General features: G+C 48.0%; 56 protein-coding genes, 1 tRNA gene and 1 other RNA gene. 34 read left to right on the plus strand and 24 right to left on the minus strand.

The genetic code is table 11. From position 1 onward, the window contains the following. Nucleotides 1-262: 262 nt before the first annotated feature. Nucleotides 263-388, plus strand: coding sequence for a hypothetical protein (locus OEY58_12450; GenBank protein MDH5326264.1), 126 nt, complete (start codon nt 263-265; stop codon nt 386-388). A gap of 55 nt (nt 389-443) precedes the next feature. Here OEY58_12450 and OEY58_12455 read toward each other — a convergent pair whose 3' ends face one another. Both OEY58_12455 and OEY58_12460 read right to left on the minus strand, forming a co-directional pair. Beyond that, complete coding sequence (locus OEY58_12455; GenBank protein ID MDH5326265.1) at nt 444-815, minus strand: hypothetical protein; 372 nt, start codon at nt 813-815, stop codon at nt 444-446. A 177-nt stretch (nt 816-992) separates the two neighbouring features. After that, on the minus strand, nt 993-1,535 hold the full coding sequence (locus OEY58_12460; protein ID MDH5326266.1) for a hypothetical protein: 543 nt from the start codon (nt 1,533-1,535) through the stop codon (nt 993-995). Nucleotides 1,536-1,759: 224 nt separating this feature from the next. On the opposite strand from OEY58_12460, the gene OEY58_12465 reads away from it, so the two are divergent. Continuing rightward, nucleotides 1,760-1,888, plus strand: a complete 129-nt coding sequence (locus OEY58_12465) for a hypothetical protein (GenBank protein ID MDH5326267.1) — start codon at nt 1,760-1,762, stop codon at nt 1,886-1,888. Between the two features lie 309 nt (nt 1,889-2,197). Then, nucleotides 2,198-3,109 (plus strand): integron integrase, encoded by a 912-nt coding sequence (locus tag OEY58_12470; GenBank protein ID MDH5326268.1) that lies wholly within the window; start codon nt 2,198-2,200, stop codon nt 3,107-3,109. Nucleotides 3,110-3,171: 62 nt separating this feature from the next. On the opposite strand, the gene OEY58_12475 is transcribed toward OEY58_12470, so the two are convergent. The 10 genes from OEY58_12475 to OEY58_12520 all read right to left on the minus strand — a co-directional run bounded on the left by OEY58_12475 (nt 3,172) and on the right by OEY58_12520 (nt 15,193). Next, nucleotides 3,172-3,591 (minus strand): arsenate reductase ArsC, encoded by a 420-nt coding sequence (locus tag OEY58_12475; protein MDH5326269.1) that lies wholly within the window; start codon nt 3,589-3,591, stop codon nt 3,172-3,174. Nucleotides 3,592-3,628: 37 nt separating this feature from the next. Continuing rightward, complete coding sequence (gene phoU / locus OEY58_12480; GenBank protein MDH5326270.1) at nt 3,629-4,345, minus strand: phosphate signaling complex protein PhoU; 717 nt, start codon at nt 4,343-4,345, stop codon at nt 3,629-3,631. Nucleotides 4,346-4,393: 48 nt separating this feature from the next. Beyond that, a complete protein-coding gene (gene pstB / locus OEY58_12485; protein ID MDH5326271.1) occupies nt 4,394-5,227 on the minus strand; it encodes a phosphate ABC transporter ATP-binding protein PstB in 834 nt (277 codons plus the stop codon). Nucleotides 5,228-5,312: 85 nt separating this feature from the next. Continuing rightward, on the minus strand, nt 5,313-6,980 hold the full coding sequence (pstA, locus tag OEY58_12490; GenBank protein MDH5326272.1) for a phosphate ABC transporter permease PstA: 1,668 nt from the start codon (nt 6,978-6,980) through the stop codon (nt 5,313-5,315). Next, nucleotides 6,980-9,262, minus strand: a complete 2,283-nt coding sequence (locus OEY58_12495; GenBank protein MDH5326273.1) for an ABC transporter permease subunit — start codon at nt 9,260-9,262, stop codon at nt 6,980-6,982. The genes pstA and OEY58_12495 overlap by 1 nt, the downstream gene beginning before the upstream one ends. 103 nt (nt 9,263-9,365) lie before the next feature. Further along, nucleotides 9,366-10,331, minus strand: a complete 966-nt coding sequence (locus OEY58_12500) for a phosphate ABC transporter substrate-binding protein PstS family protein (GenBank protein ID MDH5326274.1) — start codon at nt 10,329-10,331, stop codon at nt 9,366-9,368. Between the two features lie 160 nt (nt 10,332-10,491). After that, the gene (phoR, locus tag OEY58_12505) at nt 10,492-11,817 is read right to left on the minus strand and encodes a phosphate regulon sensor histidine kinase PhoR (GenBank protein ID MDH5326275.1); all 1,326 of its coding nucleotides are present in this window, start codon (nt 11,815-11,817) and stop codon (nt 10,492-10,494) included. 2 nt (nt 11,818-11,819) lie between these two features. Continuing rightward, complete coding sequence (gene phoB / locus OEY58_12510) at nt 11,820-12,512, minus strand: phosphate regulon transcriptional regulator PhoB (GenBank protein MDH5326276.1); 693 nt, start codon at nt 12,510-12,512, stop codon at nt 11,820-11,822. Between the two features lie 98 nt (nt 12,513-12,610). After that, on the minus strand, nt 12,611-13,942 hold the full coding sequence (locus tag OEY58_12515) for a hypothetical protein (GenBank protein ID MDH5326277.1): 1,332 nt from the start codon (nt 13,940-13,942) through the stop codon (nt 12,611-12,613). 81 nt (nt 13,943-14,023) lie between these two features. Next, complete coding sequence (locus OEY58_12520; GenBank protein ID MDH5326278.1) at nt 14,024-15,193, minus strand: hypothetical protein; 1,170 nt, start codon at nt 15,191-15,193, stop codon at nt 14,024-14,026. A gap of 503 nt (nt 15,194-15,696) precedes the next feature. Here OEY58_12520 and OEY58_12525 point away from each other — a divergent pair. Beyond that, complete coding sequence (locus OEY58_12525; GenBank protein ID MDH5326279.1) at nt 15,697-16,572, plus strand: GGDEF domain-containing protein; 876 nt, start codon at nt 15,697-15,699, stop codon at nt 16,570-16,572. A gap of 48 nt (nt 16,573-16,620) precedes the next feature. Here the strand turns inward: OEY58_12525 and OEY58_12530 are convergent, their stop codons facing one another. Then, nucleotides 16,621-16,815: a hypothetical protein gene (locus OEY58_12530; protein MDH5326280.1), complete on the minus strand. Its 195-nt coding sequence runs from the start codon at nt 16,813-16,815 to the stop codon at nt 16,621-16,623. 353 nt (nt 16,816-17,168) lie between these two features. Here OEY58_12530 and OEY58_12535 point away from each other — a divergent pair, with 353 nt between their 5' ends. Beyond that, on the plus strand, nt 17,169-17,876 hold the full coding sequence (locus OEY58_12535; GenBank protein ID MDH5326281.1) for an endonuclease: 708 nt from the start codon (nt 17,169-17,171) through the stop codon (nt 17,874-17,876). On the opposite strand, the gene OEY58_12540 is transcribed toward OEY58_12535, so the two are convergent. The 6 genes from OEY58_12540 to motA all read right to left on the minus strand — a co-directional run bounded on the left by OEY58_12540 (nt 17,871) and on the right by motA (nt 23,544). After that, complete coding sequence (locus tag OEY58_12540) at nt 17,871-18,485, minus strand: DUF2238 domain-containing protein (protein MDH5326282.1); 615 nt, start codon at nt 18,483-18,485, stop codon at nt 17,871-17,873. The two genes, OEY58_12535 and OEY58_12540, sit on opposite strands and share 6 nt — an antisense overlap. Further along, nucleotides 18,482-19,642 (minus strand): MFS transporter, encoded by a 1,161-nt coding sequence (locus OEY58_12545; protein ID MDH5326283.1) that lies wholly within the window; start codon nt 19,640-19,642, stop codon nt 18,482-18,484. The genes OEY58_12540 and OEY58_12545 overlap by 4 nt, the downstream gene beginning before the upstream one ends. Before the next feature lie 30 nt (nt 19,643-19,672). After that, nucleotides 19,673-20,227 carry a hypothetical protein gene (locus OEY58_12550; GenBank protein MDH5326284.1) on the minus strand — a complete coding sequence of 185 codons (555 nt, stop codon included), beginning with the start codon at nt 20,225-20,227 and terminating at the stop codon, nt 19,673-19,675. Between the two features lie 14 nt (nt 20,228-20,241). Beyond that, a complete protein-coding gene (gene aroC / locus OEY58_12555) occupies nt 20,242-21,339 on the minus strand; it encodes a chorismate synthase (GenBank protein MDH5326285.1) in 1,098 nt (365 codons plus the stop codon). A gap of 219 nt (nt 21,340-21,558) precedes the next feature. Next, entirely contained in the window at nt 21,559-22,623 is a 1,065-nt protein-coding gene (motB, locus tag OEY58_12560) for a flagellar motor protein MotB (GenBank protein MDH5326286.1), read from the minus strand. 69 nt (nt 22,624-22,692) lie between these two features. Continuing rightward, nucleotides 22,693-23,544, minus strand: coding sequence for a flagellar motor stator protein MotA (gene motA, locus OEY58_12565; protein MDH5326287.1), 852 nt, complete (start codon nt 23,542-23,544; stop codon nt 22,693-22,695). A 241-nt stretch (nt 23,545-23,785) separates the two neighbouring features. Here motA and OEY58_12570 point away from each other — a divergent pair. The 9 genes from OEY58_12570 (at nt 23,786) to OEY58_12610 (ending at nt 31,558) form a co-directional block, all read left to right on the plus strand. Then, a tRNA-Ser gene (locus OEY58_12570) sits at nt 23,786-23,876 on the plus strand. A gap of 230 nt (nt 23,877-24,106) precedes the next feature. Next, nucleotides 24,107-24,203: signal recognition particle sRNA small type (gene ffs / locus OEY58_12575), an RNA gene on the plus strand. Nucleotides 24,204-24,308: 105 nt separating this feature from the next. Continuing rightward, a complete protein-coding gene (dnaX, locus tag OEY58_12580; GenBank protein MDH5326288.1) occupies nt 24,309-26,000 on the plus strand; it encodes a DNA polymerase III subunit gamma/tau in 1,692 nt (563 codons plus the stop codon). Nucleotides 26,001-26,083: 83 nt separating this feature from the next. Then, the gene (locus tag OEY58_12585; protein ID MDH5326289.1) at nt 26,084-26,404 is read left to right on the plus strand and encodes a YbaB/EbfC family nucleoid-associated protein; all 321 of its coding nucleotides are present in this window, start codon (nt 26,084-26,086) and stop codon (nt 26,402-26,404) included. A 24-nt stretch (nt 26,405-26,428) separates the two neighbouring features. Then, entirely contained in the window at nt 26,429-27,025 is a 597-nt protein-coding gene (gene recR, locus OEY58_12590; GenBank protein MDH5326290.1) for a recombination mediator RecR, read from the plus strand. A gap of 164 nt (nt 27,026-27,189) precedes the next feature. Continuing rightward, nucleotides 27,190-27,906: an RNA polymerase sigma factor FliA gene (locus OEY58_12595; GenBank protein MDH5326291.1), complete on the plus strand. Its 717-nt coding sequence runs from the start codon at nt 27,190-27,192 to the stop codon at nt 27,904-27,906. A 52-nt stretch (nt 27,907-27,958) separates the two neighbouring features. After that, nucleotides 27,959-28,399 carry a DUF1249 domain-containing protein gene (locus OEY58_12600; GenBank protein ID MDH5326292.1) on the plus strand — a complete coding sequence of 147 codons (441 nt, stop codon included), beginning with the start codon at nt 27,959-27,961 and terminating at the stop codon, nt 28,397-28,399. 113 nt (nt 28,400-28,512) lie between these two features. Then, nucleotides 28,513-29,502, plus strand: a complete 990-nt coding sequence (locus OEY58_12605; GenBank protein ID MDH5326293.1) for a sel1 repeat family protein — start codon at nt 28,513-28,515, stop codon at nt 29,500-29,502. A gap of 76 nt (nt 29,503-29,578) precedes the next feature. Further along, nucleotides 29,579-31,558, plus strand: coding sequence for a bifunctional aldolase/short-chain dehydrogenase (locus OEY58_12610; GenBank protein ID MDH5326294.1), 1,980 nt, complete (start codon nt 29,579-29,581; stop codon nt 31,556-31,558). A gap of 11 nt (nt 31,559-31,569) precedes the next feature. Here the strand turns inward: OEY58_12610 and OEY58_12615 are convergent, their stop codons facing one another. The 4 genes from OEY58_12615 to OEY58_12630 form a co-directional block, all read right to left on the minus strand. Next, entirely contained in the window at nt 31,570-33,339 is a 1,770-nt protein-coding gene (locus OEY58_12615; GenBank protein ID MDH5326295.1) for an ABC transporter ATP-binding protein/permease, read from the minus strand. Nucleotides 33,340-34,001: 662 nt separating this feature from the next. After that, entirely contained in the window at nt 34,002-35,639 is a 1,638-nt protein-coding gene (gene groL / locus OEY58_12620) for a chaperonin GroEL (GenBank protein ID MDH5326296.1), read from the minus strand. 49 nt (nt 35,640-35,688) lie between these two features. Next, a complete protein-coding gene (locus OEY58_12625) occupies nt 35,689-35,979 on the minus strand; it encodes a co-chaperone GroES (GenBank protein MDH5326297.1) in 291 nt (96 codons plus the stop codon). A gap of 190 nt (nt 35,980-36,169) precedes the next feature. Beyond that, nucleotides 36,170-36,625, minus strand: coding sequence for an FxsA family protein (locus tag OEY58_12630; protein MDH5326298.1), 456 nt, complete (start codon nt 36,623-36,625; stop codon nt 36,170-36,172). A gap of 155 nt (nt 36,626-36,780) precedes the next feature. On the opposite strand from OEY58_12630, the gene OEY58_12635 reads away from it, so the two are divergent. From OEY58_12635 to OEY58_12705, 15 genes are all read left to right on the plus strand, one after another. Then, nucleotides 36,781-37,134, plus strand: a complete 354-nt coding sequence (locus OEY58_12635) for a divalent-cation tolerance protein CutA (GenBank protein MDH5326299.1) — start codon at nt 36,781-36,783, stop codon at nt 37,132-37,134. 11 nt (nt 37,135-37,145) lie between these two features. Then, nucleotides 37,146-39,419, plus strand: a complete 2,274-nt coding sequence (locus OEY58_12640) for a protein-disulfide reductase DsbD (GenBank protein ID MDH5326300.1) — start codon at nt 37,146-37,148, stop codon at nt 39,417-39,419. 104 nt (nt 39,420-39,523) lie between these two features. Further along, nucleotides 39,524-40,063 (plus strand): TlpA family protein disulfide reductase, encoded by a 540-nt coding sequence (locus tag OEY58_12645; GenBank protein MDH5326301.1) that lies wholly within the window; start codon nt 39,524-39,526, stop codon nt 40,061-40,063. Between the two features lie 251 nt (nt 40,064-40,314). Next, a complete protein-coding gene (aroQ, locus tag OEY58_12650) occupies nt 40,315-40,767 on the plus strand; it encodes a type II 3-dehydroquinate dehydratase (protein MDH5326302.1) in 453 nt (150 codons plus the stop codon). A gap of 86 nt (nt 40,768-40,853) precedes the next feature. Continuing rightward, a complete protein-coding gene (accB, locus tag OEY58_12655) occupies nt 40,854-41,312 on the plus strand; it encodes an acetyl-CoA carboxylase biotin carboxyl carrier protein (protein MDH5326303.1) in 459 nt (152 codons plus the stop codon). Nucleotides 41,313-41,331: 19 nt separating this feature from the next. Next, on the plus strand, nt 41,332-42,672 hold the full coding sequence (gene accC, locus OEY58_12660) for an acetyl-CoA carboxylase biotin carboxylase subunit (GenBank protein MDH5326304.1): 1,341 nt from the start codon (nt 41,332-41,334) through the stop codon (nt 42,670-42,672). A 16-nt stretch (nt 42,673-42,688) separates the two neighbouring features. After that, nucleotides 42,689-43,573: a 50S ribosomal protein L11 methyltransferase gene (gene prmA / locus OEY58_12665; protein MDH5326305.1), complete on the plus strand. Its 885-nt coding sequence runs from the start codon at nt 42,689-42,691 to the stop codon at nt 43,571-43,573. Nucleotides 43,574-43,646: 73 nt separating this feature from the next. Then, nucleotides 43,647-45,107, plus strand: coding sequence for a zinc-ribbon domain-containing protein (locus OEY58_12670; protein ID MDH5326306.1), 1,461 nt, complete (start codon nt 43,647-43,649; stop codon nt 45,105-45,107). 172 nt (nt 45,108-45,279) lie between these two features. Then, nucleotides 45,280-46,266, plus strand: coding sequence for a tRNA dihydrouridine synthase DusB (gene dusB / locus OEY58_12675; GenBank protein ID MDH5326307.1), 987 nt, complete (start codon nt 45,280-45,282; stop codon nt 46,264-46,266). Next, the gene (gene fis / locus OEY58_12680) at nt 46,263-46,559 is read left to right on the plus strand and encodes a DNA-binding transcriptional regulator Fis (protein MDH5326308.1); all 297 of its coding nucleotides are present in this window, start codon (nt 46,263-46,265) and stop codon (nt 46,557-46,559) included. The genes dusB and fis overlap by 4 nt, the downstream gene beginning before the upstream one ends. 332 nt (nt 46,560-46,891) lie before the next feature. Next, nucleotides 46,892-48,457 (plus strand): bifunctional phosphoribosylaminoimidazolecarboxamide formyltransferase/IMP cyclohydrolase, encoded by a 1,566-nt coding sequence (gene purH, locus OEY58_12685; GenBank protein ID MDH5326309.1) that lies wholly within the window; start codon nt 46,892-46,894, stop codon nt 48,455-48,457. A 31-nt stretch (nt 48,458-48,488) separates the two neighbouring features. Beyond that, entirely contained in the window at nt 48,489-49,778 is a 1,290-nt protein-coding gene (gene purD, locus OEY58_12690) for a phosphoribosylamine--glycine ligase (protein ID MDH5326310.1), read from the plus strand. 18 nt (nt 49,779-49,796) lie between these two features. Beyond that, complete coding sequence (gene purE / locus OEY58_12695; protein ID MDH5326311.1) at nt 49,797-50,303, plus strand: 5-(carboxyamino)imidazole ribonucleotide mutase; 507 nt, start codon at nt 49,797-49,799, stop codon at nt 50,301-50,303. A gap of 4 nt (nt 50,304-50,307) precedes the next feature. Next, a complete protein-coding gene (locus tag OEY58_12700; protein MDH5326312.1) occupies nt 50,308-50,859 on the plus strand; it encodes an L-threonylcarbamoyladenylate synthase in 552 nt (183 codons plus the stop codon). Nucleotides 50,860-50,999: 140 nt separating this feature from the next. After that, nucleotides 51,000-51,443, plus strand: coding sequence for a ligand-binding protein SH3 (locus OEY58_12705; protein MDH5326313.1), 444 nt, complete (start codon nt 51,000-51,002; stop codon nt 51,441-51,443). 33 nt (nt 51,444-51,476) lie between these two features. Here the strand turns inward: OEY58_12705 and OEY58_12710 are convergent, their stop codons facing one another. Beyond that, nucleotides 51,477-52,322 carry a succinylglutamate desuccinylase/aspartoacylase family protein gene (locus OEY58_12710; GenBank protein ID MDH5326314.1) on the minus strand — a complete coding sequence of 282 codons (846 nt, stop codon included), beginning with the start codon at nt 52,320-52,322 and terminating at the stop codon, nt 51,477-51,479. Between the two features lie 174 nt (nt 52,323-52,496). Between OEY58_12710 and hemF the strand changes: the two genes are divergently transcribed. From hemF to ggt, 5 genes are all read left to right on the plus strand, one after another. After that, nucleotides 52,497-53,417: an oxygen-dependent coproporphyrinogen oxidase gene (hemF, locus tag OEY58_12715; protein ID MDH5326315.1), complete on the plus strand. Its 921-nt coding sequence runs from the start codon at nt 52,497-52,499 to the stop codon at nt 53,415-53,417. Between the two features lie 9 nt (nt 53,418-53,426). After that, nucleotides 53,427-54,014, plus strand: a complete 588-nt coding sequence (rsmD, locus tag OEY58_12720) for a 16S rRNA (guanine(966)-N(2))-methyltransferase RsmD (protein ID MDH5326316.1) — start codon at nt 53,427-53,429, stop codon at nt 54,012-54,014. A gap of 55 nt (nt 54,015-54,069) precedes the next feature. Continuing rightward, nucleotides 54,070-54,546: a pantetheine-phosphate adenylyltransferase gene (coaD, locus tag OEY58_12725; GenBank protein MDH5326317.1), complete on the plus strand. Its 477-nt coding sequence runs from the start codon at nt 54,070-54,072 to the stop codon at nt 54,544-54,546. 137 nt (nt 54,547-54,683) lie between these two features. Beyond that, a complete protein-coding gene (locus tag OEY58_12730; GenBank protein MDH5326318.1) occupies nt 54,684-54,938 on the plus strand; it encodes a YfhL family 4Fe-4S dicluster ferredoxin in 255 nt (84 codons plus the stop codon). Nucleotides 54,939-55,032: 94 nt separating this feature from the next. Next, nucleotides 55,033-56,658, plus strand: a 1,626-nt coding sequence (gene ggt, locus OEY58_12735) for a gamma-glutamyltransferase (GenBank protein ID MDH5326319.1), incomplete at its 3' end; no start/stop codon positions are given.

A 56,658-nucleotide genomic window follows, 5' to 3' on the forward strand; every position in this document is an offset into this window, starting at 1 on the left:
CACACGACTGCAGTAATCCTTAAACCCATCACTATTGTTTCAAAATGTTCATATTTGAACATGGCGAAACAACTCACACATATTCCTACACAGCCACAACTCCCGCAGCCTTGTTTCAATACTCTACAAGCGTAGTTTCATAATTCTGTGAACTTGGGATGACAAGCATTAACTAAAATCAGAGCCATATGAAATAGTGTCTTTTGAATTCATTCAGCTCAAAAACAATCAAAAGGCGACATTTAACCGGAGAACACTAATCATGAAAAAAATATTACTTGCTTTGCCATTATCCTTCGCGTTCATCGGTGTTGCCGTGGCAGCGCAAACAGACTTTTACAAACAAAATATTGAACTGGATGGCATCTGGGGTGATACGGATTGTTAATGGTTATAGGAGGCCGACGACGTCGCCCCCCCATTTTTGTATTCACTTAAGACAACTAAAACCAATCGTGTATAGTCGCACTGCGTTCGTATAAAAACTCGCCATCACTGGCGGCCACGCAGATTTTGATGAATATCTTGTCTTCACCGACCGCTTCATCCAATATCTCACAAGGCATAGCAAAACTACGTTTCACCGGCATCACCGCATCCCGTTCCACAACATGAGTATCGTACGGCGGTGAACCCAGGGGTTTATCGCGGAGCAAATCATCACCAAATAAAATCACGCAAACGGAAAATGAAACGCCGGCCTGATATTTTTCCTTGTCGATACGCAATGCATAGGAATAATCGATGCTGCAAATATGACCGGAAACAAAAGACGTTCGGGTAATGCTGAAATCAACCGAATCCACTGATATCATAATGGGCCTTTATGTTGATACCGCTTCTTACATGCATGCCTTATACAAGCATAAATAAACCCAAGTGGGTTTGCCACATTGCAACCAAATTTAATTGATTTATCTCAAAATAAAAGTCACTTTGGAGTGTGGGCACCAATCCGTACCCACTGGAATCATTTCCACATGAACCTGGACTCAGCGTTCGCCCAGGCGACTGTCCAGCTCAGGGCGCCGCAGCCATCGGGCTACATCTTTGCCCAGAGCTTTAACCGTCCGGCCTAACACGGAGCAGGAACCCTTGAACCCGGCGAAGGCGCCACCGCCGGAAGAACGAGCAGCGACAAAGGAACCGATTTTTTTACCGTTTTCATACAATTCACCGGAAATTTCCGTAAATTTATTGTGGTGTCCGCCGCCAAAACCGCCCCATGCATGCCCCTGGCTCAGGGCGTCAGTGATACGAACCTTCAAAACCTTACCAGGATCATTACTGGATACCGAAGCTTTTTGCACAAAATTGATGCGGTATTTTTTCCCAAATATCACCAAAAACTCAGACAGTTTTTCCGGCAGGCGGCACTCCTGTTTGATATTACCCGCAATTTTATTGTTATCTGCATACGGGATTAAGGCATCGATACTGACAGAATCCATGGGACCGGAAGGCGTTTCTTCCTCCGGCATGGTTTGGCAGGCGACGAGCGATAAACCCATGAGTAAAACCATTAATTTCTTCATTCTCCATCCCTTCCATCGTTAAATTGATAGTTTGTCCGCCTCACAATTCATACCAGCTTGGGCGACACTTGCTCATTTTTTTAGAATTCTGTGAACTGCGTCACAAACCACGGTTGAACGGTATCAAATAAATGTCAATTTGTACGTAACAAACAATGCTCGCTTGAACACTGCGGCAAAACAATAATCCGAAACGACGCGACATCTATAGGAGTACTCCAAGTATGAAAAAAATTGCACTCGCTCTACTGTTGACCTTTGCTTTCACCGGTTTAGCAATGGCGGCTGATGATAGTTTTTATACCCAGCAAAACATCGAACTGGATGGCAATTGGGGGGACTCCGACTGCTAAGCCAAACCGCCTCTTGTCGAATGACCGGAGGACATGCGAATTACGACGGGAGTCCATGGCGGCTCCCGTTTTTTTTGCCCGAATAGAACTATTTCACACCATTTCGCGGTTATTTAATATCCCCCAAAGTTCTTATCCCCAACATCCTACCAAGCTTTACCAGGCGGCGCAAAATAGCTCTGGTGGTCATGGTTTTTGGTAGGATTCTTGTATGCAATATGTGTGTCATCTGTATTTTTTTTACATTCTATGACCTATAATTCTTCAACAATTGGTTATTTTTAACTCTTTAATGGACGTATATAGGGAATGGCCAAAGCACATTTACTTCAGCAACTAAGAGAGGAAATTCGTCTTCGTCACCTCAATGTGAAGACCGAAAACGCCTACATCAGCTGGATCAAACGATTTATTCTGTTTCACGATAGAAAACACCCCAGGGATTTGGGCCGAAATGAAATACGTGCGTTCATCTCCCACATAACTCAAGAGAAAAAGGCACCGCCTGACTCTCACAATCAGGCATTGGCCGCTTTGGTGTTTCTCTACAAACATGTCGTCCCATTTAGACACATTCAAACTGAACCGGTTCACGAAACCAAGCCGCCAACTGTTTTTTCGCACGAAGAGGCAATGGCTGTATTGGAGAAACTCCACGGTGCGTTTTGGCTGATTGCTTATTTGATGTACGGATCAGGCTTGCGTGTACAGGAATGTCTATCACTGCGCGTCAAAGACCTGAATTTTGACACTCGCCAAATTAAAGTCAGAGGCCATGGCTCCTGCAAAGAACGCGTGGCAGTATTCCCCTCCATACTCAGCGAACCTTTGCACTTGCAGTTGTACGCGGTAAAAACCTGGTTTGATCGAGACATGAAAGCCGGTCGCTATAAAAACGACCCCCGGTGCGCCAATGATCCGTATTGGGAGGAACAGTACGAATGGCAGGATCAATACGTATTCCCCAGCTTTACCCCTGTTTCCGAAGAAATCGATAGCTTTATTCTACGCAGCCACATAGATGCACAACGGTTACAGCGTATTGTAAAACAAGCGATTCAGGACGCCGGCATAAGTAGAAACGCCAGCATCCACACATTCCGACATTCCTTTGCTTGTGAAATGCTTAAAAGAGGTAATGATATGCGTTTCCTGCAACGAATTTTAGGCCACAATCGTATCTCTACGACTATGATCTATTCCCGAGTGGAAAGCATTTAATTCTTGAAACACTTTATTGCGTTTTTTTTGCAGCAGCGACACCCATCTGAGCGGTAACCCGCTCAGATCACTGACTCCAGGGAAATCACGAATTCACGAATCTGATCCCGCACCAGACGATAACAGTCCAGGGCCGCTTGGGCATCGGCTGCCGCTTGGGCTAGTTTGGGTGGATCATCAAAACCCACATGAATTTTCTTCACGGGCGGGTCCACACGTGGGCAGGTTTCATCGGCATGTGCACACACGGTAAAAATCACATCAAACTGCACGTGCGACAATTCAGTCAATGTTTTGGAATAGTGCCCCGACATATCCACACCGACTTCCTGCATGACGGCCACCGCGTTGGGGTTCATACCGTGAGTCTCTATTCCTGCCGAATAGAAGTGATAGTCACTATCTTTGTAGTAATGCCGGGCCCAAGCCTCAGCCATTTGGCTACGACAAGAATTACCCGTACATAGAAACAGCAGATTCATCAGTCAAGAACCCATTAGCTAAACGGCCGGCTATGCCCTAGTCCCCCTTGGCCTCTTCTTCCATCTTTTCAAAGCTGGTATGGCGCACATCTTTACCTTTAACCAGATAAATAATGTATTCACAGATATTTCTGGCGTGATCCCCAATACGTTCCAAAGCTCTGGCAGACCACATCACATCCAAAGTTCTTTTTACATTGCGTGGATCTTCCATCATATGAGTGATCATTTGGCGCATAATGCCATCATATTCACGATCCACTTTGAGATCTTCTTTGGCCACATTGACCGCATCTTCAGCATCCATCCGTGCAAAAGCATCCAAGGCCGCATGCAGAATATTACGCACTTGATCTCCCAAATGCTGTAGTTCACTGTACTGATTCTTGGGCCGCTCCATTTCGGAAAGATGAATAGCCATGCGAGCTACGCGTTCGGCTTGATCACCTATACGCTCAAGGTCAGTAATGGTTTTTATCACGGCGATGACCAGACGCAAGTCGAATGCCGTTGGCTGACGTCGTGCCAGTATTTGAGTACATTCTTCGTCAATGGCCACTTCCAATGCATTAACTTGGTAGTCATGGGTAATTACGGATTCGGCCAGCTCCACATCGTTGTTGGCCAAGGCTGTAATCGCATGATTAATTTGCTCCTCCACCAAACCACCCATGGCCAGAACTTTATTCCTGACATCTTCCAACTCTTCGTTGAATTGTCTGGAAATGTGATGGCGAATTCTATTGTTTTCCATGCTTAACCTCGGTTTCAATTATGTTCGAAAAAACCACCCCAGCCCTAATTAACCATAACGCCCGGTAATATAATCTTCCGTTTGCTTTTTGGATGGATTGGTAAACAACGCATTGGTATCCCCGAATTCGATTAACTCGCCCATGTACATAAATGCGGTATAGTCGGATACCCTGGCGGCCTGTTGCATGTTGTGGGTAACAATGACAATAGTATACTTGTTTTTCAGCTCATAGATCAGTTCTTCAATTTTCAGCGTGGAAATGGGGTCCAGTGCTGATGCCGGCTCATCCAGCAATAAAACTTCCGGTTCGATGGCGATGGCCCGGGCGATCACCAGGCGTTGTTGTTGCCCCCCCGACAGCCCCAAAGCGTTGTCGTTCAAGCGATCTTTCACTTCATCCCAAAGAGCCGCACCCTTGATAGCTTTTTCCACCACTTCATCCAAAGTACGACGATCATTAACCCCTTGAATGCGCAAACCGTAAGCAACGTTCTCATAGATGGATTTGGGAAAAGGATTGGGTTTTTGAAATACCATTCCTACCCGTCGACGCAGGTCCGCCACATCCACCGATTTTTGGAAAATATTGTTGCCATCCAGGAGTATTTCGCCCTCTATACGAACCCCATCCACCAAATCATTCATCCGATTGATGCTGCGCAGTAAGGTGCTTTTGCCGCAACCGCTGGGACCGATATAAGCGGTCACTCGTTGCTTGGGTATGACCATACTGACACCGTGCAAAGCCTGTTTTTCCCCGTAGAAAAGATTCAGGTCCTTCACCTCGATGATCTTTTCCTCGTCTTCCGGGTTTTTTCGCACACTACCACGTGTCAGAGCGCTCATATCGATGGCATGTGTTTTAGTTTCCTGGTTCATCATTCAACTCTTCGGTGGATCACTTTGTCATTAAGTTGTTAGCTTTCAAGAACTTCAGCGCATATACTTGAGCCCATAAGCGCTTTCAGCCCTCTAAAGCCCGATACTTTTCCCGCAATTGATTTCGTACCGCAACTGCGGCCATATTCAGAACCACAATAACGACTACCAGCAGCAATGCCGTAGCATACACCAATGGTCTGGCTGCCTCTACGTTAGGGCTCTGAAAACCCACGTCGTATATATGGAAACCCAAATGCATAAACTTACGATCCAAGTGCAAAAACGGCGCATTAGCGTCCAGAGCCAATGATGGTGCCAGCTTGACGACGCCCACCAACATCAAGGGTGCTACCTCGCCGGCGGCGCGGGCCACAGCCAGGATTAAACCGGTCATCATTGCCGGGCTGGCCATCGGTAATACCGTGCGCCACAAGGTTTCTGCTTTTGTTGCTCCTAATGCCAGACTGCCCTCGCGAATGGATTTGGGAATGCGTGACAGCCCTTCCTCCGTCGCAACAATCACTACGGGTAGAGTCAGCAAGGCTAATGTCAGGGAGGCCCACATAATTCCCGGTGTACCGAAAGTGGGCGCCGGCAAGGCTTCCGGGAAAAACAGCCGATCCAAATTGCCACCGAGAAAGTATACGAAAAAACCCAATCCAAACACGCCGTATACAATGGAAGGAACGCCGGCGAGGTTGTTAACAGCAATCCGAATCAGACGCGTTAAAAATCCCTGAGTGGCATATTCCCGCAAATACACCGCAGCGATTACACCAAAAGGGGTAACGATGATAGACATAATGATGACCATTAATACAGTGCCAAATATCGCCGGGAAAATGCCCCCTTCGGTATTGGCTTCTCGGGGATCATCGGTTAGAAACTCCCACACCTTGTGTATATAAAAACCAATTTTCGAGAGCACAGACATTTCATTGGCTTTATAAACATTCACCACTTTGGCCAGGGGAATGTCCACGGCTTGGCCGCTCGCAGTTTCCATGGTAATGCTATCTCGATTGATATCGCTATACAGTTTGTTAAGAGCCTTCTGCAGGTGGCCATATTCCGCTTCAGCCTGCTGTTTTTCCTGCGCTAATTCCTGCTGATTTTGCGTGTTCCAATCCCCCTGCAGTTCCAGCTTTTTTTGACGCAGACGCAGACGTTCCAACTGATAGTTGATGGTACCAATATCGTCTTTTTCGATTTTTCGAATTTGGGAGTGTAGCTCGGCGGCTCGATCCAGTTGCTGCTCCAGTTCCGCCCACAGCGCCTCTTTCGCATCAATGACTTTACCATCCGCTTTAACAGATTTCAGATAGCCGTAAAAATTTCCCCATTCGTAACGCTCTACAGTGACCAACGCTTCCGGTGTGGATTGTTTATCAATATTGGGAACCAACAACCATTGAAAATCCAAACCCAGAACATCTCGATTACCGGTTTTGACCAACAACCGCTGTACACGTTGGGCGCTTGCATCCAACCGGCCTTCAGCCAGGGTGATACCCGCATCCTGCAATCGTCTTAACGGAACCGTCTCCTCGTCGGTAACCTCACCAATAATCCGGACCTGTTGGTTGTTTTTGTCCACATAGGAAAATTCAGTCACATCGGCAGGCCAAAAATGCCCCAGACCTCTGATGGCAATCAACAGCAACAGGCCGCACACCAACACTATGCTGGTACTGACCGCTGCCGCGTTCAACCATACCCAAGGCGCTCCACTTTTTATCCAACGATTCATCATAGCGAACTGTATTTCTCCCGCAAACGCTGCCGTACCAACTCAGCGACGGTATTGAAAATGAATGTGAACATAAATAAAACCAGGGCCGCCAGAAACAACACTCGGTAGTGGGTACTATCCACTTCCGATTCCGGCATTTCCACGGCGATATTAGCCGAAAGGGTTCGCATCCCTTGAAAAATACTCAAATCCATAACAGGCGTGTTTCCTGTTGCCATCAACACAATCATGGTTTCCCCTACAGCCCTTCCGAAACCGATCATGACCGCAGAGAAAATACCGGGACTTGCTGTTAACAGTACCACCCGCACCATGGTCTGCCATGGTGTGGCACCCAGAGCCAAAGAACCATAGGTCAAGTGTTTAGGCACACTGAAAATCGCATCTTCGGCAATGGAAAAAATGGTCGGAATCACGGCAAAGCCCATAGCAATACCAACCACCAATGAGTTGCGTTGATCAAAATCAATCCCGGCATCTTTCAGCCATACGCGCATATCACCGCTGAAAAGCAAATTCTCTATGGGCTGACTCATGGCGAAACTCAACCATCCCACGACGATAATCACGGGAATCAATAACGCCGCGTCCCAACCCTCAGGAATGGCATGACGATACTTTTCCGGCACGTGCTGCCAAGAATAAGCAAACGCCAGAATAGCCATGGGCATGACCAACAATAACGTAAATATACCCGACAAATGCGTCTCCACCAGCGGTGCCAACCACAAACCGGCGAGAAACCCCAATATGACTGTTGGTAAAGCCTCCATAATTTCAATACCAGGCTTCACCATACGACGCATACGCGGCGCCATAAAGTACGCGGTATAAATCGCCCCCATAATTGCCAGTGGAATGGCGATGAGCATGGCGTAAAACGCAGCTTTTAAGGTGCCAAAAACCAAGGGTGTTAAACTAAACTTGGGCTCAAAATCATTGCTGGCAGAGGAAGATTGCCAAATGTATTGTTCTTCGGGGTAGTTTTCATACCAGACTTTACCCCATAAAGAGGACCAGGACACTTCCGGGTGCTCATTAACCAGTGCAAAAAAATTCAGCTTCTCACTACCCTCTTCACCGCCTTCAACCAGCAGGGCGTTTGCCCTGGGCGCCAAAGATACGGCCCGCGGCTTAGACGTCACCGGCTCCAACAACAAAACCCGCTCTGCCGTAGAATGATAAACCCCCAAGTAGCCGTTTTCATCCAAAACAACAAATCCTTTGCGACTGTATTCCGACACCACACTATGGACAGCGGCTTCCCTCTCGTGAAAGCTGCGAAACTTGCGTAGCTCCGGTTTATTACTCGCATTACGAACGGGGGACCATTGGCTTATGTAACCCGCCGAATCACCGGCTAATAGAGAAATGTCTCCGGTTAAAAATTCCAAGCGGGTTAAAAGCTGTCCTTTACCTAAAATATTGGTGTGTTGCAATAAAGTCGGAAATTCCTTATCGCTAATATCATAAGCACTGAGCTCGCCTTTGGCGTTAGCCAAATAGACAGTACGCTGCTCTTTGTCCAATAAAAGAAACTCGATGTTTTCCACCTTCAACTCAATCACTGCCTGAGTTTTAGTGGAATCCGATTCCTCTGCTTCGAATAAATTTTCTTCTTTGGCAAAGCTGGTAATAATCAATCGGTCGTCCACGGTGAGAGCCACGATGGTGGAAGACTCTTCACCCAGTTTGACAGCAATTTGGCTTATCTCACGCTCCTGCTCATCCACCAGCAAGGGATCCGGCCCCAAAGGAAATATCAATTCCGGGTCGATACGACGGACATTATTGGGATAACTGACCTTGTACTTATGCTGAGCCACGATGACATGACCGGAGGAAGTACCGTATGCAACCGTCCCCTTTGTAGGATCTCCCTGAGTGAAACTGGTCAACACGGCGTCTTTGGGCGTCTCAATACGATCCGTTCTGATACTCGAACCTTTGCGGGCATCGAAAAAGATGGCGTAACCCTGATTGGTAAATCGTACTCCAATTTCATTTTGCTCTTCCATGGCCAGCAGCACACTGGCACCTTTGTCTCCACCCGGCACGCTGTATTCAGCTTCTTTTTGCAGAGATGCCGGTAAAAACAAAGGGAAAACAACATAGAGCAAATAGAAAAAAATCAGAACAATAGCGATGATGACGCTTATACCACCGATACCGACACTGTAGCGGGCGATAATATCTTTGATATAGCGCCAGCGTCTTAGCTTCTCAGCTCGACCCAATTGCAGGCTGCTGGAATGACTCGTAGGGGAATCACTATTCATAACAGAGGATCATAACGGACAATTGTTACAGTAATATGACAGCCCCCAAAACCCAAACGCCGTCGGCAAGGACGGCGCTTCAATCCTGAATTCACAGCAAACACTACAGGTTTGACAGAACCTTACTAACCACTTTGCTGGATAAGGGGACATAACCATCCTTGATCACGACTTGTTGCCCGGTTTGAGACAACACCATCTTAATAAACTCTTTTTCCAATGGCGGCAAAGGCTTATTGGGGTGTTTATTGACATAGACAAACAAAAACCGCGACAAAGGGTATTTACCGCTGGCTGCGTTTTTCTTAGTTGCGTCAAAGTACTTTGCACCGTTTTTCTTTGCAATTGGAACGGCTTTAACCCCTGATGTCTTATAGCCTATACCGGAATACCCTATCCCATTGATTGAGGAAGTAATGGATTGCACAACAGATGCAGATCCAGGTTGCTCATTGACATTATTCTTAAAATCACCTTTGCAAAGGGCTTTTTTCTTAAAAAATCCGTAGGTTCCGGATACTGAATTTCTTCCGTAAAGCTGAATTCCACGATTTTTCCAACCACCACTCAAACCCAGGTCTCCCCAGGATTGTATGTCTTTATCGTGCCGACATTTGCGTGTAGAAGAGAAAACCGCATCGACTTGAGCGATAGTCAATCCGGAGATGGGGTTGTCTTTATGCACATACACCGCTAACGCGTCGATTGCAACCGGTATTGCCAGGGGTTTATAACCATAACGCTTTTCAAATGCCGCCGTCTCCTTGTCCTTCATTTTGCGGCTCATGGGCCCCAGGTTGGCTGTAGCTTCGGTCAACGCCGGAGGTGCGGTGGAAGATCCGGCCGCCTGTATTTGTACATTTACATTGGGATATAAACGTTTGAATTCTTCTGCCCACAGGGTCATAAGATTGGCTAAAGTATCCGAGCCCACACTGGACAAATTGCCGGAAACGCCACTGGATTTTTTATACTGGGGCAATTTAGGGTCCACATCCTGAGCCTGCGCCGGAACCAAATAAATCAAACTCAAGGCCGTTACGGTGGTAAACACCTGTTTAAATTTCATTATCTATTTTCTCCATTAACTTTGAGTGTCCTATTATTCAAACTCCAAATGACATGCAGATGAAACTTTTATGACATTTATATTACAGTACGCTGAAGTAGCGCCGACACAGAGTGCCGGCTTTGACAGCGCAAACAACTCCGGGGAACACGAAGAGCACTCACGAAACCCGTTTTTTCAGGTCGTACTCCTTAATCAACACTCGTTTGGCTGGAAACCGAATTTGGAACACACTGCCCTTACCGGGCACGCTATTGATGGATAACTGGGCTTCATGGCGTTGCAACACATGTTTAACGATTGCCAGCCCCAGCCCGGTCCCTCCCTGCTCACGAGAGCGTCCAGGATCCACCCGGTAAAAACGTTCAGTCAGACGGGAGATATGTGCCGCCGGGATTCCCATACCATCATCCTTAACTTCAAAAAAAGCCATTCCATCCTCGGAATACCAGCGAATTTCAATACACCCTCCTTTTCCGGTATATTTCACTGCATTGGACACGATATTGGAAAAAGCACTGTGCAACTCTTTTTCGCTCCCCATGATTTGCAAAAAGGGTTCGTTCTCCAGCGTTATAGTGCGCTCATCCTTAGCAAGCAGCTGTGCATCCTGTTTGATGGAATTTAACAACAGCGCAACTGGAACCGGCTCCGGTCGCAGAACATCATCCGATTCCAACTTGGACAACATCAACAAATCTTCCACTATCTGACTCATGCGAGCGGTTTGCTGTACCATTTGTTGTAATGCTTTTTTCGATGCCGGAGACCACTGCTGGTCTTTATCATCATCCAGAAAATTTTCCAGATAACCAAACATGACCGTTAAGGGGGTTTTCAATTCGTGAGAAATATTAGCAACGAAATCACGACGCACCTGCTCCAGATGATGTAACCGAGTAATGTCCCGTACCACCATGAGCATTTGATTTTTCGCATAAGGAACCATGCGTATCGAGAGAATTCGCTGTTCGTCCACAGGAGACGAAATTACCACCGGATCTTCCGATTCTTCACTGCTAACCAACAGCTTAACAAAAGCAGGATTACGAATGAGATTGTCAATACGCTGCCCCACATCTTTTTTCTTTTTTAAACCCAAGTACAATTTAGCGGCTTTATTGAACCACTCAATTTCACCGTATTCGTTCAAGACGACGGTAGCATCAGGCATGGCAGAAGTGGACTTTTGAAACCGATTCAGCATATTAGCCAACTTACGCTTACTTTCCCGGTTACGCTGTTTTAAGCGGTATATGTGGTAGAACACATCACCCCATATACCCATTCCATCAGGAGGATCCTGGCGCTGCCCCTTGCGGAACCAACGCTCCAACTTATACAAATTCCTTAGATGCCAACCAAAATAAACACCCAACCAGATACCCATTACAGTGGACACGCGCCCAACTACTGAGCCAATGACGAGCGCCAATAAACTCAGCATTAGCAATCGCCAGAATTCTCGTAACCAGGGGTTAGCCAAAATTACTCCCTTATGGAAAAACGATAACCGGCGCCACGAACCGTTTGAATCTTCTGGTCATAACCGCCAATACATAGAGCTTTTCGCAGGCGACGAATATGTACGTCCACTGTTCGGTCTTCTATATACACATTGCTCCCCCACACATGGTCAAGCAATTGCCCACGGCTGTGGACCCGTTCCGGGTGCTGCATGAGAAAACGCAACAACTTAAATTCAGTGGGACCCATGTCTATAGCTGCATCGCAAATTGTTACTCTGTGGCCTGCCATATCCAGTTTCAAATCATCAACTTCCAAAATCTCTCCCAGAGCTTGTTTTGGTGTGGAACGACGTAAAACCGCATTTATTCTGGCGACCAGTTGCTTAGGAGAAAACGGCTTGCTGACATAATCGTCCACTCCTACATCAAAGCCTTTTAAGGTGTCCTCTTCGCTATTTTTTGCGGTCAGCATAATGATAGGAAGTTGATTATGGATGGCATCTTTGCGTAACCGTCTGGCAAAATCAATACCACTCATACCCGGAAGCATCCAATCCAATAAGATCAGATCCGGTGAGGTTTGACGAATGACCTCCATGGCCTTACCTGCATCGGCAACGGCATTCCACTGAAACCCGGCCTTTTCCACCGTGTAACCAATCATATCACTGATTGCGATTTCGTCTTCAATTACCAATATATACTGGGACATAACTTAACAGTTTACTCTTAAAGACACCCAGTTTAAAACAACAACGTGACAGTTTGATAAAAAGCGTAAATCACTGTAATTAAAGAACAACTACATCACTACTCAGCAATAGTATAGACAATGCGTACCTTACTGTTGCCTTGCACAGATTTGAGAGACACATAGCCAATCGCGCTCTCATTGCGTGACACGAAAGAAGCCACCAGACGGTCTTTCTTGGTTTTATGGATATTGCGCATTTGGTTAGTTATTTTCCGATTGGATGCAGCTGTCGCCGCTTCCAAAGAGGTCATATTTAACACCGTATTGGAAAATACCTCCCGTCCTGGTGAGTGCATCGGTAAATCAAAGATAGTCACTTTTTTCCCATTACTCCAGCGGCTCACCTTGTCGGTATAAATATTGCGAATGTCACTTTTGCTCAAAGTTTCATGATTGTTTTTATGAACAATCACCACAATGGCCTCCTCCTCAGAATTGACTTTGCTCGTTTGCGGTTGAGCTATCCGACCGGCGTCTAAAATACTTTGCTTTAAGCCGGCTATCACTTGGGATTCCGGGTCTGATTGGGATTCCGGGTTTGAACTGTCTTGCGCCTTTGGTGTGGATTTAACTTGAGCCAAATGAGCCTGAGGGAGCGTTCTAGCGTTTTTATCGGATTTTAACGCAATGGTTTTATTACGCGGTTTTGTTGTTGTGGGTTTGTTTTGCCGGTCGGTTTTTTGTGCCGCAGGCGGTTTCCCTTGCTGCGGTCGTTCTGACAAAACCGGTTTGGTTTGGGAAAGTTTTTGTACCGCGACTTGCTTTTCAGGTTTGGAAGAATTGGGACTTACCACTGTGGCAGTGATGTGTTTTTTTCGTTTTGCAGCAGGTTTTGCTGTGACAGACGCAAGCGGCACCTCCGAGTCAGCAAAAGAGCCCCCCAATGCGCCGCTGGAAAAATGCTCAAAAGCCTGAAGATCTTCCAGAGTTTCCTCATTTGCCAAATCCTCAGCAAAGCCGGCTTCGGCAGGATTTGCAACCGTGGCAGCCCCGATGCCGGAATCTTCGCCGGCTGTCATACCAATAGCCACCTCATTTAAAGAGACTTCCGCATCCGAGGCCACATCCGCATCAAACGACTTGCCCTCCGGAGGAACAGCCAACAGAACCACTTGTTTGCCTTGTGCCAGTTCTTCGGATTGCGACAGATCCATATCTCCGGGAGATGTGCTCCCCGTCACCTCTTCTGAGTCCGCCTGTGACCGCGGTTCATTTATTACTACGGGAGCGATGTCTTCCTGTTCAAATATCTCCGATATAAGTGCCTGTTCCATCTCGGAGACTTTTTCCGGCACAATGACCGGCGGCAAAGGATCCCGCTTCAAAAGTACCAGGCTACTGACAACGATAGAAATCCCTAGAAATGAAAATATCCAGACAAATCGCATAATCTATTTTCCGGGGTTTAACGACAGTTTTCCATTAAAATTCAGGAACACGACAAGGGCCTACAGGGACCACATCAGCACCTACTCACCCAAATGCACAGCTATAGACAATATGGTGGAATTGTAATTAGCCGAAACACTTGAATCAACCACATGGTGCTCTAATTTCAACACCAGTTCATTACTGACACGATAGTTGAATATGGCACTGTGAATCAAATATTTCTCCCGCTGCCGCGGCGGTAATATTTTATAGTCCACAAACCGGTCGAAGCGATACCCTATAACATACTGATTTTTATTGTAAAGCAGCTGACCATAATAACCATCCTTGTCATATTCATCACCATTGGGGCGCTTGTAGGTACCATAAGCATACTCTGTTTGAAAGGTAAAACCCGCACCCTGCGCTTTAGCATGCGCACCCACCACCGATTTAGCCACGCCATCCATTCCGTCATTAATCGTATCGCGGTAGTAACTCCCTCCCAGTTCCCAACGATCGAACACCAATGCTGCACGCATGCCCACGGACTTTGAGCTATTGTTATCGCCGGCTCCAGCGGCCGACTCGCCGTTACCAACATATAAATTGTAATTTAAAAAGGCGTTACCGATGGCTGGATTACCAAATACCATAGCACCATCTATGTATTGAGGAAATATTTGTCGTATGTGAGCCGGCCGCTCCTGAGTAGCCACGTATGGCGGATAGTAATCTGTAAGCCAAATTCCTGCGGGGGTATAAAACCTCCCGGCCTTCAGGTTCATTGCCGTTGTGTATAAGTAATCGATATTCATGGCTTCGAGGAAAAGCTGCCCACTGCAATTACTGCAGTTGGATCCTCCGCCGAAATCAATAAAAGGGCCATCCTCGTATTCCACTTCGGAAAACAAGCGCCAACGTTCACTGATGTTTTTAGAAACAAACAAGGAAAAATGGTGTAGTCGAAAGCCATCGTTGCTGCCTTCCAGCGAAGATTGGCGATACTCCACATCCGCATACCCGGACAATTTCACCCGGGATTGCAGTTGTTTTTCCAGGTCCATGCCCATCTCCTGAGCCACGGTATTGTCATCCAGCAGTTTGTTTAGTTTTTCTTCCTGCTCCTGTTGCGAGCGACGCAATTGTTCATTTTCTTGCTGCAATCCCTCGATCAGTTGCCGTAGTTCACTTTCGGAAGCCTGCACCGAGCCTGATAAAAATAACAACATCCCGGTAAACACAAGCATTTTATTTATTATTGTCATTAGTAGTCCCCAATTTTTATATCCCAAAATCCATAACTCAAACGCTGCAATGTCCTACACACCCCCCTACACCTGCTCAGAAAACCCCTAATAGAATCCCCGGTAAAACCCAGGCATTCTTTACGCATCAATACCGCACCTACGTAAGAACACCCTTACACCAAAAAATCTTGAATATGAGAGCAATCTACAAAACGTGTATATTTTAAGGGAAGCGGTGAATTACCACAATCTAACGGATAACAGATAATTAAGGAACCGATATATATAACGTAGAACACATTCCGGAGGGCAAAAATGTATAAGATTTCAGCAGTTTTTGGCGAAAGAGTGATATCGTTAAGAGTTATTACTACCATTTCGTGATTAATGGTTTATTATTATCGTATCTGTCGACAGTTCTCGTCGTCTCCATTAATTTTCATACAATGCCACGGACCTGCATAAAATTGATTAAAACCAATCCATATACCGCTAAAAACCTATGGTTATACAGTCTATATATGCTGGTGGCTTGCGCCGTAACCGCCGGCTTAAATATTGTACACACGAAATACGTTCTCAATATTGATCTTTATGCCAGCCTCTTTGTTGTCCCCACCGTTGCAGGCTTGTTGTTCGGATTCACGGTTGCAAGATCCAAAATCATGCACACCGAAAATCTGCGCGCCATACGATATAGTTGTGACGCTGGGGTGATCGCCAAGCATATCGTTCAAGCTTGCTTTGTCACCTGCGCCTTGAACGTAGTGCATACCGAATGGATTTTAAAACAACCCCTAAGCAGTGATTTGTTTGTCGCCCCTTTAATCGCCGGTATTTTCTTCGGTTATCTGATCGCTAGAGTCAATATCTTAAACAACAAACTGCTGCGCCTGGCCAGTACAGATTTGCTCACACGTACCGCCAATCGCATGCAATTTGATAAATGCTTGAAACAGGAGCTGGAACAGGCCAAGAAATCGGGGAATACCTTTTCCTTGATTTATTTTGACATCGACAATTTTAAGGAAATCAATGACCGATTCGGCCATTTGGCTGGAGACCATATACTGGTGGAGGTGGCCCATTGCGTTAAAAAAACTATCCGCCGCCACGACGTCCTGGCACGCTATGGTGGTGACGAGTTCATCATTCTAGCCCGCTCGGCGAATTTGCAAACTTCATTGCAGCTGGCAGAAGAAATCAAACACCAAGTTTGCACCAACGCTCGCGGTAATGCAGCTCACGGCAATGGAGAAGCCATAGCTGTCAGTTGCAGTTTTGGTGTCGTTGAGTATTCCCCTCAAAGGGACTCCGTACTCAGTCTGATAAAAGATGCTGACAACGCCCTTTACACGGCCAAAAACGAAGGTCGGAATTGCGTTGCCGCCGGTTAACCGGGGCCATTCGGCCCCAAACTATCACATTCAAATTTAAGAGTCTGTTTAAGCGACAGGCCGGTAAATCAAACCGGGCACAAATAAAAGCTCATCCTTATCCAGCTGATCCAGAGGACAACCATCTCGATCACATTGAGCTATGCGATCAAATACATATTTCTTGTCATACTGGGTTATGCTTTCGTAAATTGGTTTTCCCAAATGGGTTCCAATGGCAGGACCGTATTCTCGTTTCACCACTTTAATTGCCCTCATTAGATTGGTGTCAAAGTTTTACTGTTCAAAACCAATGCGGATTACATTGATTCAATTCAATGGAACGTCAATAATGGAACGTCAATGAAAAGTATCGTCCATGCATCTTTCCGCTTTAATGGTTTAGACAACAGAAATTCTCAAGTTGAGAACCAACACCAAAACCGCCGAAATACATAAGTAATCACTAATATTCTACCTATGTAATAGTGGAACTCATGGCTCCATCTGGTGTAGTATGATCGTCAACATCGAGCATTTTCGCGACAAAGTCGTTGGTTTTCTTGGTAACCATGACTGCAAATTACATAATGTGTGCCACTGGATATAAATGTGTCATGAATTTCAATATTCCGAGAACATTACCCTTGTTATCCGCCTTTGTCTTCTTGTATGCCATTGCAGTAGAGGCGGAAGAAGTTGAGGTAGAGCCGGCTCCACACAATCATCCTTTCTGGCAGCTCTATCCGGAAGGTGGCTGGACACTCTATTGCGGTGAGCACTTTACCGCTCAATCCAACATTGTGGCGGAGCCGGTGTACTCAGCGTATTGGATAAAACGTTTTTTTTCCTGCAGCAGCCTTGAAGAATGTAGAAGCAAACAAACATTTCGTGAAATTGAAAACGACTTACATAACCTCTATCCGGCACTGCCTATGATTGTATTGGCCCGTAAAGATGACGATTATGGCATAGTGGCAGGCGAATTTAGAGAATACTTTGAATGTGATTTTGAGCATGATGGCCAACAACATGTGGTGGAACCTCGCCCTATTGCCCGTGGAAACATAGCTCGTTCTCTGTTTTATATGCACAAAAACTATGGCTTGCCGCTAAAAAGTACTCAGTTCAATTTATTTATGGACTGGCATAAAAACGACCCGCCCAGCAAAGATGAAATCCGGCGTAATGAACTGATTGAAAAACTCCAAGGCAACAGGAATCCTTTTATAGACCATCCTGACACGGCTGAAGACTTGCGTGCTTCCGTAGCCAGGTCGAGTGAAACACAGCCAAGCAACAATCAGGCAGCCGCAGGCCTATAGTCGCGGTAACTGTCTATCTTGAACGGTAGTCAAGCCTATCTGAGCAACAATAGCCCCCAAAAGAGCCAAGGCCATATCAGACTGAGTATCCCATTCATAACCCTGTGTTCCAAGAAAAGCATCGGCAGCACTACCGCTTGCCACCGCAACCCACCACTCAATCAACTCGTAAAATGCACTGATCGCCAGACATATACACACCACGATAAAAAACAGCCATTTACCCGGCACTAATGGTGAACGACGCAGCAAGATTTCCCTCGCGACCATGGCAGGAATAAACCCCTGAGCAAAATGTCCTAATTTGTCGTAGTGATTTCTCTCCCACCCCAAACTGTCACCAATCCAGTCAAATAAAGGAACTTCCGCGTAGGTGTAATGGCCTCCAACCATCAATATGATGCAATGCACTAAAATCAATGCGTACACCAGTGGCGTCAGGGGAAACCGACTTAGTGTCAGCAACAAAATTAGAGCCGCTAGTAAGGCAGGTATGACCTCTAAAAACCAAATGAAATAGTCAGTCGGTTGCACCGCTGACCAAATCAGCACCGACAAGTACAAACCTGCCCAAGACCAAAACCATTGGGACCGAAGCTGTGGGTTCAACTTGCCACCTCCTCCTTTACGTGAGTCATGTCCGGTCGCAGCCAGATCCAGCTAACCACCGCTCCCAGTATGACGCTGATACTGGCGATGGCAAACACTGTGGGAGCCCCCATACTTTCCCAGATTAATCCACTGTAGAAACTACCGATAGCGCCCCCCAACCCGAAACTCAAACTGCTGTAGAGCGCCTGCCCTTTACCCTGGTGATGGCCCGAAAAATATTGATGAATCAATTGAATAGCACTGGCGTGATATATTCCAAAACTGGCGGCATGGAGAATCTGCGCAACCACCAACACAGCCAAACTGTCGACAAAATTGCCGATGAGCAACCAGCGCAATGCTGCCAGGACCAGGCTGATCCAAAGTAATAGCTTCACTCCCAAGCGAGGGACCAAGCGATGCATTAATAAAAATGCCACCACCTCAGCAATGACCCCCAGAGCCCATAACCATCCGATTAACGAAGGACTGTAACCGGACTCCTCCAGATAGATGGTATAGAAAGTATAGTAAGGTCCATGGCTCATTTGCATTAGCAAACATACTGCCAGTAAGGCCAACACTCGCGGCTGTTTCATCACACTGGTTAAGGATCGATTCTGTATCGACTTATGCCCTGCCGCTTGCTCCGGAACCAAAAGGCTCATGCCCCAAATACCAACAAACAATATCAGCAACACCAGCGGTAACGTGTTAATCCCCAGCTGATGTAACACGTGCCCTAAGCCGGCTGCTGTAATAATAAATCCTATGGAACCCCAAAGGCGAATGCTGCTATAACGGTGGGTATGGTTACCCAAAAAGGTAAATGTGGTGGCTTCAAACTGAGGTAAAGTGGCGTTCCAAAAAAAACTGAAACTCACCATAACCAGCAACAACCACCAATAGTGACTACCGGCAAATACCCCTGCAAAACACACCGCACCTAAGGCGCACCCCCAACGTACAAAACGCATGCGCTTGCCGGTATGATCAGCAATCCATCCCCATACATTGGGAGAAATGATTTTAGTCCCCATCACAACAGCCATGAACAAACCTATGTCCTGTGCTGTGAAACCAACCGACTTGAGATACAGCCCCCAATAGGGCAACAAAGCACCTAAAGATGCAAAATAGAACAGATAAAATCCGGACAATCGCCAATAGGGCATAGGAAAGGTTGTGTTTTTGCTGATCCGGTTTTAATAAAACAACATGCCCATTACTAACAACAATGCAGCCGTTAGAAAAAAAGCCATGTTCATGGTTAATACATACTTACGATTAACGAAACTGCTACAAAATGCGATTCGGGCCATGCTGTACAGCATTAGCACCGCTAAAAACAAACCCGCCGAATGCTTAAGAAAATCATCCATCAAAAAACTGATCTCAGCTTCTTGCCAGGGTAATATCCCACCATAATACAATTGACTGAATACCTGCTGCGACAGGATATCAAACAAAAAAGTGGCAAATAAAATAGCAATGGTAAACAGAAATAAAAATGCTACCCCTTTGGGTCGCCGCCTCGCTTCCCACAAGACCCAAAACAAACTGAGTAAAACGCTAACCAGGACAGACAAAAACAATAAAATGGCCAACACACAGTTCAAGCAATTGTCCGTGTGGTCCATTGGCTGAAGCAGTTGCCATTTAACCAGCAAAAACAGTGAAAAGCTCAGAAAAAACCAAGGTACGCCAAAGGGATCTTTCCTAAAAAGCGCAACGATTTTCTGTACATTCACACTCTGCATGATCAAAACGGATTTTAATTGCCAGCCGGTACGATGGGGGTTTCCGATTTAACATCCGGATTTTGGGCCCGGTGGCGCAAGGCATGGTCCATCAAAGTGATAGCAAGCATTGCCTCGGCGATGGGTGTGGCACGAATTCCCACACAGGGATCGTGACGCCCTTTCGTCACCACCTCAACAGGCTCACCGTTTCGATCCACACTGCGGCAGGGAATTCTTAAACTGGAGGTGGGCTTCATGGCAATGCTGACCAATAGATCCTGCCCTGTGGAGATTCCCCCCAATATTCCTCCTGCATGATTACTCATAAAACCCTCTGGTGTAATTTCATCACGGTGCTGTGTGCCCCGTTGAGCAATACTGGCAAAACCTGCCCCAATCTCCACACCTTTAACGGCATTGATGCTCATCATGGCGTGAGCAATATCCGCATCCAAACGGTCGAAAATGGGTTCCCCAAGTCCGGGAATCATACCGGTGGCCACAACATTGATACGGGCGCCGATGGAATCGCCATCTTTCCTCAGCTGATCCATGTATTGCTCCATTTCTGCTACTTTATCGGCATCGGGACAGAAAAAAGCATTGGTTTCGATTTGATCCCAATCACATCGCTGAATTTTAATGGGGCCCAATTCGCTGAGATAACCTCGAATACGAATTCCGTAGCGGTTTAAAAGGTACTTTTTTGCAATCGCCCCGGCGGCTACCCGCATGGCAGTCTCGCGGGCGGAACTGCGCCCACCACCACGGTAGTCTCGAAAACCGTATTTTTGCTGGTAGGTATAATCCGCATGCCCCGGTCGAAAACTATTCATAATATTGGAATAGTCTTTAGACTTTTGATCCGTATTGTGAATGATCAAGGCGATGGGTGTTCCCGTTGTCTTATTTTCAAACACACCGGAGAGAATTTTCACCTCATCGGCTTCTTTCCTCTGGGTCGTATGACGGGATTGCCCGGGTTTGCGTCGGTCCAAATCAGGCTGCAAATCGGTCTCGGATAATTCCAGCCCCGGAGGGCAACCATCCACTATACAACCAATAGCAGGGCCATGACTTTCACCAAACCCGGTGACTGTAAAAATTTTTCCAAAACTGTTTCCTGACATCCCCTTATTGTAACTGTTTCCGAAGCCTGCAAAAACTTTTATTTTCAATGCCAAACAAGCCACTGGAGTACCGGGTTCACATTTTATTAACAATCCCCCAGCCAAATTCCACAATATTATTAAGTCTATAAATGCCGGTCGATATTGGCTGCCAAGCCTAAAACGATAACCCCCGGATATTGCCCCCTAAAAACAGCTTCACGTTTTTGGGGGATGGCGCTACTGACCCAACATGCGAGGCGCAGGCAACGCCGGTTTCTCGGGTAACAAAATGGGCGCTGTACCTTGGGGCTTCTGACTCTGGTTTTGTCCGCTCTGGTTTTGTCCGCTCTGGTTTTGCCCACCTTGGTTTTGCCCACCTTGGCTTTGCCCACCCGGGTTTTGGAGGTCAGGGTTTGGGTTTACACTCTGTAATATTTCCTTCTCCGAACGACTCTCATCCCAGTTCACATTATTTCCCTGCATGGCCATTTCGGCCTCTTTATTCATAACAATGATACTAATGCGCCGATTAACCGGATTACGAGGGTTTTCCTTATCGAATAGCACCGTGTCCGCCAAACCGACCACCTTGGCGATTTTTTGTTTAGCCAAACCACCGCGCACCAGAGCTCGACGGGAGGCATTTGCCCGTTCAGTGGACAACTCCCAGTTGGTAAATCCCATCATGCTGCTATAAGGCGTGGCATCTGTATGGCCGGTCAAACTGATCTTATTGGGTACTTTATTAATAATCTTGGCTATTTCTTTCAGTATGACCTCGGTATAGTCTTTGAGATGGGAACTGCCCATGTCAAACATGGTACGGTTTTCCTTGTCTACAATCTGGATCCGCAGACCTTCGGGTGTAATATCCAACAATAGCTGATCCTTGAAAGGTTTAAGTGCCTGACTGGCTTGGATCGCAGCTTCCAAATCCATTTTCAGAACCTCCAGGCGACGTTTATCCATTTGTTGATCCCGTTCCACCAGTTTTTCCACAACTTTTTCTTCGCGTCGCTCCTGCTGTTCGGAGTCCGCTTGCTTCATATTATTGTCGGTCTTTCCCAACTGGATCATGCTGTTACTGGCGCCACCCGGGCCTCGTACCGCGCTGGGATTTTCGAAATAATCAGAAATAGCCGCTCTTTGTTCCGGTGTAGTGGAGCCCATTAACCACATGAGCAGAAAAAACGCCATCATCGCCGTTACAAAGTCGGCAAATGCCACTTTCCAGGCGCCGCCATGATGACCGTGGCCACCCTTTATGATTTTCTTGATGATAATCGGTTGAGCTGAATCCACTACCCCAGTCCTTTACATTGCTTCTCTAAGCTTCTCTAATAACATCTGTACCAGCCCCTATCCGTAGGCTTATTTTTTCTTAATGTGGTTTTCCAACTCGATAAAACTGGGCCGCTCGGAGGAATACAGCGATTTGCGCCCAAACTCAACCGCAATTTGTGGCGCATAACCATTCAAAGTGGCCATTAGACACACTTTGATGCACTCAAAAAACTTGGCCTCTTCATCTGCTATATGTTCCAGCGAATTTGCCATTGGCCCCACAAAACCGTAAGCGAATAAGATCCCCAGAAACGTTCCCACCAATGCCGCCGCCACATGATGCCCCAGTATCTCCGGTGGACCACCGATAGCCGCCATGGTGATTACAATCCCCAATACCGCGGCAACAATCCCAAAGCCCGGTAACCCGTCCGAGACTTTAGTTAAGGCCGAATGCGCCAGTGCAGCCTCATGATGGTGGGTCTCCAGCTCGATATCCATGAGGTTTTCCAATTCAAAGGGGTTCATATTCCCCCCCACCATGAGGCGCAGATAATCGGTAATAAAATCCATTACATGATGGTCCGCGGCAATCTGCGGGTATTTCTTAAAAATAGGACTCTGTTTGGGCTCCTCTATATCCGCTTCCAGAGCCATCAAACCGTCTTTGCGCGATTTGGAAAAAATGTCAAACATCAAGCCCAATAAATCCAAATAGGCCTTTTTGTTGTACTTCGATCCCTTCAATAGCGACGGGATGGAACCAAAAACCGTCTTAATAACTTTCCCGGGATTGGCGATGATAAACGCTCCAAATGCAGCGCCACAGATGATCAAGATCTCATAGGGCTGCCATAAAGCCATGGGTTCGCCGTGCGAGAGGACAAATCCGCCCATCACACAAGCCACCACGACAATACAACCAAAAATTAATTTCATCGGTCCCTGCCTGTTCTCGGTGTTTGGTTTACGTAATGTAAGTCAACTATCGGCCCCCGAACCTGCGTTTGAAGCCGATACACAAACATTTAACATAATGATTAATCTTATTTAACAAACACTTACAGAGACACCCTCAGACCATCACCCAATCCTTTTTGCGTCTCCAACTTGGCCCCAACCACCCCGCCTTAGAGTTGCACCTAGGGCCAATCTAGTTTAATCTTGCGCGTTCTCAAATGGAGAGATGTCCGAGCGGTTGAAGGAGCACGCCTGGAAAGTGTGTATACGTTAATAGCGTATCGAGGGTTCGAATCCCTCTCTCTCCGCCAAACATCCATAAAAAAAGGCCCCTGATGGGCCTTTTTTTATGGATGTTTGGCGCAAAGAGCTTGGTTCGAATACTCCGGCCCAACAAACTGTCGCAGCAGTTTGGCCGGTGGCGTAGCCCTCACATGACATTCCCTAAACTTTAGGCTATCCTTAGCCCCCCGCAAGCAATCGGCCAAGCCATGCTTGCCTCTTGTGATGAAATGGTGACAAGACAGTTTATGGTGACTTGCTCCGGTCCCTTCGCAACGATAAGCTGTGAACCCCGTCAGGCCCGGAAGGGAGCAGCGGCAGCAGTGGACTTGTGTGCCGGGGTGTGGCTGGAGCGAGTCGCCGCCCAATTTTTAAACCATCCAATTTCTTCCCTGCCCCGGGGTGAATCCCAGGACAAAAGCGGCTATGATTGAACGCTGGCATTTATCATGGGATGGGCAATGAGTTATCAGGTTCTAGCAAGAAAATGGCGCCCTGGCAGCTTTAAAGAGCTGGTGGGCCAGGAACATGTACAACGGGCATTAATCAATGCCTTAGATAACAACCGCATCCACCACGCCTTTTTATTTACCGGCACTCGCGGTGTGGGCAAAACCACCATCGCCAGAATTTTTGCCAAATCCCTAAATTGTGAGTCCGGTGTCAGTTCCCAGCCCTGCGGCCAGTGCAGCACCTGTACGGAAATCAGCGAGGGCCGTTTTGTTGATTTAATAGAAGTGGACGCAGCCTCACGTACCAAAGTCGAGGACACCAGAGAACTGCTGGAGAACGTACAATACGCACCCACACGCGGTCGCTATAAAGTCTACCTCATTGACGAAGTCCACATGCTGTCCACCCACAGCTTCAATGCCTTGTTAAAAACCCTGGAGGAACCGCCTCCCCATGTTAAATTCCTGCTGGCTACCACAGACCCGCAAAAATTACCGGTTACAATCCTTTCCCGTTGCCTGCAGTTCAACCTAAAACGACTTCCCGCGACGGATATAAAGAATTATCTGCAAAGCCTGTTACAGCAGGAAAATATCCCATGCGACAGCGACGGCCTCTCCCAAATCGCACGTGCTGCCGATGGCAGTATGCGCGACGCCTTAAGCTTACTGGATCAAGCCATCGCCTTTGGCGGCGGCAAGGTACACAGCGATGAAGTCCAGTCTATGTTGGGCAGCATAGATAACCACCATGTTATGGAATTGCTGCAATTATTACACAGTGGCAACGGTAACGAGCTGATGCGAAAAACGGCGGAAATTGCTCAGGCCTCGCCTAATTATTCCTCTTTACTGGCAGATTTATTAACCGCATTAGAGCACATTGCGATTAAACAATTGGCACCGGAAGTAGATGTGGACAGTATCGAACCGCAAGCCATACTAGGACTGGCTCAAAGCCTATCCAAAGAAGATGTTCAACTCTACTATCAAATCGCGTTAAACGGGCGTCGCGACCTGCCCATTGCCCCCGATAGTAAAGGCGCATTTGATATGATTATGCTACGAATGTTGGCTTTTAAACCCTACGACAACAGTCGGCAAACTTATAACAGCACTACCGCCGGTCGCATTGAAAATACTACCGGCAAGAACGTCAACCGAACAGAATCGGTACGCCAATCCATACGCCCGAAACCGACCGCAACACCAAACCGGGTAGCCGATGAGCCTGTCTCAAGCGCTGCGCCCACCGTAAACACCAAATCGCAGGCCCATGCAGGCAGCATCAAACCGCTCAGGGAAAACAACGACACGGACCCGGTGTCAGGCAAAGAAATGCGCTGGGAACAATTCGTCAGCTCTTTGGCACTCAATGGTTTAATACAACAACTGGCAATGCACAGCGGACTCGTAGAGGAAGACGATCACACCATTCAGTTGATTCTGGCAGATTCTCATCAACATTTGTTCAGTAGTGCAAGGTTGAAAACCCTGCAAGATGCGGTTCAAAACCAGCGCCCGGGAATACAGATAAACATGAGCATTGGCCCTCATAAACACAACACACCGGCGATGATTCAGGAGCAAAGAGCCGCTCAGCGTCAGCAACATGCGGAAAATGAAATCCAAAACGATGCGACGGTTCAATCGTTAATGGATGTATTTGATGCGAAAACCGATTCAATAAATCCGGTCTAGGCATCGCTCAAAAACCGCACTTCGAGGAAATTTGCGGTATAATCGGCAACAGCAACTTTCGAACAAGCAACGAGGATTCACACATGAAAGGTGGTCTTGGAAATCTCATGAAACAAGCTCAGCAGATGCAGAAAGCACAGCAAAAGCTGCAGGAAGAGCTTGCCAACAAAGAGGTGACGGGCACAGCCGGCGGCGGCCTGGTCTCTGTGGTTATGAACGGCAGACACGACGTCAAGCGGGTCAACATCGATGACAGTGTTATGGACGACAAGGAAATGCTCGAAGACCTGATTGCCGCAGCGGTTAATGATGCGGTTCGAACGATAGAAAAACAGTCTCAGGAAGCCATTTCCAGTATGCTCGGTGGTATTAACTTACCTCCCGGATTCAAAATGCCGTTCTAACGTATTACACACCCGGACTCAACGGTGGACTCCAGTCCCTTATTACAAAAACTTATTAATGACCTGCGCTGCCTACCCGGCGTAGGTCCTAAATCCGCGCAGAGAATGGCGTTCCATTTACTGGAGCACGACAAACAAGGCGCCATCGGCCTGGCGGAAAGCCTTATCAAGGCCATGGAAAACATAGGCCATTGCAGCCGTTGTCGCACTTTCAGCGAACACAATATCTGCACCATTTGTCAAAGCCCTAAACGCGACAATCAACTGTTATGTATTGTGGAATCGCCTGCCGATGTACGGGCACTGGAACAAGCTACCGATTATAAAGGCCTGTATTTTGTCTTAATGGGCCATTTATCCCCCATAGACGGAGTAGGACCGGAACAAATCGGCATCCCCCAATTACGACAAAAACTTCAAGATGAACCAATACGTGAAGTCATTTTGGCCACAAACCCCACAGTGGAGGGAGAAACCACTGCCCACTACATCAGTGAACTGGTACGCAGTTTCAACATTGTGCCCACCCGAATTGCCCATGGCGTTCCAGTTGGTGGCGAGTTGGAATACGTTGACATTAATACTCTATCGCACGCTTTTCAGGGCCGCCGCGAAGTCTAGCTTTTAAACAATTGAGTTTTAAGTAATTTATTTCAGTTCCAAGAAAAAAATTTTCGATTCTCCCACATTCCGCACATCAGGCTACTAAAGATTTATCCTTTATTTGCCGAAGGTCTCTACTGATTCCATTGTTTCAACTGCTGTGACGGAGTAGGCCGGGCTTCATGTACGATAATCTAAAAGTAGGATCCCACGACGAACTGGTTACCCGCTATGCATCCCTGGTTAAGCGCATAGCCTACCATCTTAAAGCACGGCTACCGGCCACGGTTGTCATCGATGACCTGTTGCAGGCGGGGATGATCGGTTTGATTGAAGCCTCGCGAAAATATGATGCGGGACAAGGTGCCAGTTTTGAGACTTATGCGGGCATACGCATCCGCGGCGCTATGTTGGATGAATTACGACGTAACGATTGGGCTCCCAAATCGGTACATCGCAAAGTCAGAGACATTACTGAAGCCATGCGTGCCATTGAAAATCGAGAAGGCCGCGATGCCCGTGTAGACGAAGTGATTGAACTACTGAATATATCCAAAGACGAATACTATAAAACCCTACAAACCATATCCAATCACCGTGTAGTAAGCTGGGAGGATCTAGGCGTTGATGAGGAAGCCATCAAACACAGTTTAGTAGAACATAACCCCGGCTTACAGGACGATTTGGAACGGCAACGATTGCAAGGAAAACTGGCAGAAGCCATTGCATCGCTACCGGAACGGGAAAAAATGATTGTTTCTTTATATTATGACTCGGAGCTGAATCTGCGTGAAATTGGCTCTGTCTTAAGCGTAAGCGAATCCCGGATCAGCCAACTACTTAGCCAGGCCCACATCCGCTTGCGGGCCCGAATGCAGGACTGGGTTAAAAACAGTTAAGCAAAACGCAGCGTTTGATGGTAAATTTACTGTCATGTCCGGTATTTTAACAATGAAACCAAAGAATTTGCGCAAAAATCTCACTCGTGTGCATGAGTCCAACTACAGTAAACTGTTGTTGGTAATACCTCTTATTGCCCGTATCAAACAAGATGTGCGCATCAATTCAAACCAGGATCATTGTGTAGAAATAGGCATACTGGAACGTACTAAATACACATCTTTGCTGAGTATTAGAATTAAACACCAATTCCTATCCGACTGGATACCTGACCTGTCCATGACTATACGCAGCTACCATGACGCCCAAGTCGCCGAGGTTCTCAGTTTTCAGCAACACCAACGTTTTCGCAGCCGCTACACCTACCCCAATGAAAAAATGTTCCAAAGTGATGAAAAACAGCAAGTGAACATTTTTTTGCATGAATGGCTCAACCATTGCGTGGCCTCACACCTGATTTTCAACGGAAAAATTGAACCCATCGACGCTTAATCCATCGTTTACAACATCGATAAATACAACTACAAGCACTATAAGTTGTTAAGTTTCTGTCACAATTTTCGATAACCTTGATATGGCACTGTTGTTGTAGCCTGGTTAGTCACATGAATGCAGTTAAAATTATCAGTTTAGTGTTTATCCTGCTCCCAGCCCTCGCCCCAGCTTACACGGGCGATTACGTTTGGGAGGAAAAATTCAAAAAAACCATGAAGTTAGCAAAAGACAACAATCCCAAGGCGTTATACAGTCTTGGCGACATGTTCGAGCGTGGCCGGGGAACACCAAAAGACCTGGAACAAGCGGCTATTTGGTATAGCAAGGCAGCTGCCAAAGGTCACAAAAAAGCCGCTTTTAAACTGGGATTGGCTTATTTGAAAGGCCTTGGTGTTACAGCAGACCAAATGCAGGCATTTAAATGGCTACAACTGTCAGCCGCTAAAGGATATGAAAGAGCCCAATTTTACCTGGCGGAAATGTTTGAAAATGGCCTAGGTGTCACACAGGATCTGGAAGAAGCCTTACGTTTGTACATACAGTCACGCGATGGCGGTTACTCTCCTGCCATTACCCGGGTGGAGCGGGTCAGCAACTCTTTGGCACACATGGCGGAAATCGTAAAAAAAGAAAAAGAACTTAAATCAAAAGCAGCTCTAGCGGTCAAAACCCGAGCCACACACGCTATACCCCAACCAACAGCGCCGCAGTTTGATACTCTCACAATTCTGATACAGGGAGGCTGGATGCGGAAGCAACATCCCATCGCTTATATGCCCTCAAAAACCACCGAATGCAAAACCACCGGCACTATGATCGAATGCCTTTCCGAGCAACAAACCCGAAACATAGGCACGACACAGATAAAATTCAACACCAAAGCGGTGCTGTACAATATAAAGGACAGTGGCGAATTTAAGATATCCTATCGCAATAATGTCAGCGACATTGATGCAAAGGAAGATCAAGATAACAGCGCGACACACAATATTGACTTGGGATGGCAAGACATGGAACACTTATTGGACTGCAAACTGTTAACGGCTTCCGAGTTAAGCTGTATCAAAAACAAAACCCGCAAACTGCAAATAGTCCGCTAAAACTCCTTTACCTTTACTCACGCAATCGATATCTTTGCGCAAAGATATTGATGGAACAAACGGATAAAGGTGCTCTATGCAAAGTTTGTGGAACTCCGGCGAAGCCGATGCGTGCAACGACGACCCCTTGTTGTTAAGAGTGTATTCTTCACGCCTTTTAGGGCAATACTCCCATTTAGTGTTGCACGGCGGTGGAAATACCTCTGTAAAAACCCAAGTTACCAACGTTTTCGGCGAACCCGAAGAAATACTCTATATCAAAGGCAGCGGCTGGGATTTGGCGAGCATAGAAGCCGCCGGTTTTGCACCGGTTAAACTGCACACATTGCAAAAGCTAGCCACATTGGAACAACTCAGTGATGCACAAATGGTGACCCAACAAAAGTCGGCCATGACCGACCCAACTGCGCCAACCCCATCCGTTGAAGCCATTCTGCACGCCATTATCCCTTTTCAATACGTCGACCACACCCACGCTGATGCTGTTGTTACCATTAGTAATACCCCCCACGGTTTGGAAAACATCCAAAGCGTCTACGGTGACCGGGTCTTGATCATACCCTATATCATGCCGGGTTTTGCCCTGGCCCGGTTGGTCTACGAACAAACCCGCGATCTGGATTGGAGTAAACTGGAGGGCATGGTACTCATGAACCATGGTATTTTCAGCTTTGGCGACGATGCCAGGACCAGCTACGAACGCATGATCAGCTTGGTCACGGCAGCCGAAGAATTCATTGCAAACCGTAAGGTATCACTACCCACGCTGGCGGCAACTGCTGTGCCGGCGGTACAACTTGTAAATCTGGCACGATTGCGACGTAGTATATCCACGCTAAGCCACACAGCCATGATTGTACGGCACTGTCAATCCGAGCGAGCGTGTGCCTTCAGCTCCCTGGAAAACGTTTCCCACCTGGCGTCACAGGGACCGCTAACACCGGATCATGTTATCCGCACCAAACGCACCGCACTGATAACGTCTGACACAGACATGGAGCAAAGCTTACAACGGTATATTGACGATTACAGCAACTATTTCAGCATTCACAATAAGTCGCAATTAACACCGCTGGATCCCGCACCACGCTGGGTTGTATGGAAAAACAGAGGTTTGCTCAGCATCGGCAGCTCGGATAAAGAGGCAGGTATTGTTGAGGATATTGTTTCTCATACTATAGACGCCATAGAAACCGCTCAGCAAATTGAGGCCTGGCAGGCCCTGCCTGCAGCAGACATTTTTGATGTGGAATACTGGGAACTGGAACAAGCCAAGCTGAAAAAGTCCGGGGCCGCACTTCATTTTCAAGGAAAAATCGTGTTAGTCAGCGGCGCCGCAAGCGGCATTGGCAAAGCCTGCGTGGAGCACTTCCTAAACCATGGCGCCTGTATCGCAGCCTTGGATCTTAATCCGTCGATTCATACGGCATTCTCACAACCTCAGGTTCTAACATTACAATGTGATATAACAGACGAGCAGCAAATTAAAGATGCACTACGTGCCACCATAGAGCGCTTTGGCGGATTGGACATTCTCATTAATAATGCCGGCTTTTTCCCCAATGGACAGACGATTGCCCAGATGGATCAAACCGTGTGGCAACGTAGCATGGACGTAAATCTCACCGGACATCAGCTATTGTTAAAAAACGCCATCCCCTTTCTGGAATTGGGCCTGGATCCGGCGATTGTCATGATTGCTTCAAAAAATGTTCCAGCTCCGGGCCCCGGCGCCGCCGCCTACTCTGCCGCCAAGGCGGGATTTACCCAGTTAGCAAGAATCGCCGCGCTGGAATTAGGCGATAAAGGCATTCGCGTCAATACACTGCACCCTGACGCTGTCTTTGATACCGGCATCTGGAATGATGAGGTCATCAGCACCCGCGCCAAACACTACGGTCTAACCCCGGAACAATATAAGACAAAAAACCTGCTCAAAACGGAAATTCGTTCTACTGATGTGGCCAGACTGGCTGCGACGCTGGCTGGAGACAGTTTCAGCAAAACCACCGGCGCCCAAATTCCTATTGATGGGGGTAACGATCGGGTGATATAGAAAAAAGCACCTTATTCACTATCCTCGCCATGCTCCCCTCCGCGGGCTTGCCAAGCCAGAGCGTGGCGGTATCCCTCATGTTCACGCAATAACTCATCATGCGATCCTATAAACATACTGCCATCACCGTTTAAATACATGATGCGATGCGCCAAGCGTATCGTGCTGTAGCGATGAGCAATAATCAAAGTAGTCCGCCCTTCGCGCAGGCGTTGCAGCGATTCCACTATTACTTGCTCAGACTGGCTATCCAAAGCTGACGAAGCCTCATCCATAATTAAAATAGGAGCATCTTTTAAAAACGCCTGAGCGATACAAAGACGTTGCCTTTGCCCCACGGATAAATCCTGGACTCCCAGCTCGGTATTTAGACCTTGCCGTAAATTGGAAACAAACTCCCACACCGAGCTCTGTTCACAGGCCTGCCGCATTTGCGCTTCGCTGGCGTCCGCTCTAGCCAGGCGCAAGTTAGCCGCTACCGTATCGTTGATGAAAAAAGGGTCCTGCCAAACTACCGCGATACTATCCCTAAGAGACTTAAGCGTCACTGCGCCAATATCAACACCATCAATACGAATGCAGCCGGAATTGGGCTCGAAAAAACGCATCAACAAAACCGCCAGAGTGCTTTTCCCCGAACCGCTAGGCCCCACCAGCGCCACCGTTTCACCGGCGTGAACGGTCGCAGATAGATTTTTAAATACCGTTTCGCGTCCATAGGAAAAACTCAACTGATCAAAGCAGATTTCTCCTTGGCTGACTGTTAAGGGCAGGCTGTCAGCCTTTTCCTTCACATTTGGCTCCATAGTCATAACCTCGTGGACCCGTCGAGCTGCACCCATCTGTCCCTGCCACAAAATAGGTGCTTCGGCAAAACCTTTGACCGGGTAAGACAAATAACCCAGGTATAACAAAAAACTGATCAGCGTACCTATTTCCAGTGTCCCCTGCTGTACATCTTGAATACCGCGGTAAACAATCACCGCACCACAAGTAAATAGCAGCAAATTAAAAACCAAAATATGGAAACCATCGATACTGCGCATACGCATGGCCCATTTGCGTGCATGTTCATAGGCATTTCGATGTAAACCACTTACCTGAGCCTCCACCACAAAGGAACTGACCCCACGCAAATTGGACAAAGCCTGTTCCTCAAATGCCAGTAATTCTCCGTTTCTTTGAAAAAACACAGACGACGCCTGTCCCTTTCGGGGTGCGAAATAACGCTGCTGGAGAAACAACAGCGGTGCAAATAATAAGGCAATTAGCGTTAGATCCAGATCGATCCACAACAACATGACGACATAAAACAACAAGGTAAAAAAATACGAAACCAAACCTAAAGGCACTTCCAACAAAAACGCCTGGGTTTGATCAATGTCATTGCTAAGCCTGGCCAACAAGTCGCCCTTAGGTAAGGTCGACATCACCGGAAAAGACAAATTGAGAACCGAACCAAACAAATAATTTCTGACTCGGCCGGTGTAACGCAATCCCAACCAATTGAAGGCTAAATGAACCGCCAGGCGTGCCAATTGATTGAACAACAACACTGCCAGCAATAACAGCAACGTGACGTTAAGTTGCTCCAACTTGCCCTGCTGCAACAATGTAACCGGAGTTCCCAATAACCAAATAACAGCTGTATTGGAAACGGTGTGGAAAAGTATGACAACCAGAGTAAACAGTAAAAACCAGCGATCGTTATGGACAAACCGGGAGAAATGCTTGAACACAAATCGAACTGATTCTACCGTGTTACTATATTCTTTAAGCACACCCGCTCCTTACCCTAGTCAACCCTGGCATACTAACAAAGTTAAAACTTTGGTGTAGAAAAAAATTTGGTGTAGAAAAAAAAAAGGCGCGGAACGCGCCTTGGTTATTGTATGAAAGATTGAATGAAGTTTTACGAGAAAACTTTCGGGATGATTAATTATTTTCCACAGTATCTTGTCCGTGATACTTCGTTGGTTGGGTGGCAGACCCATGCCCCAGATCTTATTGCCACCAGCCCCTACTTTGCCCCACTTACAGTCACTGTGACGCCGCCCTAGAATTAGTTACATTTTTACTACAGAAGGCCTATTCCTGCTGAATTCCACCTTCCTAAATGCTTACAGCGTGGAACGAGTCTATCAACCTCGTGTCACAAGCGTCAAGTATGTAAGCAAAGCCATTTTATTTTTAACATAAAATATATCTAATTGATATTTATAGTATATTAACAATTTACCAATTAAGAAAACGCTGAAAACCTGGCGTCAAAAGCTTTATTAAACTGTTAATTTTTAAATGTTTAACCGAAATTTGAACCAAATGGCTAAATATTCTATTTATCCGACGAACGGTCGTGCAATTCCATTCTTAGTTACTTGAACAAAAAAAACCGCTGCACCCGGTAACCGGGTCAGCGGTTTTTTTGTCAGAACGCGATGACTTACATCATGCCGCCCATGCCACCCATACCACCCATGTCCGGTGCAGCAGGAGCCTCATCTTTAGGCAGTTCTGCCACCATGGCTTCGGTAGTGATCATTAAACCGGCAACAGAAGCAGCATTTTGCAACGCAGTACGGGTTACCTTGGTTGGATCCAAAATACCCATGGCCACCATATCACCAAACTCATCGGTGGCAGCATTGAAACCAAAATTACCTTCACCTTCGGCAACCTTGTTCAACACGACAGAGGGTTCTCCCCCGGCATTGGCCACGATTTGACGCAAAGGCTCTTCCATAGCACGGCGTGCGATTTTCACACCCACATCCTGATCGTGGTTTTCAATTCTCAGATCCTGGATGATTTGCTGAGCACGTACCAGCGCCACACCACCGCCAGGAACAACACCTTCTTCCACGGCAGCTCGAGTGGCGTGCAGAGCATCTTCTACGCGGGCTTTTTTCTCTTTCATTTCCATTTCAGTGGCCGCACCCACTTTGATAACGGCAACACCGCCCGCCAGTTTGGCAACACGCTCTTGCAATTTTTCCTTGTCGTAATCAGAGCTGGCTTCCTCGATTTGAGCACGGATTTGATTAACCCGGGCTTCAATATCGGCAGCTTGACCGGCACCGTCGATAACCGTGGTATTTTCTTTGGTGATGGATATACGTTTAGCCGTACCCAGGTCGTCCAAAGTGACTTTTTCCAGAGAAAGACCTACCTCTTCGGAAATCACCGTACCACCGGTCAACACGGCAATGTCTTCCAGCATCGCTTTACGGCGGTCACCGAAACCAGGGGCTTTTACGGCAGCGACTTTTACGATTCCACGCATATTATTCACAACCAAAGTGGCCAGCGCTTCACCTTCCACATCTTCAGCGATAATCAACAAGGGTTTACTGGCTTTTGCAACCGCTTCCAATACCGGCAATAAATCGCGGATGTTGGAAATCTTTTTGTCGAAAACCAAAATTGCCGGATTCTCCAGCTCTGCACTCATGCTGTCTTGGTTATTGATGAAATAGGGTGACAGGTAACCGCGATCAAATTGCATACCTTCCACAACGTCAAGCTCGTTATCCAGGCCGGAACCTTCTTCCACCGTGATAACCCCTTCCTTACCTACTTTACCCATAGCGTCAGCGATGATTCGACCAATGCTTTCATCAGCATTAGCGGAAATAGTGCCTACTTGAGCAATGGCATTGTCATCAGCGCATGGCTTGGACATTTCCTGTAATGCTTTGACCGCTTCCTGTACAGCTCGGTCAATACCACGTTTCAGATCCATAGGGTTCATACCGGCAGCAACGGCTTTCATACCTTCAGCCAGAATGGATTGCGCCAATACGGTCGCAGTGGTGGTACCGTCACCGGCCACATCGGAAGTCTGGGAAGAAACTTCCTTCACCATTTGTGCACCCATGTTTTCAAAACGGTCTTCCAGCTCGATTTCCTTGGCTACAGAAACACCGTCTTTGGTGATGGTGGGAGCACCGAAGCTTTTTTCCAGTACTACGTTACGGCCTTTGGGACCTAAAGTTACTTTTACGGCGTTGGCAAGAACATTCACACCGGCAACCATACGGTGGCGGGCTTTATCACTAAATTTAACTTCTTTAGCAGTCATTGTTGGATTCCTCTCAATTATCTGGGTTTGTTGTGGTTAATCAGGCAACTTAGCCCTCGATTACCCCGGTAATGTCTTCTTCGCGCATCACCAACAGCTCTTCACCGTCAACTTTCACTGCGGTACCGCCGTATTTATTAAACAAGACCCGATCGCCGACTTTCACATCCAGAGGACGAACTTCACCGTTATCAAGCAACTTGCCCTTACCTACGGCAACCACCTCACCTTGGTCGGGTTTCTCCGCAGCTGAACCCGGGATAACAATCCCCCCAGCGGAAGTAAGCTCTTCTTCCATGCGACGAACGATGACACGATCATGCAAAGGACGAATATTCATGGACTATCTCCTTGAAAAAATTATAATTTTCAAAATTCAGTTACAACACACCGCGTAGTGCCAAGTTTCACCCCGGTTATAAAACACAAGACGATTAGCACTCGCACTCAATGAGTGCTAATAATAGTGACGGAAAAAGGAATTTCAAGAGGTGTGTGGAGCATTTTCTTCAATTTAGGAACAATCCATGTCAATCCTCTCGTTTATACTCCCCTTCTATGGTCTTAGAACGGTGAGACGAACGCGGTTGAGCCCCGGCAAACGGCGTAGGCTCGCCCGAGCCACCGTGGAAAAAGCGCTTTAAGGCCCACTTTATGGCACCCTGGCGCAATCGGGGCACTAGGCACATAAACCCGATGGCGTCAGTAAAAAAGCCGGGGGTCAACAATAAAGCACCGGAAACGATTAAAACTGCCCCTTCTACTAGCTCGACAGCGGGAATTCCACCTTGGGCCGTGGTTTCCTGGATGCGCCGCAATGTAGAAAATCCTTGCCAGCGCAACAACCAGGCCCCTAAAACAGCTGTAAATACCACCAAGAATATTGTGGGGAAAACCCCTATCCATCCTCCCACCTCAATCAGCAGATAGATTTCGACTAATGGGACGCTAAGGAAGAGTATTAATAATATAGTAAAAGGATGCATGGGTTTTGCTGTCTGACAGGTTATGGTTGGACACTTTTCGCCTAATGTAACACAGCTCGTATTATTACTGGCATTGGTGTGCTTGAAAAATGTAATATTCCCCGATTACAGACCACTGATATAAACGACATTGGTAAAACTTTGCGCAGTTATCTATGAACGAATCGCCGACCATAGCCATTATCACTACCTGCCCGGACGCCAAAAGCGCCCATGTGGTCGCCGATACTCTGGTAAAACAAAACCTTGCAGCCTGTGTGAATATTATCACCGGAGTAACATCAGTATACCGCTGGCAGAATCAGATTGAACACAGCACCGAACAATTACTGCTGATTAAAACGGTGAAAGCAAACTATACGGCGGTGGAACAATGCATTCTTAAGGTTCACCCTTATGAACTTCCTGAAGTCATCAGTGTCCCCATAGACAAGGGTTATGCCGCCTACTTGTCCTGGATCAGAGAAAATAGTCGGATGGCTCCAGAAACCCGCGACACCACTCAGTAAACGAGGTTTAAATGAAAATTCATTCAATTCTGGCCGGACTGCTGGCCTTGCTGTTCTGCCACCCCAGTTTTGCCGCTGTCGGCAACCTCGGTATAAGCGACGAAGAACCCCTCCCGGTAGAACAAGCCTTTGTCATGAGTTCCCAGGTACTCAGCGCTGATATGGTGCGCATCAGTTTTGACATCACTGACGGTTATTACCTTTACCGCAGTAAATTTAAGTTTGACAGCAACACCCCGAGCGTAACTCTGGGCCAGGCGGTTTTTCCCAAAGGCAAAGTCAAAACCGATGAGTTTTTCGGCAAAGTGGAAACTTATCGCGGCCGGATCAATATCGATATCCCCGTTATTCGTAGCAATAATGACAGCAAGTTGGACCTCAGCGTCACCTCACAGGGCTGCGCCGATTTGGGTCTGTGTTACCCCCCACAAAAACAAATCGTCAGTTTAGTGCTCCCCTCTCAAGCCACCCAATCCGACAACGATGGATTTGACCCCTTGGGCGCGATAAAAAGCTTAGGCAACCGTCTGGGATTGGGAAACAATGACGATGAATTTCTACGCCCGGAGCAAGCCTTTGTTTTCAGTGCCGAAGCGGAAAACGGAAATCTCATTCGCGCCCATTGGGATATAGAAGATGGCTATTACTTGTACCGGGACAAATACAAGTTCACTCTAAAAAATGCTGAGGGAATCAGCCTGGGCGAAATCAGCATGCCCCCGGGCAAAGAAAAAGTGGACGAGTCCTTTGGTAAGATGGTGGTGTACTACAAAAGTGTAGATATTTACCTGCCCCTGGATCGCAGTCATACCGATGCAGTAAATCTGGAACTGGAAGCCAACTACCAGGGCTGCGCCGACAAAGGTCTGTGCTACCCACCCCAAACCATGACTATGCCGGTCTCCCTACCTGCCGGACAATTGGGTTTGCCACAACAAACACCGGCGCAATCCGGTAACAGCAATAACCAAGACCTGTCCGAACAGGATCGCCTGGCTAACATGTTGCAAAATGGCAGCTTATTGTTAACCCTGTTGGCGTTCTACTTCGCCGGTGTGGGGCTGGCCTTTACCCCCTGCGTGTTTCCCATGGTACCCATTCTTTCCAGCATTATTGCTGGACAAAAAAACGTTACTACCAAAAAAGCTTTCACCATGTCACTGGTATATGTCCTGGCCATGGCACTTACCTACACAGTCGCAGGTGTCGTTGCCGGACTCTTTGGCAACAATTTACAAGCGGCTTTCCAGAATCCGTGGATATTAAGTACTTTTAGCGCAGTATTCGTGGCGCTGGCCTTTTCCATGTTTGGCTTTTTTGAGATTCAGATGCCCGCGTCCATTCAAAGCAGGCTCACTGAAATCAGTAACCGCCAGGAAGGAGGAACATTAGCCGGCGTTGCGATCATGGGCTTGTTATCAGCACTGATTGTTGGCCCTTGCGTAGCCGCACCCTTGATGGGTGCTCTAATCTATATTGGTCAAACAGGTGATGCCGTGTTAGGCGGCTTTGCTTTGTTCGCCTTGAGCATGGGGATGGGCACACCACTCCTGGCCATCGGCGCCTCCGCCGGCACCTTGTTACCCAAAGCCGGGCAATGGATGGACACTATTAAGGCGGTGTTTGGGGTATTAATGCTGGCTGTCGCTGTTTGGATGCTGGAACGCATTGTGCCGGCTGCCGTCTCTATGATCTTGTGGGCTCTGCTTTTGATCGTTCCCGCGATCTATATGGGCGCTTTGGAACCACTCAACGGCGCTTCCGGCTGGAAAAAACTGTGGAAGGGCCTGGGCCTGTTCTTCCTGACCTACGGCATCTTGATTTTGATTGGAGTGAGCAGTGGCGGTCGTGATGTTCTGCAACCATTGGATAAGCTCATGCAATCCAGAGGCGGCAACAACATCGGCGGTAACAGCACCAAACTCAACTTCGTCACTATAAAGGGCATCGACGGACTGGAACGGGCACTGGAACAGGCCCGTACTCAACAACAAGTGGCCATGTTGGATTTCTACGCTGAGTGGTGTGTTTCCTGTAAGGAAATGGAAAAATACACCTTTGGGGACCCAGGTGTGCAACAGGCTCTAAAAAACGTCATGCTACTGAAAGCGGATGTCACAGCAAACGACGCCGTGGACCAGGCTTTGATGAAAAAGTTGGGGGTGGTAGGTCCACCATCGATACACTTTTTCGATCGTAATGGGGAGGAACAACGCGCTTTACGTCTGGTGGGATTTCTGGACAAAGACAAATTTAAGGCGCTGGTTCAAAAAGCCACACAGTAACGCTAATACAGTAACGGCAAACCACGTTGTAACAAAACCACAAAACAAAATGACTAACGATTAAGCTGCCAGGAGTGGCAGCATGACTGATGAGGGTGGAGACGATGATTAAGGCAAAATATATTGCCATGGCAGTGATTTTTCTTTTCGGGATGTGGGGCGGTAACGAGCTGATCAAACGCCTTTCCAATGAACCGGAAGCGCAGCTGGCTGCCACTTCGATGGTGGGCAAACCTATTCCTGACTTTAGCCTACCGGATCTGGACAACCATCAACACAATATCCACGAATGGGACGGTAATGTGGTGGTGTTGAATTTTTGGGCCACCTGGTGCCCCCCCTGCCTGAAGGAAACACCTCTGTTTGTAGAAATGCAGGAACAATATGGCCCCAAGGGATTACAGTTCATTGGTGTGGCCATTGACACGCTGGAGAAGGTCAAGGACTTTGTAGACACTTACGGGGTCAATTACCCCACTTTAATCGCAACAGACAAGGATATTCATATTGCCGAAGCCTATGGCAACCGCTTTGGTGCCCTGCCCTATACAGTGGTTATCAATCGTCAGGGGCAAATTTCTCATATCCATCGGGGCGAATTCTCCCGCGAAGCGGTCAAGGAAAACGTATTGTCATTATTGTAGCCGTATCCCTCAAGAACCTTGCTGCAACTTTCGGCTAATTTGCTTAGAAATGCGGCGATACTTGACGCATCTCACGTTTTTCTAAAAATCGTGTAGACAAAAGCCATGCGTTAAGGGATAATCGCCGCAAATTTCAATGGAAATCGGGCAATAATACAAATTTACGTGATTTCGTGAAATTTAGCTGACTTTTGAGTGAAGTTTGCGGTATTTTTCACCGCTCATGTTCAGATTCATAACGTAGGTTGATTATGGCAAAACTACTGGTGATTCATGGTCCCAACCTGAATCTATTGGGCAGCAGGGAGCCCAGGCATTATGGCCACACGGACCTGGAAACCATCAATCAACAGATGCAGACTTTGGCAAGCGAGCACAAGCATGAGCTGGTGCACTTCCAAAGTAATGCAGAACATGAGCTGATTGAAACAATACATGCAGCGGTAAATGACATCGATTTTATCGTTATCAATCCCGGCGCGTTTACTCATACCAGTATCGCACTGCGCGATGCCCTGAGTGGGGTAAACATACCGTTTATTGAAGTTCATTTATCCAATATTCATAACCGCGAGTCGTTTCGGCAGATTTCTTATTTTTCGGACATCGCCTCAGGCGTTATCAGCGGCCTGGGACCTATGAGTTATGAATTGGCATTGCTCGCAGCCATTAAACAATTGAAGGAACCGAGAGTTTCTGGATAGCTACGAATAGTTCGCTATCCGTAACACATAAACTCCGGTTCAGATTAAAACCACTAACGATAAAACATGCAATCAGGTTTTCCACTATGGACATACGCAAAGTTAAAAAACTGATCGAACTACTTGAAGAATCCGGAATCGCAGAACTGGAAATTCACGAAGGCGAAGAATCGGTACGCATTAGCCGTCACAGCAATGTTGCCGTGGCAGCTCCGGCACAATATACCATTCCGGCATCTGTTGCCCCAGCGATGACTGCAAGTGCTCCTCCGGCAAGCGACACATCGGCAGAAGCAGAAACCCCTATTAGCGGTCACACCATTAAGTCTCCCATGGTTGGTACTTTTTACCGTGCTTCATCACCGGGCGCCAAAGCTTTTGTCGAAGAAGGGCAAAAAGTAAATGCGGGCGACACTTTGTGCATTATTGAGGCCATGAAGTTGCTCAACCAGATCGAGAGCGACAAAACCGGTACAGTAAAAGCCATTTTGGTAGACAACGCGCAGCCGGTTGAATACGGCGAGCCGCTTTTCATTATCGATTAATTACAAAACTCTTTATTCTATGTTTGAAAAAATCGTCATAGCCAACAGAGGCGAAATAGCTCTGCGAATTTTGCGCGCCTGCCGTGAAATGGGCATACAAACCGTAGCCGTACACTCCACTGCCGATCGCGACCTGAAACATGTGCGCCTGGCCGATGAGTCCGTGTGTATCGGTCCTGCCCCATCGGTGGACAGTTACCTGAACATTCCGGCATTGATCAGCGCAGCCGAAGTCACCGATGCAGTTGCCATCCATCCAGGATACGGCTTTTTAGCTGAGAACGCAGACTTTGCCGAACGTATAGAGCAAAGCGGGTTTACCTTTATCGGTCCCCGCTCCGACACAATTCGCCTCATGGGGGATAAAGTATCCGCCATCGAAGCCATGCGTAGTTCAGGGGTACCTTGCGTGCCAGGCTCTGATGGCCCCTTGGGTGATGACCCGGGGGAAACCATGAAAATGGCCAAGTCAATCGGTTATCCCATCATCATCAAAGCCGCCGCCGGGGGCGGTGGGCGGGGAATGCGAGTGGTTCACAGCGAAGCGAGCTTACTCAATGCGATCTCCTTAACCAAGTCCGAAGCTGCCGCCGCCTTTGGCAGTGACGTGGTATATATGGAAAAATACCTGGAAAATCCCCGTCATATTGAAATACAGGTTCTGGCTGATACTCACGGCGACGCGATCCATCTGGGCGAACGTGACTGCTCAATGCAAAGACGCCACCAAAAAGTCGTGGAAGAAGCACCCGCACCGGGAATCACGCAGGAACTGCGCAACCAAATCGGCGGCCGTTGTGCCGAAGCCTGCCGTCAAATTGGCTATCTGGGTGCCGGCACCTTCGAGTTCCTATATGAAAATGGTGAATTTTATTTCATTGAGATGAATACCCGCATCCAGGTGGAACACCCGGTAACCGAGATGATTACCGGCGTGGATCTGGTTAAAGAGCAAATTCGTATTGCCGCCGGCCTCCCGCTGAGCTTCAAACAAGAGGATATTGTCATTCGTGGCCATGCACTGGAATGCCGTATCAATGCGGAAGACCCCAACTCCTTCATGCCTTCTCCCGGCACCGTGACACAGTTTCATGCACCGGGCGGTTTGGGTATTCGGGTGGATTCCCATATATACAATGGCTACCGGGTTCCGCCCTACTATGACTCTATGATAGGCAAAATCATTGCTCATGGAGACTCGCGAGAGACGGCTATCGCCCGTATGCGCACCGCACTAAGCGAATGCGTGGTTGAAGGCATTAAAACCAATATTCCCTTGCATTTGGATATTATTAATGACTCCGCTTTCCAAACGGGTGGCACCAATATCCATTACCTGGAGAAAAAACTGGCTCTGTAAAAGGAGCCTGCTTCCAATGCCTGCCTGGTTTCAAATTGTGATCGGCACGGATTCCAGTCAGGCAGAACCGCTGGCGGATATCCTGGAGTCTTTGGGTGCTGCATCCGTTACATTTATGGATGCAGCGGACCAACCTCTGTTTGAACCTCCGCTGGGCACCACTCCTCTTTGGCACAACACCAAACTCATCGGCCTATTCAAAGGGGACACGGATATGAGTGCTATCATCAGCGCACTGGAAACCGCGTTACATCCCAAACTGTTGCCACCCTGGCGAGTGGAAGACTTGGAAGATAAAAACTGGGCAGCCGAGTGGATGAAGAACTTTCAACCCATTCGCTGCGGTGAACGACTATGGATTTGCCCCAGCTGGCACCAACCACCGGAACCTAATGCAGTGAATGTCCTACTGGATCCCGGAATGGCCTTTGGTACCGGGACCCATCCCACCACGGCCCTGTGCCTGAAATGGTTGGACCAGCACTTGCGTTCACAGGAACAGCTCATCGACTTCGGTTGTGGCTCTGGCATACTGGCGGTCGCAGCACTTAAATTAGGCGCCGCCAAAGCCTGGGCGGTAGACCATGACCCGCAAGCGCTGCAAGCCACGCGAATCAATGCCGAAAAAAACCAGGTTGCCGAACGCCTGCAAATCACCCAGAATCCCAGCGAATGTCCTGCGGTGGACACGATAGTGGCAAATATATTAGCAAACCCCCTATTAGAACTTGCACCGACTCTGGCCAATCTGGTAAAACCGCAGGGGCGTATTGTGTTAAGCGGCATACTCAAAAACCAAGCCGAAAGTGTTTCCAATCACTATCAAGCCTGGTTTCACATGGCCGACATACAAATACAAGACGACTGGACTCTGGTGCACGGCATCCGCCGGTCTGTTTAATACGAGAGCCTCTGATTCCCAGTATGCGTTTCAGAGATACCGACATGAACATTACACTTAGAATTTGGTAGCAATGTACACTCAATGCCCACAATGCCTGACCTATTTCCAGGTTACACCGGAGCACTTGAAAATCGCTCAAGGTAATGTGCGCTGCGGCCAATGCCGCACGGTATTCAGTGCCTTGGGTAATTTGACCGAAGAGCCTCCTCAAATCGAGGAGCAATACGATGACTTTGATGATGATATTTTCCTGGATGAAAGTGAACTGGAACAAGAACTGTTTGAAGCTTCCTTGCATGGGCAGGAATCCTCAGCCAAACCCACCAAATTGGGACAAGCCATTGCTGCTATCCAAGCCCTGAATCAAAATGCCCGACAAAGCAAAGTCACACCGGCACCTGCGGAAAACAAAGCCCCGCTGCCACTGATTAAGAACAAGAAACCGAAACCCGAAAAGAAGGCGGAAGCACCGCGACCATCACCCCGACTTCCAAGCGCGGAACCGGCAGCAAAACCTTTGATTGATGACGATGATATTAATTACGATGAAGCCTTAAGAGCCCTGGACGAGCTGCGTTTTTCTGATGCCATGGAGCAGGATCAAACATTTATCCATACCTCCGCGCCGCAACAAGCACCCAAACAAGCACCCCAACAAGCACCAAAACCAGCGCCGCAAAAACCACCCGTCCCGCAGGAAACTGCGCAACCGGCTGCTGCGGAACCAAAACCGCAACCGGCACCCAAACCCATGCCGTCAAAAGCTGCGACCAACGCTAAACAGGCCGAGGATTTTGATGGCCTGGACGCTACAAATATCAATTTGGATATAGCGAACCTGGAAGCCACCATTGTACAAAAGGCAGCAACACCCAATAAAGCAGCTCCAGGCGCAGCTGCAACCAGACTTAAAACAACAAACGATGAACCCGAAAAAAGTAAGAAACCCGCAAACCGAGGCAAGAAGAAACGTTCCAACGCTTTCTCCAAACAAATCCTGGGCGACGTTTCCAATGCCACACCCCGCAAACGCAGAGGCAAACAAACCGCTATCTCTTGGTGGGGTGTGGGTGGCGTATGCCTTATGATGACGTTCCTGCTGCAAACCATATACTTCAAACACAATGATCTGGCTAAAAACCAAAGCTTACGCCCCTGGATCAGCACCTTTTGTAAAGCCTTATCCTGTGATGTCAAGCTGCCCAGTGACGTTAAAAAATTAGAACTCATTGGCCAGGACATTCGCAGCCACCCGGACGTCGATAGCGCCCTAAAGGTAAGCACCACCATAATCAACAACGCAGGCTATGCTCAATCCTACCCATTGCTCCAAATCACTTTCTCTGACATTAACGGACAACGCGTGGCGGAAAGACAGTTTAAACCTAAAGAATACCTACCTATCGATACCAAATTTGACTTAGGCATGGCACCCGATACACCCATTAAAATTGAGCTGGAAATGCTGGACCCAGGCAGTCAAGCCGTTAACTTTGAATTTGATTTCTTCCCGCTTCTAGAGAATGGTTAATTATTAACCATACGTATTTACGGATTCCCACCACAACACACTTTGAGAACGGTTTATCTCTGTTAAGCTGTGAATAAATAAACCAAAAAACCTCGGTTTAAAACTTTATCATCACGCTCAGAACGAGTATTATTTGCACTCTTGATTTGGTCCCCTGAATGGTTTTTTCGCAATGCAAATTGGTCCGTACAAACTGCACAACAATTTGGTTCTGGCTCCCATGGCCGGTGTGACAGATCGTCCGTTTCGTCAACTTTGCAAAAAGTTGGGCGCCGGTCTGGCTGTATCGGAAATGGTTTCCTCCAATTCCTTGTTGTGGGGCAGCACTAAGACCAAACGCAGAGCCAACCACGCAGGCGAGGTCGAACCCAAGTCTATTCAAATTGCCGGAGCCGATCCTGACATGCTGGCCGAGGCAGCCCGATATAATGTTGATAATGGCGCACAAATTATTGATATTAATATGGGCTGCCCTGCCAAGAAAGTTTGTAATGTCATGGCAGGTTCCGCCTTACTGACGAATGAGACTCTGGTGGGGCAAATACTTGATAAAGTAGTTGCAGCCGTAGATGTCCCCGTGACTTTGAAAATTCGGACCGGTTGGGATAAGGCTAATCGTAACGGTGTAAGAATCGCCCGTATTGCTGAATCTGCGGGAATTCAGGCTCTGTCCGTTCATGGACGTACACGAGCTTGCGGTTATAAAGGGGATGCCGAATTCGACACGATTGCAGAAATAAAGTCGATGATCACCATTCCCGTTATCGCTAATGGTGATATAACCACGCCGGAAAAGGCCAAATATGTATTGGAATATACCAACGCTGATGGCATTATGATTGGACGTGCAGCACAGGGCAGTCCTTGGATTTTTCGTGAAATAGATCATTACCTTAAAACGGGAACCAAGCTACCCAACATAGCAGTATCTGAAGTTCGCAGTATCATGCTCGAGCATTTGCAAAACCTGTATGAGTTTTATGGGGAATACACCGGTGTCCGTGTAGCCCGTAAACACATCTCCTGGTACAGCAAAGGTCAAAAGCATGGCGCTGCGTTTCGGCAGAGCGTTAACCAGGTTGATTCTATCGAGGAACAACTGCGTATAACCAAGGAGTTTTTTGATCGACTAACGATGCAAGAGGGGTTAGCAGCATGACAACAGAAATAACAACTCCAAGCTTAGAAAAACCACTAGAAAAGCCACAGGAGCATAACGCCACGGTTCAGCCGTTGAGTGATCACATCAAAATGGTTCTGGAAAATTATTTCAAGGATCTGGATGGTCACGAGCCGGCTCACTTATATCAGTTGGTATTACAGGAGATCGAAAGACCTCTCCTGGAAACTGTTATGAAGTACACTCGAGGCAACCAAAGTAAGGCCTCTATTGTTTTAGGCTTGAACCGCGGTACATTACGTAAGAAGCTAAAACAATACGACATACGCTAAACCAATATAATAAAGGCACAGGTAACACAAGCAGGGATACAGCTCAGCGAAACGAGTAAGACGGCTGTATTCCCTGCGGCAACAGCCATTTTTTCTTTCCCAAAAACTCAAAACCGTCCTGAGCGACTAGAATATGAACAACCGGATTACCGCTCGTACAGTGCGTCACAAAGGGAACTCAAGGATACTCTTCGGTTATACCGCAAACCGGGATCCCGTTCACAGCTCGTTCCAGAGACTGCTTCAGAGATTCATGAGTTAACTGCTTCTAACCTCGCACCTTACGACGCTAACAATCCAACAAATCAGCAATTAAAGGTTTTAATAAAAATATGACTCAGGTTAAACGTGCTCTAATCAGTGTTTCCGACAAAACCGGCATTGTGGACTTTGCTCGCGGTTTGACAAATCTCGGCATCGAAATCCTGTCCACCGGTGGAACAGCCAAATTATTGGCCAGTAATAACATTCCCGTGATTGAAGTGGCCAGCTACACCAAGTTTCCCGAAATGATGGAAGGTCGGGTAAAAACCCTACATCCTCGTGTTCATGGCGGCATCCTGGCGCGTCGCGGAATTGATGATGCAGTGATGAAAGCCCACGGGATACAAGCCATTGATATGGTGGTGGTTAATCTTTACCCCTTTGAACAAACTGTTGCCAAATCCGACTGCACCCTGGACATGGCTATTGAGAACATTGATATTGGCGGTCCTACCTTATTGCGAGCTGCGGCCAAAAACCATATCGCCGTTACTGTACTGGTGGACCCACGAGACTATAAAGTCGCTTTGCACGAAATGGTTGCTAATAAATGCCAAACCAGTGCCAAAACCCGCTTTAATCTGGCCGTTAAAGCCTTCGAACATACAGCGCAATACGATAGCGCTATTGCCAATTATTTAGGCACCCATGTACCGGGTACGGGAGAATCCAAATTTCCGCGTCATTTCAGTATTCAGGTTCGTAAAACCCAAGACATGCGTTATGGGGAAAACCCTCACCAAAGTGCCGCATTTTATACAGAGGAAAAACCCTCTGAAGCCAGCGTGGCTACGGCCAAACAGATCCAAGGCAAGGAATTGTCCTTCAACAATATTGCCGATACCGATGCAGCGCTGGAATGCGTCAAACAATTCGATGAACCGGCCTGTGTTATTGTTAAACATGCCAACCCATGTGGTGTCGCTGTGGACTCTAATATTTTAGAGGCTTACAACCGAGCGTTTAGTACCGACCCTACTTCCGCTTTCGGTGGCATTATCGCCTTTAACCGGCCCTTGGACGTAAAAACCGCCGAGGCCGTCGGTGAACGCCAATACGTCGAAGTCATTATCGCCCCCGTTGTGGAAGCCGCAGCCAAGGAATACTTTTCCAAGAAAAAACAAGTACGGGTACTGGAGTGTGGCCAATGGGGACAAACCCGCCCTGCTTCATTGGAATACCGATGTGTGACTGGCGGTTTGTTGGTCCAAGATCGCGACCAGGGTATGATCACCATTGATGATCTCAAAGTGGTCACCAACCGGGCTCCTACGGAACAGGAAATCCGTGATTTGCTGTTCACCTGGAAGGTGGCAAAGTTTGTCAAATCCAATGCCATTGTCTTTGGAAAAAATCGCATGACCATTGGTGTGGGGGCCGGACAAATGAGCCGGGTCTACAGTACCCGAATCGCGGCGATCAAAGCTGCGGACGCCGATTTGAAAGTGGCCGGTTCCGTTATGGCCAGCGATGCCTTTTTTCCTTTTCGGGACGGACTGGACAGCGCTGCCGACGTGGGCGTAACGGCCGTAATCCAACCCGGCGGCTCCATGCGTGACAATGAAGTTATAGAAGCCGCCAATGAACATGACATCGCTATGGTGTTCACAGGAATGCGCCACTTCCGCCATTAGTAACTGCTCACTAAAAGTTTAGGAAATCCTTATGAAAGTTCTCGTTATTGGCAACGGCGGGCGCGAACACGCCCTGTCCTGGAAAGTAGCCTTGTCATCGAAAGTAAAGACCGTATTCGTAGCGCCCGGCAACGCCGGTACTGCCACGGAACCCAAACTGCAAAACGTGGCCATCGCCGCAGACGACATAGAGGGTCTCACCGCCTTTGCCACTAAAGAACAAATCGATTTAACGATCGTGGGCCCGGAAATCCCCTTGGTATTGGGTGTGGTGGATGCCTTCAACGCAGCGGGATTGCCTTGTTTTGGCCCCAGCAAAGCGGCAGCGCAATTGGAAGGGTCCAAGGCCTTTAGCAAGGATTTTCTGGCACGTCACAACATTCCCACGGCACGTTATGGCAATTTCACTGAGATGGAACCGGCTATAGCCTATGTGAAACAAATGGGTTGCCCCATCGTCATTAAGGCGGATGGTTTGGCCGCCGGCAAGGGCGTTATTATTGCCCAAAGCGAACCCGAGGCTGTGGCAACTATAGAAGACATGTTGGCGGGAAACGCTTTTGGCGATGCCGGTCATCGCATAGTGGTTGAGGAATTCTTACAAGGTGAGGAAGCCAGTTTTATTGTCATGGCGGACGGTAAACACTGCCTGCCCTTGGCCACTTCGCAAGACCATAAGGCACGAGACAATGGCGACACCGGCCCCAACACCGGCGGCATGGGCGCTTATTCTCCCGCTCCGGTGGTGGATGAAACCATGCACCAACGTATTATGTCGCAAGTTATTTTACCTACCATAGAGGGTATGGCAGCAGACGGCATGCCCTATACCGGCTTTCTTTATGCGGGAATCATGATTACAGCGGACGGTGAACCCAAAGTCCTGGAGTTCAACTGCCGTTTTGGCGACCCGGAAACTCAACCCATTATGATGCGGTTGCAGTCAGATTTGGTAGAATTGTGTCAAAATGCGCTGGACGGCACATTGGATCAAAGTCATGCGGATTGGGATCCCCGTGTAGCTCTGGGTGTGGTTTTAGCCGCTGGAGGTTATCCGGAAAGCTATGCTAAAGGTGATGTTATTCATGGACTGGAGCAATTACAGCAACTGGACGACACCAAGGTCTTTCATGCCGGCACTGTCTCGCAAGATGGACAAATTGTCACGGCCGGTGGTCGAGTGCTATGCCTTGTGAGCCTGGCGGAAAACGTCACCAAGGCGCAAGCGAAAGCCTATGCAGCGATCGATAAAATATCCTGGGAAAAGATGTATTACCGCACTGATATCGGTCATCGAGCAGTAAGCAGAGAAATCAATTAATCAGAAAGAGGAAAAACTATGAGCAAGGCGTTTGTTGCGATCCTGATGGGATCTGACTCCGACTTACCTGTTATGCAAACCACCCTGGACACATTGAGTTCTCTCGGTGTTCCGTTTGAGGTAAAAATCACCTCGGCGCACCGCACGCCCGCGGCGACGCATGCCTATGTCAAAGATGCGGAACAACGCGGCTGTGACGTGTTTATCTGTGCTGCCGGTTTGGCCGCTCATTTGGCCGGTACGGTAGCCGGGCTAACATTGAAGCCCGTTATCGGTGTTCCTATGGACGGCGGCCCCTTGAAAGGCCAAGATGCCTTGCTGTCCACCGTTATGATGCCCGGTGGCATCCCCGTTGCGACTGTTGCAATCGGCAAAGCCGGTGCCAAAAACGCCGCCTATTTGGCCGCACAAATGCTCAGCCTGGCGGATGCGGAAATTGCCGCTAAGGTCAAAGCGGACCGGGAAGCCAATGCCCAGGCGGTTATAGATAAAGACGCGGAATTACAGAAAAAACTGGGAAAATAAGCTTTTGAATTCCTGGCAACTGCGGCTTGCCGCACGTTGTATTCGTAACGGTGGGGTGATTGCCTACCCCACCGAAGCGGTTTATGGCCTGGGTTGCGACCCGTTTGATGCAAAGGCTGTAGATCGCTTATTGCGTTTGAAGCAGCGCCCCGCTGAAAAAGGTCTCATCCTCATTGGTGCCTGCTGGGAACACATCGCGCCTTTCATCCAGGAACCCACGGCTCAACAAAGGCAACTCCTGGAGCAAAGCTGGCCCGGCCCGGTCACCTGGCTCATCCGAGCACAGGATTGGGTACCGGAGTGGCTACGGGGAAAACATCCCAGCATCGCGGTTCGACTGACGGCTCACCCCGTCGCAAAAGCCCTGTGTGATCAAACCGGACAAGCTCTGATCTCCACCAGTGCCAATCCCAGCCACCAAGCTCCTGCCAAAACCCCTTTCAAAGTACGCCAATATTTCAATGATTCTTTGGATTATATTCTCAATGCTCCTTTGGGAAAAAACAAAACCCCATCAACAATCAAAGACTTAGAAACTGGCGCCGTATTGCGCTAAATAGAACCATTAAATCCTTTAATAATTGCATTCACGCCCGATATATTAGTTATTATTAATATTTGCATTTTCTTATTTATTGGGCTATAAATAAGATTATTGTTGAGTTACCTACTAGGTTTTATCGAAGGAGCACTGATATGTCGTTTATCCCTAACTTTCCACATGACGGTGTAGTCACCATTAACCGGGTCATTCTCAAACCCCAATACAGCATTGATGACTTGCAGGAGCGCGTCGCCATGTTGTGTGAAAACGTAAAAACCTACCACTCGGAAACCGGCTTTATCGGTGGCCTGGTTACACTGAACACCGGCAGCATTTCCAATGAAGGCAGCACCATCGGTCAGGCGGTAGAAAGCCCGCTGAAAAACAAGGAAGCGCTGATTATTACCTTTTGGCGCACCTTTGATGAACACGAGGAATCTCATCGTAGTGATACCTTCCAACCCTTGTTCAAAGAAGTGCTGGAACTGTGTGAAAACGGTAACGAAGAAATCGCTTATGAAATGCTTTGGTCCGGTGCCGCCTATTCCCCGGAACAAGCGCAACAGGCTCAGCAGGCTAAAGCGCGTTATGCCTAATCACGGCTGCGTTTCCGTGTTTTAATACAATTGTTAACGCCGGTCCCGAACCGGCGTTTTTTTTGGCGCTATCAGACTCTCTAGTAACACATCATTACTCACATTGTGTAATAACACCCGCTGCTCCACGCTCAGCTCAGTAGGTGTCTCCACCTGATAGACGCGAGAACTGTAATGATTCCGGGCGTACAGCATAAAGGTACGCAGTTCCAGCACAGGCATCAACCGCTTGCCCACATTAAAATAACCCTCGGTACGAGCGAAGCGACGCAGTTTAAACCCTTTTGACTTCACCGTCGCCACCAGGCCGTGTATCGCCGATAAATCTTCATTACCATAGGTCACGGTGTAAAAAGCGTGCACATGATCCCGAGGGTCCTCATGATGATCGATCATAAGATCGTAATGTTTCCCCCGCAAGAAATTCTCCAGGATCTTTACCTCCTTACCCTTGAGCAAATGGTACTGACGGTTAATATCTAATCCTTGCGCAGTTAAGCGGGTACAATCACGCCAGCCGGTGGGATTCACCAAGGGAATAAAATCCATGTTAAAACGCGCATATTGCTTTGGCTGTTCCAATACCCGTTCGATGAACTGTAACACCGATTCCACCGCGGCCGGTTCATCACCGTGTAAGCCTGCGCTGATGAATACTGAACTTGTGGCCCCCGTTGGACGGTACGACAACAGCACCAGCGGAAGATGTTCATCACGAGGAGCCAGATTACGATGCATTAACACAGGTGAACGATTTGAGAGAATTTGTAATTTCTCATAAAACATATCGGTATTGCGTGATAGTTCGCACGACGCCCACACATGGGTAACACATAAGCTGCAAGCGATAAAAGCAATGAAAAACTTACGACTTAACAATAAGCGGCTCCCAAAGGGTGGTTTGTAAACCTCCACTATAAGCGCTTGGTACAAATTAACAAGCCACCACCCCCTATTAACAGCATATTTTTTAACCAACACCGTCCCCTATACCCTCGGACAACTGTGGTACACTTGCGCTTTTGTGTTGACAGGCGACGAAGGAAACAACAAATGAACGCACAACAAAAACCTGATACCGCAGCGGTTAAAGCGTATTTACTGGATTTGCAGGACCGCATTTGCCAGGGTATAGAAACCGAGGATGGCAAAGTCATTTTCCAACAGGATCAATGGGAGCGGGAAGAAGGCGGCGGAGGCCGTACCCGAGTGCTCACCGACGGCCAGGTATTTGAACAGGCCGGGATTAACTTTTCCCACGTCTATGGTAATAATCTGCCCGCGTCCGCCACGGCCCACCGACCGGAATTGGCAGGCCGTGGTTTCGAGGCCATGGGGGTATCTCTGGTGATTCACCCCAAAAACCCCTATGTACCCACTTCTCACGCCAATGTACGCTTTTTCATTGCCGAAAAAGAAGGGGCCGACCCTATTTGGTGGTTTGGCGGCGGTTATGACTTGACGCCCTACTACCCTTTTGCCGAGGATGTGCGCCACTGGCATGAAGTGTCCAAACAAACCTGCGATCCCTTTGGTGCTGATGTCTATGCGCGCTACAAAAAATGGTGTGATGAATACTTTTACCTGAAACACCGCCAGGAAACTCGCGGCGTGGGCGGACTGTTTTTCGATGATTTGAATGAATGGGATTTTGACACTTGCTTTAATTTTTTGAAAAGCGTGGGCGATAATTACTTAAATGCTTATCAACCCATCGTCAACAAACGCAAAGATACTCCTTATGGCGAACGAGAACGAGATTTTCAGCTGTACCGTCGGGGTCGCTATGTGGAATACAATCTGGTCTATGACCGCGGCACCTTATTCGGTCTGCAAACCGGTGGCCGTACCGAATCCATACTCATGTCCCTGCCACCCTTGGTGAAATGGCGTTATAACTGGAAGCCGGAACCGGGCAGCCCGGAAGCGGATTTGTACGACAATTATCTCAAACCTCGGGATTGGTTCGCCTGATCGGATTGCGTGGCAGCAAAACACCCCAACAGCTTACGTATTATCGCCGGTCAATGGCGGGGGCGTAAGCTGCACTTCCCCTCTATTGAGGGACTGCGCCCTACGCCGGACCGGGTCCGCGAAACCCTGTACAATTGGCTGCAAAACCATATTGCCAACCTTCGAGTGCTGGATTGTTTTGCCGGCAGTGGTGCCCTGGGGCTGGAAGCACTGTCCCGCGGCGCAGCCCATTGTACCTTTGCAGAACAAAACCGCGACGCAACCCGTGCCATTGAACAACATTTACATCTACTGCAATGCGACCGGGGCCGCGTACTCAGTACGGATGTACTTAATTTATTAAAACAACCCGCCCCGCAAGCTTTTGACCTGGTATTGCTGGACCCACCCTTTCGAAAAAACCTGATCGAACCTTGCCTGCAACGGTTACAGCAAAACCATTGGCTGCAACCCCAGGCCTGGATTTACCTGGAATGTGAAAAAGAATTAACACCCTTGCCACTCCCTTCCCACTGGGAACTGTACCGCAGCAAGCAAGCGGGACAAGTCAGCTATCATTTGATTCGAACCCACCCACCTTTGAAAAAGCCCACCTAATTCGCTTTAATGGTTTGTGTTATGCTTTTAACTAAACAAGATCAGGACTCTCACCATGAACCGCATTGCTGTCTACCCAGGCACCTTTGATCCCATTACCAATGGCCATATGGATCTGATCCGGCGCTGCTGTGGAATATTTGATCAAGTTATTGTCGCCGTGGCAGAATCGGCGGCGAAAAACCCTCTGTTCCCCTTGCGACAAAGGATCAAGATGGTACAGCAGGTCATAGACAACACCCAGGTCACCGTAAAACCCTTAACCGGACTACTGGTAAATTTCGCCAGAGAAAACCAGGCTCAAGTCATTATCAGAGGCCTGCGAGCGGTGTCGGATTTTGATTATGAATTCCAATTGGCGGGCATGAACCGCAAATTGGCACCGGAAGTGGAAACCCTGTTTTTGACGCCGGATGAAAAATACTCCTATATTTCCTCCAGTCTGGTACGGGAAATCGCTCGATTGGGTGGGGATATCTCAGGTTTTGTCCACGAAAGTGTCGCTACTGAAGTTCTGGCGCGCTTGGACTAAGCTTTTCGAGGGACTTGGCAGGCACTGAGCCTTATTTTGTTGTACAATCGCCTGCCAAACCTGGGCTGCTGTGGCGTCAGAAACCGTCTTTAGTCGTCCAAAGGAAGAATCGTTAATTTCACCGAAGAGAACCTGTAATGGCTTTAATGATTACTGATGAATGTATTAACTGTGATGTTTGCGAACCGGAATGCCCTAATAACGCCATCACTCAAGGCGAAGAGATTTATGAAATCAACCCGGATTTGTGCACCGAGTGCGTAGGTCACTATGAGACGTCTCAGTGCGTGGATGTGTGCCCGGTTGATTGTATCCCGGTAGATCCCGAACACGTGGAAACCAAAGAACAATTGCAGGAAAAATACAAAGGTCTGATGGCCAAATCCGCTTAGTCCGGAGTTACAACATGAATAAAAAGGCCTCACTTGAGGCCTTTTTTGTAAGGTAAGAAGTTTGATGGATTCAATTCAACTAACAGGAAGCTCTATGTTGACAAACATTTCCCGTTTTTGGCTCAAAGCCACTCCTTTGCTGTTAGCCTTAATCTGGACATCCGCCTGCGCGCAAACCGCCAAACAAGCGGGAATCGCCACAGCCCACCCCATAGCCACCGAAGCCGGCCATGAAATTCTGCAAGCCGGTGGTAATGCCTTTGATGCTGCCGTTGCCATTACCGCCACACTGGCCGTGGTGGAACCCATGAGTTCGGGTTTAGGCGGTGGGGGTTTCTGGTTATTGCACCGACAACAAGACGCAATGCAAGTGTTCGTGGACGGTCGTGAAACCGCTCCGGGCAAGGCCCATCGTGACATGTATTTGGACAAAGACGGCAATGTGATCCCCAACCTTTCCATGGACGGCCCTCTATCCGCCGGCATACCCGGACTTCCCGCAGCCATGGCCCACATCGCCCAAAAATACGGCAAACTGCCCTTATCTCAGTCACTGCAACCGGCGATTCGGGCTGCCAAGAACGGTTTTCCCGTGCGAACTTACTACACTCGCGTAGCCCAGTTCCGTTTAAAAGCTCTGCAGGATTCGCCCGCAGCCGCCAAGATTTTTCTAAACAACAACGAAGTTCCCCCTGAAGGCCATATTATTAAACAAACGGACTTGGCAAATACGCTGCAAGCACTGGCAGATCAGGGCGCGGCCGGCTTTTACCAAGGCGCGGTAGCACAAAAGCTGGTGCAAGGCGTACAACAGGCCAAAGGCATATGGACCCTGGAAGATTTGGCTAAATACACCGTGGTAGAACGACAGCCGGTACAAGGCCAATACCAAGGTTTGAAAATCACCACGGCACCGCCGCCCTCCTCCGGCGGCATTGCCATGCTCACCACCTTGAATATTCTGGCACCTTACCCCCTGGCCAAACTACCACGCTCGGAACAAGTGCACTTGACGGTGGAGGCCATGCGCCGTGCCTACCGGGACCGGGCCATTTATCTGGGTGATCCGGATTTCGTCGAAATCCCTCAAGAAACACTTTTGCACCCTTTCTATGCTGATGGCTTGAGAGCCGCGATTCGGGAAGACCAAGCCACCCCCAGCAACACATTACCGGGACTGCCCGCGGGGAAGGGCAGGGATACAACCCATTTTTCAGTTCTGGACCAAGACGGTAATCGAGTTTCAGCAACTCTCACCATCAATTACCCTTTTGGCTCGGGTTTCGTGCCACCGGGTACGGGGGTATTGCTCAATGACGAAATGGACGATTTTTCCGCCAAACCGGGGGTACCCAATGCCTACGGCCTGGTCGGTGGCGAGGCCAATGCCATTGCAGCCGGCAAACGCCCCTTGTCCAGCATGTCGCCGACGTTTATCGAAAGCGACCGTGGTGTGGCTATACTGGGAACTCCCGGTGGCAGCCGCATCATTTCCATGGTGCTGTTGGCCATACTGGATTATGCCCAAGGCGGCAATGCCCTATCCATGGTGTCTTTGCCTCGTTATCACCACCAATATTTACCGGACCAGATCCAACATGAAGAAAACACCTTCACTCCCACGGAAATTCAAGCCTTAAAAACAAAAGGGCACGAATTCAAACAAGTACCCTGGCCATACGGCAATATGCAGGCGGTATTGTGGGAACAGAAAGACAAT

The organism is Gammaproteobacteria bacterium, from assembly GCA_029882975.1.
Lineage (GTDB): Bacteria > Pseudomonadota > Gammaproteobacteria > SZUA-152 > SZUA-152 > JAJDNG01.

Bases quoted from the DNA above. Each gene is read 5' to 3' on its own strand.
- dusB (MDH5326307.1), top strand. From the start codon at position 45,280: ATGCAAATTGGTCCGTACAAACTGCACAACAATTTGGTTCTGGCTCCC.
- accC (MDH5326304.1), top strand. From the start codon at position 41,332: ATGTTTGAAAAAATCGTCATAGCCAACAGAGGCGAAATAGCTCTGCGA.
- OEY58_12600 (MDH5326292.1), top strand. From the start codon at position 27,959: ATGAAACCAAAGAATTTGCGCAAAAATCTCACTCGTGTGCATGAGTCC.
- OEY58_12605 (MDH5326293.1), top strand. From the start codon at position 28,513: ATGAATGCAGTTAAAATTATCAGTTTAGTGTTTATCCTGCTCCCAGCC.
- OEY58_12550 (MDH5326284.1), bottom strand. From the start codon at position 20,227: ATGCAGAGTGTGAATGTACAGAAAATCGTTGCGCTTTTTAGGAAAGAT.
- OEY58_12465 (MDH5326267.1), top strand. From the start codon at position 1,760: ATGAAAAAAATTGCACTCGCTCTACTGTTGACCTTTGCTTTCACCGGT.
- OEY58_12475 (MDH5326269.1), bottom strand. From the start codon at position 3,591: ATGAATCTGCTGTTTCTATGTACGGGTAATTCTTGTCGTAGCCAAATG.
- OEY58_12520 (MDH5326278.1), bottom strand. From the start codon at position 15,193: ATGACAATAATAAATAAAATGCTTGTGTTTACCGGGATGTTGTTATTT.
- OEY58_12730 (MDH5326318.1), top strand. From the start codon at position 54,684: ATGGCTTTAATGATTACTGATGAATGTATTAACTGTGATGTTTGCGAA.
- accB (MDH5326303.1), top strand. From the start codon at position 40,854: ATGGACATACGCAAAGTTAAAAAACTGATCGAACTACTTGAAGAATCC.
- OEY58_12640 (MDH5326300.1), top strand. From the start codon at position 37,146: ATGAAAATTCATTCAATTCTGGCCGGACTGCTGGCCTTGCTGTTCTGC.
- OEY58_12525 (MDH5326279.1), top strand. From the start codon at position 15,697: ATGCTGGTGGCTTGCGCCGTAACCGCCGGCTTAAATATTGTACACACG.
- fis (MDH5326308.1), top strand. From the start codon at position 46,263: ATGACAACAGAAATAACAACTCCAAGCTTAGAAAAACCACTAGAAAAG.
- pstB (MDH5326271.1), bottom strand. From the start codon at position 5,227: ATGAACCAGGAAACTAAAACACATGCCATCGATATGAGCGCTCTGACA.
- motA (MDH5326287.1), bottom strand. From the start codon at position 23,544: ATGAAATTAATTTTTGGTTGTATTGTCGTGGTGGCTTGTGTGATGGGC.
- OEY58_12670 (MDH5326306.1), top strand. From the start codon at position 43,647: ATGTACACTCAATGCCCACAATGCCTGACCTATTTCCAGGTTACACCG.
- OEY58_12515 (MDH5326277.1), bottom strand. From the start codon at position 13,942: ATGCGATTTGTCTGGATATTTTCATTTCTAGGGATTTCTATCGTTGTC.
- OEY58_12585 (MDH5326289.1), top strand. From the start codon at position 26,084: ATGAAAGGTGGTCTTGGAAATCTCATGAAACAAGCTCAGCAGATGCAG.
- phoU (MDH5326270.1), bottom strand. From the start codon at position 4,345: ATGGAAAACAATAGAATTCGCCATCACATTTCCAGACAATTCAACGAA.
- hemF (MDH5326315.1), top strand. From the start codon at position 52,497: ATGAACGCACAACAAAAACCTGATACCGCAGCGGTTAAAGCGTATTTA.
- OEY58_12705 (MDH5326313.1), top strand. From the start codon at position 51,000: ATGTCGTTTATCCCTAACTTTCCACATGACGGTGTAGTCACCATTAAC.
- OEY58_12645 (MDH5326301.1), top strand. From the start codon at position 39,524: ATGATTAAGGCAAAATATATTGCCATGGCAGTGATTTTTCTTTTCGGG.
- dnaX (MDH5326288.1), top strand. From the start codon at position 24,309: ATGAGTTATCAGGTTCTAGCAAGAAAATGGCGCCCTGGCAGCTTTAAA.
- pstA (MDH5326272.1), bottom strand. From the start codon at position 6,980: ATGAATCGTTGGATAAAAAGTGGAGCGCCTTGGGTATGGTTGAACGCG.
- OEY58_12535 (MDH5326281.1), top strand. From the start codon at position 17,169: ATGAATTTCAATATTCCGAGAACATTACCCTTGTTATCCGCCTTTGTC.
- purD (MDH5326310.1), top strand. From the start codon at position 48,489: ATGAAAGTTCTCGTTATTGGCAACGGCGGGCGCGAACACGCCCTGTCC.
- OEY58_12495 (MDH5326273.1), bottom strand. From the start codon at position 9,262: ATGAATAGTGATTCCCCTACGAGTCATTCCAGCAGCCTGCAATTGGGT.
- OEY58_12625 (MDH5326297.1), bottom strand. From the start codon at position 35,979: ATGAATATTCGTCCTTTGCATGATCGTGTCATCGTTCGTCGCATGGAA.
- prmA (MDH5326305.1), top strand. From the start codon at position 42,689: ATGCCTGCCTGGTTTCAAATTGTGATCGGCACGGATTCCAGTCAGGCA.
- OEY58_12610 (MDH5326294.1), top strand. From the start codon at position 29,579: ATGCAAAGTTTGTGGAACTCCGGCGAAGCCGATGCGTGCAACGACGAC.
- groL (MDH5326296.1), bottom strand. From the start codon at position 35,639: ATGACTGCTAAAGAAGTTAAATTTAGTGATAAAGCCCGCCACCGTATG.
- purE (MDH5326311.1), top strand. From the start codon at position 49,797: ATGAGCAAGGCGTTTGTTGCGATCCTGATGGGATCTGACTCCGACTTA.
- OEY58_12470 (MDH5326268.1), top strand. From the start codon at position 2,198: ATGGCCAAAGCACATTTACTTCAGCAACTAAGAGAGGAAATTCGTCTT.
- coaD (MDH5326317.1), top strand. From the start codon at position 54,070: ATGAACCGCATTGCTGTCTACCCAGGCACCTTTGATCCCATTACCAAT.
- OEY58_12450 (MDH5326264.1), top strand. From the start codon at position 263: ATGAAAAAAATATTACTTGCTTTGCCATTATCCTTCGCGTTCATCGGT.
- phoB (MDH5326276.1), bottom strand. From the start codon at position 12,512: ATGTCCCAGTATATATTGGTAATTGAAGACGAAATCGCAATCAGTGAT.
- OEY58_12545 (MDH5326283.1), bottom strand. From the start codon at position 19,642: ATGCCCTATTGGCGATTGTCCGGATTTTATCTGTTCTATTTTGCATCT.
- aroQ (MDH5326302.1), top strand. From the start codon at position 40,315: ATGGCAAAACTACTGGTGATTCATGGTCCCAACCTGAATCTATTGGGC.
- OEY58_12595 (MDH5326291.1), top strand. From the start codon at position 27,190: ATGTACGATAATCTAAAAGTAGGATCCCACGACGAACTGGTTACCCGC.
- aroC (MDH5326285.1), bottom strand. From the start codon at position 21,339: ATGTCAGGAAACAGTTTTGGAAAAATTTTTACAGTCACCGGGTTTGGT.
- purH (MDH5326309.1), top strand. From the start codon at position 46,892: ATGACTCAGGTTAAACGTGCTCTAATCAGTGTTTCCGACAAAACCGGC.
- OEY58_12630 (MDH5326298.1), bottom strand. From the start codon at position 36,625: ATGCATCCTTTTACTATATTATTAATACTCTTCCTTAGCGTCCCATTA.
- OEY58_12500 (MDH5326274.1), bottom strand. From the start codon at position 10,331: ATGAAATTTAAACAGGTGTTTACCACCGTAACGGCCTTGAGTTTGATT.
- OEY58_12455 (MDH5326265.1), bottom strand. From the start codon at position 815: ATGATATCAGTGGATTCGGTTGATTTCAGCATTACCCGAACGTCTTTT.
- OEY58_12460 (MDH5326266.1), bottom strand. From the start codon at position 1,535: ATGAAGAAATTAATGGTTTTACTCATGGGTTTATCGCTCGTCGCCTGC.
- OEY58_12635 (MDH5326299.1), top strand. From the start codon at position 36,781: ATGAACGAATCGCCGACCATAGCCATTATCACTACCTGCCCGGACGCC.